The organism is Pantoea sp. C2G6, assembly GCF_051336815.1.
Classification (GTDB): Bacteria; Pseudomonadota; Gammaproteobacteria; order Enterobacterales; family Enterobacteriaceae; genus Pantoea.
The window spans coordinates 1-57,671 of sequence record NZ_JBGMNJ010000006.1 but is presented as its reverse complement, the minus strand read 5'-3'; the positions used below and the strand labels follow the sequence as shown (position 1 = coordinate 57,671).

The following is a 57,671-nucleotide window of genomic DNA, read 5'->3' as shown; positions in this document are numbered from 1 at the left end:
GATAGTCAGCGCGGTGCGACGGGAATGGCCGAGCAGCGTCACCAGCAGCCAGGCGGCGACCGACTTGCCCACCACGATAATCACCAGCGCACCCACGACCGCCAGCGGCTGAGTCACCAGAATCGACGGATCAAACAGCATCCCGACCGAGACGAAGAACAGCACGGCAAAAGCGTCACGCAGCGGCAGGGTATCGCGCGCGGCGCGCTGGCTCAGCTCCGACTCGTTCAGCACCATACCGGCGAAGAACGCGCCCAGCGCAAACGACACGTCAAAGAACTCCACCGCGCCAAAGGCGATGCCCAGCGCCAGCGCTAACACCGCCAGGGTGAACAGCTCACGTGAGCCGGTGGCGGCGCTGCGGGCGAGGATCCAGGGAACGGCGCGGCGTCCCACCACCATCATCAGCACCATAAAGGCGGCGACTTTACCGATGGTCCACAACAGATCCCACGCCAGCATTCCGGCGCTGGCCTGGCCCTGTTCCATCATACCGGCGATGGCGGGCAGCAGCACCAGCGTCAGCACCATCACCAGGTCTTCAACGATCAGCCAGCCGATCGCTATCTGACCCCGCTGGCTATCGATCAGCTGCCGCTCCTCCAGGGCGCGCAGTAACACCACGGTACTGGCGGTGGAGAGGCAGAGGCCAAACACCAGACCGGTCATCCACGACCATCCCAGCGTCCATGAGAGTCCCATTCCCAGCAGCGTCGCCACAGCGATCTGTGCGATAGCGCCGGGAATGGCGATCGACTTTACCGACATGAGATCTTTCAGCGAGAAGTGCAGGCCGACACCAAACATCAGCAGGATCACGCCGAGTTCCGCCAGCTCCGGGGCCAGGTTGGTATCGGCGACAAAGCCGGGCGTGTAGGGGCCGGCCAGCACCCCCGCCAGCAGATAACCCACCAGCGGAGAGATACGCAGACGGTTTGCCAGCATCCCAAGGAGAAAGGCCAGAACCAGTGCTCCGACAATGGTAGTGATCAACGGGGTGGTGTGATGCATGCCTGTCTCCTTGTGTGCAAATGTATCTGCCTGTAACAAGGCAGTTTAATGCATAATCGATTCTTTCGCTGAGTAATTTGTGGGAATAGCTTAAAAAAAGTGAAAAAAATCAGGAAAACGCAACCGGAAGGCCATTTTTGTTCATTATCCACAACGGTGGTCGATCTGGGGCTTTTCGCCGCGCCAGTTAAAGCAGGAATAACCGTGATAAAACAGCCGGTCACCGCGCCAAACCGCGCCAAATTCGCGTACCGGCAGAGCAAAGTGTCTCAGTGGCTGATTTAAGCAGGTGAGCGGCGGCATAACGCGCGTTTATCGGCGCGCCACGCCACTCTGCCAGGCACAGAATCCTTTTCTTCCCGCTTCTCTCTGGCGAGGCCTGCCATCAGAGCAACGCTCCCTGTTCAGAGTACAACGCTGGCCGGGAGGAGAAAGCGTCAGGCGGTGGCCGCGGTTTATGCGCCATCGCAGCGTATTGGCCTTGAGTTCGGCGAGGGAATGTGCGAAACAGTGGGGCAAACCGGCAGAGAAATCGGGCCAGAGGCCACTTAAGGAGAATCACGGTGTTGTTAACAAAATGGACAGGATCGGGCATCGCGCTACTGGTGGCGCTGTTACCCCTGTTTTCCCCGGCCGCAGAGCCTGATCACAGCTACCGCTTCAGCCTGCTGCATACCAATGATGAGCATGGTCACTTCTGGTTCAATGAGCAGGGAGAATATGGCCTGGCGGCGCAGAAAACCCTGATGGATACGCTGCGCTATGATGTGCAGGCCAGAGGTGGCGGCGCACTGATCCTCTCTGCCGGTGATGTAAACACCGGCGTGCCGGAGTCCGATGTGCTGGATGCCGAGCCCGATTTCCGTGCCATGAACCTGATTGGCTACGATGCGATGGCGCTGGGCAATCATGAATTCGACAAGCCGATCGCGGTGCTGCGTAAGCAGGAGAAGTGGGCGCGTTTTCCGCTGCTGGCCGCCAACGTCTATCAGAAGAGCAGCGGCAAACGTCTGTTTAAGCCCTGGGCCGTCTTTAACCGGCTGGGGCTGAAAATTGCGGTGGTGGGGCTGATCACGCCCGATACCGCGCGGCTGGCCAATCCGGCCGGGCTGACCGACACCGAATTCCGCGACCCGGTCGCGGAAGCGGTCAGGGCGGTGGCCGAACTGCGCGCCACCGAGAAGCCGGACGTGATCGTCGCGCTGACCCACCTCGGTCATTATGACGACGGTCAGCATGGCAGTAACGGCATTGATGACGTCACGCTGGCGCGCAGCCTGCCGAAGGGCACCGTCGATCTGATTGTCGGCGGCCACTCGCATGATGCGGTCTGCATGGAAAAAGAGAACGTCAGCGTCAAAAACTATCAGCCCGGCCAGCCGTGTCAGCCCGACAGGCAGAACGGCATCTGGATTATGCAGGCGGACAAGTGGGGCAAATATGTCGGGCGCGGGGATTTCACCTTCCGCAATGGTCAGGTGACGCTGGAGGCGTACCAGCTGGTGCCGGTTAACCTTAAACATCGGGTGAAAAATGCGGATGGCAGCGAAATGTGGCTGACCTGGCAGGAGGAGATCCCGAAAAACAGCGCCATGATGAAGCTGCTGATGCCGTTCCAGAAACGGGCTGAGGCGACGCTAAACGTCAATGTCGGCAGCGCCGACGGCGACTTCAGGGGTGAAAAGGAGCAGGTTCGCTTTGAGCAGACGAATCTTGCTCAGCTGATTTTACGCGCCCAGATGGCGCACACAAAAGCCGATTTTGCCGTGATGAGCGGCGGCGGAATTCGCACGTCGCTTAAGGCCGGAAAGCTGAGCTGGCGTGACCTGCTTCAGGTGCAGCCATTTGGCAATCAGGTGGTGTCGGTCAGCCTGACCGGGGCGGAGATTAAACAGTATCTGGCGGTGGTCGCCAACATCCAGCCGGACTCCGGCGGCTATGCGCAGTTTGCCGGTATCAGCCTGACAGCCGACGGTAAAAGCATCAGCGACATCAGCATCAACGGTAAACCGCTTGAGGATACCCAGCACTATCGCATGGCGACCAACAGCTTCAACGCGGCTGGCGGCGACGGCTATCCGCAGCTGGACAATCATGCGGGCTACGTTAACAGCGGCGCGGTGGATGCAGCGGTGTTGCGCGACTGGATCAAGGCGCATTCACCGCTGAAAGTCAGCGACTATCAGCCGAAAGGGCAGATCGTGCATCTGACCGCAGAGCAGATCAAAGCGCGTGATGAGGCGGCGGAGAAAGCGCGGAAGCGTAACTATCCCAGAATGATTCTGGCGTGGCTCTGGCCGTGGGGGAACGATACCGCCCAGGCGCATTGAACGCAGCGGGAGGCGTAGCGCCTCCCCGCTTTAATCAGGCCTGGCAGGTGTGGCGTCTGATCCAGCGTTCACGCAGTTTGTCCCATACCCAGTTGTAGGCCATGGTGTAGGGCAGGAAGAACAGGAAAAAGGCCACTTCCACCAGCAACGCCTGCCACAGCGAAATATCCAGCATCCAGGCGGCAATCGGCAAGCCGATTAAAATAAAGCCGCCTTCAAAGCCGAGCGCGTGCAGGACGCGCACTCCCGGTCCGCGTCGCTGACCCGGAGCATACAGGCGATCAAATCCACTGTTGTAGATCATGTTCCACAGCATCGCGACGGTCGAGAGCATAATCGCCAGCGATCCCATCTGAAACAGCGGCTTATTCATGGCCCATGCGGCCAGCGGCGAAACGGTCAGAATCGCCAGCGTTTCAAAACAGACCGCGTGAAGAATACGTTCTTTAAGTGAGCGGGTACGCATTGTTAATACTCCTTCAGTAATGCGGCGCATCTTCTCACGTCAGAATGGTAAGATAAAATGAATACCTATCGAAAAAAGCGATGGATCAGATGCGATATTCACCGGAATCTCTTGAGGCTTTTATTCAGACCGTCGCCAGCGGCTCCTTTTCCGCCGCCGCGCGTGCGCTGGGCAAAAGTCAGTCCACCATCAGTGCGGCGATCGCCAGTTTAGAGGACGATCTCGGCTTTATGCTGTTTGATCGTGGCGGCCGTCAGCCGATCCTCACCGAGCAGGGGCGACGGGTGCTGCCGCAGGTTCAGCAGATCCTCGCCGCCAGCGAACGGCTCGATGCGCTGGCGATACGGCTGTCACAGGGGGTAGAGCCGCGGCTCAGCTTTGCCGTTTCTGATTTCTGGCAGACCGACCATCACGAACACCTGCTTAAGCAGTTTGATGCGCGCTACCCGGAGATCGAACTGGAGTGCATGATCGCCGAAGATGGCGATGTGCTCGACCTGTTGCAGGCCGGACGGGTGCATCTCGGCGTGGTGCGGGCCCAGCCTCATCTGCCGGTCGATATTGCCGTGGCGCGCTTGCAGGTTGAAGCGCAGATGGCGGTCTATCTGCATCGCGATCATCCGCTCGCACAGCTGAGCAACCCCAGTGAAGGTCAGCTGGAGGCGGTGCGCCAGCTGCGTCTTAACACCTGGGTGGAGCCGCGCGAGCCAACTGCGATGGGGCGCGTCTGGTCCGCGCCGACCTATCTGCTGCTGCTGGAAATGGCCGAACAGGGCTTTGGCTGGACAATTCTGCCACGCTGGCTGGTAAGGCAGTTTGGTCACAATGTGCTGAAGGAGCTGCCGCTGCCGGGCTGGCCGCAGCATATCGCCGTCGAGGTGGTCTGGTCGCGCCGCACCCCGCCTGGTCCGGCGGGGCGCTGGATGATCGATCAGCTTTGCGCCCAGCCGCGGGTTTAATCGTGGCGGGCAATATCGGCAAACGGGGCGTCCAGCAGCTGTGAAAGATCCTGAGGAGCCAGTTCAATATCCAGTCCACGCTTGCCGCCGGAGATGAACATCGATGCAAAGGCGGTGGCTGAGCTGTCGATGACGGTGGGCAGCCGTTTTTTCTGCCCCAGCGGACTGATACCGCCCACCAGATAACCGGTGACCCGCTGCGCCAGCAGCGGATCGGCCATATCCGCTTTCTTCGCGCCCAGCGCTTTCGCCACCTTTTTCAGATCAAGCTGAGTCGGGACCGGCGTAATCGCCACCGCCAGCTGTTTCGCCTCGCCATTCAGTGCCACCAGCAGGGTTTTATAGACCTGACGCGCATCCAGATTAAGTTTTCGCACCGCTTCGTCGCCAAAATGGGTCTCGTTGCTGTCATGCTCATAAGGATGCAGGGTAAAGCTGACTTTCTGTTTTTCCAGCAGTTTTACGGCAGGCGTCATACAGGTTCCTTACTAAGAAAAATCTTATTATGCTGAATGAGTGAAAAAGGTGGCGAAATTTTGCGCTTTGCGCGAGAATTGGCCGCGCGCCAGCAATCTGATTGCTGAGCGATAACCAAAATCATAAACAAATTCCTCTTTGCAGAGCCGATAATCTTATCGGCTCTCTTTTTTTTCGGGCTTCTTCAGCATGTCGGGCAGGTTGTCTTCGCCGTAGAGATGCAGTGCGCCCACCGCCACCACATAGTTGCCTGCGGCTAACCGCTGCAATCTGTCATGCCACTGCGCATTACGCTGACCGATCAACGTATCATTCAGCGCCTGGCTGAAGGTGGCGGGCAGGGTGATCTCCGGCTGGCGCGGCGGCGTCTCCAGCCACCAGCTCACCATCAGCTGTAACAGCCGCGCATTGGTATGCCAGTGCAGCAGCGTATCCTGTAACAGCGCCATGCCATCGTCCGGCAGGCTGGTGAGCAGGGCGATCTGCGCCTCTGCGCCCTCCAGCTCAATGACCGGCTTGCCGAGGTTTTTCGCGGCCTGCAACAGCTGATAGTCAATGCCATAGTCCGGGCGTAACCCCAGCCTTTGCGCCTGCTGCGCCTGCAACATCAGCGCCACCTGCCAGGCGGGCAGCGTATCAAACAGGCTCAGGGCCAGGCTCATCTCCTGACACAGCGCGGTGAGCTTTTGCATCGCGCTGCTGTCGAGCCGGGTGGCGAGCGCCGGGCGGTCGCCATAGTGATCAAACGGCGAACCGCCCTGGGTAATATCCGCTTCGACAATCAGCGCATCCGCCTGCTGCAACTGGCGCAGCAGGCGGGCGGGCAGCGGCTGCATGTCGCGGGTGCCCATATGGATGCTGCCCACCAGATGCAGTTGCCGATCGCCGAGCCAGACATCAGTGGCGGGCCAGCGATAGCTGGCGGGAAAAAGCTGGCTGATCAAGCCGCGCAGTGAGCGCCAAACGTTGCCTCTCATTCCCGGTCCTTTGCAATTTAAAACCCCATGCTAGCGACTTCAGCGGCTGAAAAACAGCGCTGACCGGGCTATTGCTGGCGCGGTGGCCGATAACGCAGCAGACGATTCGCATTGCTGACCACGGTAATCGATGACAGCGCCATCGCCGCTCCCGCCACAATCGGGCTGAGCAGGGTGCCGGTCAGGGGATAGAGCGCGCCCGCCGCCACCGGAATGCCGATGCTGTTGTAAATAAACGCCCCAAACAGGTTCTGCCGGATATTGCGCAGCGTGGCGGAAGAGAGCGCTAACGCATCCGCCACGCTGTTTAGGTCGGCGCGCATCAGGGTAATGCCTGCGGTTTCCACCGCCACATCACTGCCGCCACCCATGGCAATGCCGACATCGGCCTGCGCCAGCGCCGGAGCGTCGTTAATGCCGTCGCCGACCATCGCCACGCGACGGCCCTGCTGCTGTAAACGCGCCACCGCATCCGCTTTGCCTTCCGGCAACACGCCAGCGATCACCTCATCAATCCCGACCTCGGCGGCAATAGCGCGCGCGGTATTCTCATGGTCGCCAGTCAGCATAATCAGACGATAGCCACGCTGATGCAGCCGCTTCAGGGCGGCGCCGCTCTCCGGTCGCAGTTGATCCCGCAGGGCGATCAGCCCGGTCAGCTGGCCCTGCTCAGCCAGCAGGACCGGCGTGGCACCCTGCTGCGTCAGGCGCGCCATATCCGCCGCCGCTGCCTGATAATCGACGCCGTTCTCTTCTAACAGCGCGGCATTTCCCAGCAGTAACGTCCTGCCATCCAGTATGCCGCTGACCCCTTTGCCGCGTATTGTACGAAATTGCGCCAGCGAGGGCGGCTGGGTTATTTCCGCTGCGGCGACAATCGCTTTAGCCAGCGGATGGCCGGAGGTAAACTCCAGCGCGGCGGCGGTATATAACACCGATTCACGGCTGGCATTGCCCCAGGCCAGAACGTCGCTGACCTGCGGCGTCCCCGCCGTCAGGGTGCCGGTTTTATCAAACACCAGGGTATCGATCTCACTGGCGCGCTGCAAAGCATCGGCGTCGCGCACCAGCACGCCCAGTTCGGCGGCGCGGCCAACGCCGGCAATAATCGACATCGGCGTCGCCAGGCCCAGCGCGCAGGGACAGGCGATAATCAGCACGGTAGTGGCGATTACCAGCATGTAGGCGATTTGCGGCTGGGGTCCGAACAGATACCAGAGTGCGCCGCTCAGTAGCGCAATGGCGACCACCACCGGGACAAAGACCGAGGAGATGCGATCGGCCAGCCGGCCGACATCCGGTTTACTGCTCTGTGCCTGACGCACTAGCCGGATAATGCGCGACAGGGTCGTGTGGCTGCCGGTTGCCCTGGCAATAAAGGTGACCGATCCATCCTGCACCAGGGTGCCGGCAAAGATGGCCGCACCCGCATTTTTGCTTTGCGGCACCGCTTCGCCGGTCAGCATCGCTTCATCGAACCAGGCTTCGCCCGACGCGATCTCGCCATCAACCGGAACCCGGTCGCCCGTCACCAGCCGCAGCGTCATGCCGGGCTGCACGGCGCTGAGTGGGATCAGCGTATCGCCCTGGTTATCCACCCGCCGCGCCTGCGCCGGGGTTAAATCGAGCAGACGCTCCAGCGCTTTCGAGGAGCGCTGACGCGCGCGCTGCTCCAGCGCATGCCCGAGATTAATTAACCCGAGGATCATCACGCTGGCTTCAAAATAGAGATGGCGCGCCTGTGGCGGGAAAAAGTCGGGCCACAGCACCACGCTGAAGGAGTAGATCCAGGCGGCACCGGTGCCAAGCGCCACCAGCGTATCCATGGTGGCGCTGCCGAGGCGCAGGCTGCGCCAGGCGCTGCGATAAAAATGGCTGCCGGTAACCACCATAATCAGCAGAGTCACCAGCCCCAGAGCCAGCCAGCGGCCCTGGTTGCTGTCACTGAGCATCATGTTGTCGCCCAGCATTCCCCAGATCATCAGCGGCACGCCGAAGAGTAACGCGACGGCGGCCTGCCAGCTGAAACGGCGCATCGCGCTGCGCGCGCTGTGCTGCTGCTTTTCGCGCCGCTCCTGCTCATCATCCACCACCTGCGCGCCATACCCGGCAGCATCCACGGCGGCCACCAGTGACTGCGGTTCAACGTCGCCCAGCACCAGTGCACTGCGTTCGCCAAGATTGACCCGCGCCTGGCTGACGCCCGCCACCTGCTCCAGCGCTTTCTCCACCCGGCTGACGCAGCTGGCACAGCTCATGCCCTCAATCAGCAGCATATGCGCAGGTAGGGTTTTTTCTGCCGGATAAGATGCAGACTCCGTTGTCAGCGCCTCCGGCGGCGGCTCCGATGCTGTCAACGGCTCAGGCTTTGGGAAAGTGTCAGCCGCTTTCTGGGTGGCGTGATAACCAGCCTGCTCGACGGTGGCGATCAGGGCCGCCGCATCCGCATCGCCTGAAACCCGCGCTTCCTGTTGAGTGACCTCAGCCTGTTCAACATCGCTGCGCTGCTCCAGCGCCTCTTTAACCCGTTTAACACAGTGGCCGCACGACAAGCCTTCCAGTGCCAGAGAGATGGTGTGTGACATAGTGAACTCCTTAATTTGACCCGCAGGTCAGTTTCGATTCATGCTTAAGCATAAACCTTCCATCAAGGGGAAGGTCAAGGCGCTATACCCGGTGCTGTTGATGAAGGTATTCGGGAAGAAGTGAGTGGGCGAGGTGATAATAGAACTCATTGCTGATTCAGAGCTGAATCGACTTAAAATCTCACAATAAGCAGTGGTTATTATATAGAATTAATTGCAGAAGGTCTCTGAAGACGTCGTGGGGGATATGGGGTCAGATAGGTAAGCCGCTGTAGAGGGTGTGGCTTTAAAAATGTATTTTTCTTCAAAGCTCACACCATTGATTTACTGTTTAACAAATATCAAAGGCAAAAAACATGCCGTTGTTAAACCATTTCACAGTCTGGCCATAAATATTCACCTGCCAGCCCGCGTCACCCATTTTTGAGCCCAACATACTGCCTGATGCTACGCTGGTATCAACAGTGGCAAGGCCAACCTGATTGATCTCTTTTTCGATTCTTGATTTATTGTTAGCGAAAAACCCAGGGCTGTTTACATCGCCAAGCGCTGCAAACATGGCCTGGACCGTTGCAGCATCAAGGCTGGCACCACTCACAAATTGCTGTTCTGCTGTAGTAAGATTACGCATTTCATATCCTTATTTTTTGCGGTATTTCAGTAGTATAGAGGCAAGTAACTTTGCCACCAGAGGCATCTTAATTACGCTTTGGCGATTAAGATATAGAAAGGTTTCGAAAATTAAAATTATTTCGGGCGCGCCGTTGAGGGGAGGAAAGGGTAAGAATTTTCTATGATTATTCAAAGTGCTTATTAATATAAAAGATATTTCTTAACGGACAGCAGTAATGCTTATGAGAGCAATGTCCTGATGGTTAGCCTGGCTTCGTTCTTAGCAATCCTGAAAGGGTGCTGATTAGATTGATGTGACTATATTGTCTGTTATGTCGCTTTGCAGCCAATTTAGTGACTGTTTGATTTTTATATTACTGGATAAGACTAAAAGATAAAATTTAGTTATCCAGACCGTCGGGGCACGACAGGAAGCCGGTGAGTTATCTGGAAAAGCGTGGATAAGACAATAAATCACTCCCGTTTCATAAAATATCAACAGCGGTCATTATGAATCCTGATGGGGCGCAACCCACCGGACTGTAATCACCGTTACTTTTTAAACAGCACAAGGTAAAATAGTTGTACATAAAACGTCCTTCCATCATGGGAAGGTCAAGGGGACGAAAATGAACATCAGCGATGTGGCGAAAAAGACCGGGCTGACCAGCAAAGCGATCCGTTTTTATGAAGAAAAGGGGGTAGTGACAGCGCCGGAGCGCGGTGAAAATGGCTACCGCAGCTACAACGCACACCATCTGGATGAGCTGAACCTGCTACGCCAGGCGCGGCAGGTTGGCTTCACGCTGGATGAGTGCCGCGAGCTGGTGGCGCTGTTTAATAATCCATCGCGCCACAGTGCCGATGTTAAAGCGCGCACCTTGCAGAAAGCGGAGGAGATCGCTGCTCACATCGAGGAGCTGCACGCCATGCGGGCACGCCTGCTGGCGCTGGCGGAATCCTGTCCGGGCGATGAGAGCGCCGAATGTCCGATTATCAACAATCTGGCTGGCTGCTGCGGTCAGCGCGGCTGAATACGCAGGGTGATGCCCTCTACCGCCACCACCACCACCGGCGTTCCCGCGGGCAGATCGCGATCCGCCTCCACCCGCCAGCTGCTGTCTCCGATTCGCACATGCCCAATCCGGTTATCCAGTGCGCTCTCCAGCGTCAGCTGCATTCCGATCATCTGGTTGCCGCGCTGATTAAGCGAAACGGGCGTCTGGCGCACTTCCCGGTAGCGCATCCAGCGATACCATAAAAAGACGCAGACCAGCGTCAGCACCGCAAACAGCGAGCCTTGTGCCGTCCAGCTGATGGGCACCAGCCATTCGATAATCCCGACCATCACCGCGGCCAGCCCGCTCCACAGCAGATACCCGCTGGTGCCAAGCATCTCAGCCGCCAGCAGCAGTCCGCCCAGCGTCAGCCAGAACCAGTGTGGATGCGCGATAATGTCGACCAGCATCAGCGTTTCGACTCAGATCGGGACTCTTTCAGCAACTCGCCGATGCCGGCAATCGAGCCGAGTAAACTGCTCGCTTCCAGCGGCATCATCACCACTTTGCTGTTATTGCCCTCACCAATTTTTTGCAGCGCATCGGTATATTTCTGCGCCACGAAGTAGTTGATGGCCTGAATATCGCCTGCGGCAATCGCCTCAGAGACCATTTTGGTGGCGTTGGCTTCCGCTTCAGCCTGACGCTCACGCGCTTCTGCCTGTAAGAAGGCGGAAGTCCGTTCCCCTTCCGCTTTCAGGATCTGCGACTGCTTATCCCCTTCGGCGCGCAGAATCGCCGCCTGGCGCACGCCTTCGGCGGTCAGAATATCGGCGCGTTTGGTTCGCTCCGCTTTCATCTGCGCATTCATCGCGCCAATCAGCTCCTGCGGCGGACGCACGTCGCGGATCTCAATGCGGGTGATCTTCACGCCCCACGGATTGGTGGCCTCATCCACGATATGCAGCAGGCGGGTATTGATGCTGTCACGCTGCGACAGCATTTCATCCAGCTCCATGCTGCCGAGCACGGTACGCATATTGGTCATGGTGAGATTGAGGATCGCCTGCTCAAGGTTGCTGACCTCATAGGCGGCACGCGCTGGATCCACCACCTGGATAAAGCAGACGGCATCGATGGTGACGTTGGCGTTGTCTTTGGAGATGATCTCCTGTGAGGGAATATCGAGCACCTGTTCCATCATGTTGATTTTGCGACCAACACGATCCATGAACGGTACCACCAGCCCTAAACCGGGCTGTAGCGTGCGGGTGTAACGGCCAAAGCGCTCCACCGTCCACTGAAAACCTTGCGGCACCGTCTTGACGGTAGCCCAGACGGCCACCAGCGCCAGTACGATCAAAACAGGAATAACCGTTAACATACAACCTCCACGTTGTCAGATGAACGGGCCGAGTCACTTCGGCCCGTGATAGGGTTTGTCAGTATAACAGCGAGTAAAGCTGACGACGATAGCGCGCGGCGAGTGCATCACCGGTGCCGAGTGCCGCCAGGATCTCCTGGAGCATCTTACGCGCCTGGCCATCAGCCGCGTTAAGATCGGACTTCAGGAAGCTGAACAGCAGTTCCAGCGCCTCTTCATTGCGACCGACCTGATGCAGTTGTAATGAGAGTTTAGCGGCCAGCTCCGCGTTAGTCGGGTCCGCCTCCAGCTCGGTTTGCAGCTGCTGGATCTCCGGTGTATCAGCCGCCTGTTTCAGCAGATCGATCTGCGCCATCAGGCTCTGGTAACGGGTATCCTGATCCTGCAACGGCACGACCTTCAGCACCGCTTCCGCCTCATCGCTGCGGTTCAGGTTAATCAGCACCTCCGCCAGCAGAAAACCAATTTCACTGGCCTGGTTGCTCAGCTGCCACGCCTCTTTTAACAGCGGCAGCGCCTCCAGCGGTTTGCCTTCCTGCATCAGCGCCATCGCCTGCTGCGCTTTCAGCTCTTCTTCGCGCGGCAGCACTTTTTCCAGCAGGGCGCGGATCGCCTCTTCCGGCTGCGGTCCCTGGAAGCCATCGACCGGCTGACCATCCTGGAACAGGTAGACGGTTGGAATGGAACGCAGACCAAACTGCGCCGCGACCCTCTGCTCTTTGTCACAATCGAGTCTGGCGAGGATAAACTGGCCCGCATACTCCTGCGCCAGCCGCTCCAGCAGCGGCGTCAGCTCCTGACAGTGCTGGCTGCGCTCAGACCAGAAGTAGAACAGCACCGGCAGCTGCGTCGACTGCTCAAGGGTCTGATGCAGGTTAGATTCGTTGATGTCGATTATCGAAGCGTGTGGTGACATGGAGAAGTCTCTTTGCAAAAAGTGTTCTAAGGATATGGGGCCAGGCGGCCCGGCTTCAAGCACTATTGCGCCTGGCTGATTAATGGCTGCGCAAAATGCGATCCAGTATCCAGCCAGGCAGCAGCCGTTTCAGCAGGCTCATCACGTGTGCGACCAGCGTCACCGGATAGCGTAAACGGGGATGCTGACTCTCGAGCGCATGGCGAAGTTTTGGCAGAATGGCTTCCGCTGGCAGGGTGAAGCGTGCGGCAATGCCGGGATTGCGTACCGGGTTATGCTGCTCGCCCTGGGTCACGTTATCGGTAAAGCGGGTCTGAATCGGGCCGGGTTCAATCAGGCTGACCCGGATGCCGCTGCCGCGCATCTCCATGCGCAGCGCATCGCTCCAGGCCTCCAGCGCATATTTACTGGCGGCATAGGCACCGCGGCCTGGCGTTGAAATCAGCCCCAGCACGGAGCTGGTATTGATGATACGGCCATCGCCGCTGGCCTGAAGCGCCGGTAACAGGCGCAGCGTCAGCTGATGGACGCCGAAAAAGTTGCTGGAAAATTGCTGCTCCAGCTGCTGGCGGGAGAGGGTGCGCAGCGGACCATAGAGGCCGAATCCGGCATTGTTAAACAGCGCCGCCAGCTGGTTATCGCACAGCGCGAGCACTTTATCAGCGGCGCTATCGACGCTGTGCGCATCGTCGAGATCAAGCTGGAGACCGATGAAACCCAGCGTTTCCATGCGCGCCACATCGTCCGCTTTGCGACAGGCCGCGATGACCCGATAGCCGCGCGCCAGCAAATCGTGCGCCGCCACCAGGCCAATCCCGCTGGAACAACCTGTAATCAGGATGGTTTTTTGCATTTCTTTACCCTTTTAACGCGCTCAACTGCGCTACGGCTGCTTAACTAAGGGAGCCAGTTCTTTGTCCATTAACCGGGCGATAAAAGCCTGGGCCGCAGGATTCGGATGAATGCCATCCTGCTGCATCCATTCAGGCTTCAGATAGACCTGCTCCATAAAAAAGGGCACCAGTGGGATCGCATGCTGCTGCGCTAAGCCGGGATAGATATTGCTGAACGCCTCGGTGTAGCGGCGGCCATAGTTGGCGGGCAGGCGGATCTGCATCAGCAGCGGCTTCGCGTTGGCCGCTTTGACATCGTCGATCACTTTACTCAGGTTTTGTGCGATAGCCTCGGGCGGGAAGCCGCGCAGTCCATCGTTACCGCCCAATTCGATTAACACCCACTGCGGCTGATGCTGTTTTAATAGCGCGGGCAGGCGCGCCAGACCCTGCGCGGCGGTATCGCCGCTGATGCTGGCGTTGATCACTTTAGGCTGCTGTTGCCACTGCTGATTCAGCAGGCTCGGCCAGGCCGCCGTCGCCGACATCCGATAGCCCGCACTCAGGCTGTCGCCCAGTACCAGCAGGGTATCCGCCGCCGCAAGACGCGACACCAGCAGAAGAATCATTAACAGGAAGGGATAATGCCAGCGGAAAACATTGTTGAAGTTCATCATCTTACTAAGTCCGTCGGTCAGGGAGAGCATCAGTTAACCATCCTTACCGGAGTTGAGTTGGTTGTCAAACCAGCCGAGACCATTGCGCTGATTGGGGAGTCCGGCTCCGGGAAGTCAACCCTGCTGGGGATTCTGGCCGGGCTGGATGACGGTAGCAGCGGCGAGGTGCATCTGCTGGGGCAGCCGCTGCATCAGATGAACGAAGAGCAACGCGCCGCTTTGCGCGCCCGGCAGGTCGGTTTTGTGTTTCAGTCCTTTATGCTGGTGCCGACCCTGAATGCGCAGGAGAACGTCCAGCTGCCCGCGTTGCTGCGCGGCGACAGTGACCGCCAGAGCCGGGAGCAGGCGCGTGAACTTTTGACGCTGCTCGGGCTGGGTGAGCGTCTGCATCATCTGCCCGCCCAGCTTTCCGGCGGTGAGCAGCAGCGGGTAGCGCTGGCGCGCGCCTTTAGTGGACGTCCGGGCCTGCTGTTTGCCGATGAACCGACCGGTAATCTTGACCGCCGAACTGGCGACCGCATCGCCGATCTGCTGTTTTCACTGAACCGCGACTTCGCCACCACCCTGATTCTGGTGACGCATGATGAGCAACTGGCGGCGCGCTGCGACCGTCGCCTGCGGCTGCGCGACGGTAAATTATGGGAGGAGCAATGATCTGGCGCTGGTTCTGGCGCGAGTGGCGCTCACCCTCGCTGCTGATTGTCTGGCTGGCGCTGACGCTGGCGGTGGCCTGCGTGCTGGCGCTGGGGTCGATCAGCGATCGGATGGAAAAAGGGCTGAACCAGCAGAGCCGTGATTTTATGGCTGGCGACCGCACCCTGCGCAGCAGCGATCCCGTCCCGGAAGCCTGGCTGACGCAGGCGCGGGAAACCGGCCTGACGGTAAGCCGTCAGCTGACCTTTATGACCATGACCTTTGCCGGTCAGTCACCGCAGCTCGCCGCCGTCAAAGCGGTAGATGACGCTTATCCGATGTTTGGCACACTACAGACCCAGCCCGCCGGGCTTAAACCGCAGGCGGGCACGGCGCTGGCGGCCCCGCGCCTGATGGCGCTGCTGAACCTGAAAGTGGGCGATCTGCTGGAAGCGGGGGATACTCAGCTGCGCATCAGCGGCGAGGTGATCCAGGAGCCGGATGGCGGCTTTAACCCGTTTGAGATGGCGCCGCGTCTGCTGATCAATCTGGCGGATGCGGCGAAAACCGGGGCGATTCAGCCGGGCAGCCGTATCAGCTGGCGCTATAAATTTTCCGGCAATCCTGACCAGCTGGCGCGCTATGACCGCTGGATCGAACCGCAGCTGAAGGCGGATCAGCGCTGGATCAGCGTGGAAAACTCGGAAGATGCACTGGGCCGGTCGATGCAGCGGGCGCAGCAGTTCCTGCTGCTCTCGGCGCTGCTGACGCTGATGCTGGCGATTGCCGCCGTCGCGGTCGCCATGAGTCACTATTGCCGCAGCCGCTACGACCTGGTGGCGGTGCTGAAAACGCTGGGCGCGACCCACGGCGCATTGCAGCGTCTGATCATCGGTCAGTGGCTGGCGGTGCTGCTGCTGGCGGCGATAGCCGGTGGTCTGGTGGGGCAGGGGGTGGAAGCGCTGCTGATGACGATGCTGAAGCCGGTGCTGCCCGCCAGCTTACCGGCCGCCAGCGTCTGGCCGTGGATCTGGGCAGTGGGGTCGCTGTTTGTGATTTCGCTGCTGGTGGGGCTGCGTCCCTATCGACTGCTGCTGGCGACGCAGCCACTGCGCGTGCTGCGGCGTGACGCGGTGGCCAACCTCTGGCCGCTGAAGTTCTATATTCCGGTGATGATCAGCGTGGTGGTGGCGCTGTTAGCGCTGCTGGTCGGCGGCAGCAAAATGCTCTGGGCGCTGCTGGCGGGTGTGGTGGTACTGGCCGGACTGCTGGCGCTACTCGGCTGGGGAACGTTGCTGCTGCTGCGTAAGCTGGTGGTGAAGAATCTGGCGTTGCGGCTGGCGGTTAACCGGCTGTTGCGTCAGCCAGGTATGACGCTGAGCCAGCTGGCGGCCTTTTCGCTGTCGTTTATGCTGCTGGCACTGCTGCTGGTGATGCGGGGCGATCTGCTGGATCGCTGGCAGCAACAGCTGCCGCCGGACAGCCCGAACTTCTTCCTGCTGAATATGACCGCAGATCAGGTGCCGCAGGTGCGTGACTTTCTGCAATCGCATCAGATTAAGCCAGAGACCTTCTATCCGATTGCGCGGGTACGGCTCAGCGAACTCAACGGCAAACCGGCCGATCCGAAACAGGATAACGCCCTGAACCGTGAACTTAACCTGACGGCGCTGGCGGAGCGCCCGGATCACAATCCGCTGGTGGCGGGATACTGGCCGCCCAAAGCGGGCGAAGTCTCCATGGAAGTGGAACTGGCGGATCGTCTGGGGCTGAAGCTGGGCGATACCCTGACTTTTGACGGCGACACCCAGACCTTCAGCGCCCGCATCACCAGTCTGCGCAAAGTGGACTGGGAGAGCCTGAAGCCCAACTTCTTCTTTATCTTCCCGCCGGGGGCGCTCGACAGTCAGCCCCAGACCTGGCTCACCAGCTTCCGCATGGAGGCGAATCCTGCCCTGCTGGCGGAGCTGAATCGCGCCTTTCCGGCGCTGAGTCTGCTGGATATTGGCAGCATCATGCGGCAGATCGGTCAGGTGCTGGCGCAGGTCAGCCAGGCGCTGGAGATTATGGTGGTGCTGGTGACCGCCTGCGGCGTACTGCTGCTGCTGGCGCAGATTCAGGTCGGGATGCGTCAGCGCCGCCAGGAGCTGGTGGTCTATCGCACGCTGGGAGCCGGTAAACGCCTGCTGCGCACCACGCTCTGGTGTGAGTTCGCCCTGCTCGGCGTGGTTTCCGGCGTGGCGGCGGCGATGGGGGCGGAAGCGGCGCTGTGGGGCTTACAGCGTAAGATTTTCGACTTCCCGTGGCAGCCTGACTGGACATTGTGGCTGGCGCTACCGTTAGTTGGCGCGCTGCTGTTATCGCTGTGCGGCGGCTGGCTGGGGGTGCGATTGCTGAAAGGGAAAGCGCTGTTCAGGAAGTTTGATGCGGCGTAAGGGATAGCTGGATTGAGGTGGCGTGACGGTTCAATCCAGCCAGCCTGTACCCGGTCATTTACAGCGCGCATTAAAAACCCGGTCAGATGCTCGCCGCGTGTGTCGCTAAGGCACCGGCTCAGGGAGCCTGCACCTTCCGCAAAGACGCAAAAGCCGCCATCCCTGGCGGGCTCAGCGCGGGCCATCCCTGGCCCGCTATGCTTTGCTACAGGCGCAGGCTCCCATCGCGTTGAGCTTCTGAGCCGCCTGAAAGTGGCATCATCAGCCGGGTCTGAAGGGGACTAAAGTTTTTCAACCGCCCAGGCGATGCCGCTGGCGTACTCTTCCGGTAACTCTGGCACCAGCGCCTTCAGCGCCGCCTTCAGCCGCGCTGCATCGCTATCGGTCAGATTGAGATGGCCGACTTTACGACCCGGACGCACCTCTTTGTCATACCAGTGCAGATGCACCAGCGGCTCTGCCAGCCAGCGGAGATTAACGGCAGTACCAATCAGATTGACCATCGCCGAGGGCGCGAACACCACCGGCTGCGGCAGGGGCAGATCCAGAATCGCCCGCAGATGCAGCTCAAACTGGCTGATCGACGCGCCGTTCTGCGTCCAGTGACCGCTGTTATGCACCCGCGGTGCCAGCTCATTGATCAGCAAGCCTTCAGGGGTGACAAAACACTCCATCGCCATCACGCCGACGTAATTCAGCGCCTGCATAATCGCGCTCAGCATCGCTTCCGCCTGCTGCTGCTGCGCCTGATCCGCCTGCGGCAGGGCGACGCTGGTGCGCAGAATGCCCTCCTGATGCAGGTTATGGGTCAGCGGATAAAACACGGTCTGACCATCGTGCCCGCGCGCGCCCACCAGTGACACTTCACCTGAAAAGTTGATTCCCTGCTCAACGATGCATTCGCCGTAGCAATCATCCGGCAGCGCGTCAGTTTCACCCGCGCGCAGACGCCACTGGCCGCGTCCGTCATAACCCCCGGTGCGGCGCTTCACAATCGCCAGCTCGCCAAGCGAACGGAACACCGCTGGCCATTCGCTCTTGTCCGCCAGCAGCTGCCACGGCGCGGTGGCGAGTCCCAGCTGATCGAGCAGCTGCTTCTGCGTCAGACGGTCAGCCAGGCGCGGGAAAATATCGCGGTTCACAAAGGCGGGATGACCGGCCAGTTGGCGCGTCAGCGCGGTTTCCGGCCAGCGTTCGATTTCGGCAGTGATCACACTGTCGGCGATCGGCAGCGCATCAGGATCGGCATCCAGGCCCACCGGATAGACCGCGATACCCAGCGGTTCACCCGCCTGACGCAGCATACGGCCTAACTGACCGTTGCCCAGCACGCAAACTGGCTTCATGCCTCCTCCCGCGGATCGGGATGGTTCAGCACCTCGTCGGTCTGGCTCTGACGCCAGCTATTCAGGCGTGACGCCAGTTCATGGTCATGCAGCGCCAGAATCTGTGCCGCCAGCAGCGCGGCATTGGCTGAGCCCGCTTTGCCAATCGCCAGCGTGCCGACCGGAATACCGCGTGGCATCTGCACAATCGAGTAGAGGCTATCCACACCGCTCAGCGCGGCGCTCTGCACCGGCACACCCAGCACCGGCACCAGGGTTTTGGCGGCCAGCATTCCCGGCAGATGAGCCGCGCCACCCGCGCCAGCAATAATCACCTGAAAACCCTTATCCGCTGCCGTTTCGGCGAAGCTGAACAGTTTATCCGGGGTGCGGTGGGCAGAGACCACTTCAACATGGAAGGGGACGTCCAGGCTGGTGAGGATCTCAGCCGCGAATTGCATGGTGGCCCAGTCACTTCTGGAACCCATAACAATGGCGATGCGGGCCGGGGCGTTGGATGACATGCGGTCAACTCCTGTGAATGAACAGACAGACCTGGCCGGGCGGACAGGTTTTGAAGGGCACAGAGAATAGCATGAGAAGACCGCAAGGAAAACGGTTGCGTCGCGCTGATGGGATGGATTTAACCGCCGATCAAAAGTCGAAATCGATAAGCTGAATGCCCTGGGCGTCGAGCTGGATCATCGAGCCGCGACTGTGCCAGGCCCCCAGCACCGCGCGCTGCGCCGTTTCACCCGCGAGCCTGATCTCATGGATTGCCGGACGGTGAGTATGGCCGTGGATCAGCAGAGGCACCTGCTGACGCCGCAGCGTCGCGACCACCGCCTCCTGATTCACATCCATAATGGTCTGTGACTTATGCTGATTGGCCTGCTTGCTGTCGGCGCGCATCCGGGCGGCGATGCGTTTGCGTATCCGTAGCGGCAGCGCCAGGAAGAGTCGCTGGATCCAGGGATTATGCACTTTGGCGCGAAAGCGCAGATACCCGGCGTCGTCGGTGCAGAGCGTATCGCCATGCATAATCAGCAGACGATGGCCGTAGAGAGTGAGCACCTGCTCCTCCGGCAGCAGCGTCATGCCGCTGGCGCGGGCGAAGCGCTGGCCGATCAGGAAATCGCGGTTGCCGTGAATAAAATAGACCGGCACCGGCAGGGCGCGCAGGGCGCTGGCCACCTGCTGATGCAGCGGATTGGGATCGTCGTCGCCAATCCAGGCTTCAAACAGATCGCCGAGAATATAGAGCGCGTCGCAGTGCGGCGCTTCGCGCTGTAAAAAATGCAGAAAACCGGCGGTAATCGCCGGTTCTTCCTGACACAGATGGAGATCTGCGATAAACAGCGTGCGCGACATTACTCGCTGACGGTCACTTTCTGGATAACCACGTCATCTTTCGGCACATCCTGATGCATACCGCTACGGCCGGTAGAGACCGCTTTGATCTTCTCGACCACATCCATGCCTTCAACCACTTCGGCAAACACACAGTAACCCCAGCCCTGGACGCTTTCGTCACGGAAGTTCAGGAAGTCATTGTCTGCCACGTTGATGAAAAACTGTGCGGTCGCAGAGTGCGGCGCAGAGGTACGTGCCATTGCCAGCGTACCTTTGGTGTTTTTCAGGCCGTTGTTGGCTTCGTTCTTGATCTCTTCTTTGGTCGCTTTCTGTTTCATGCCCGGCTCGAAGCCGCCGCCCTGAATCATAAAGCCGTTGATCACACGGTGAAAAATGGTGTTGTCGTAAAAACCTTCACGGCAGTAATCCAGGAAGTTCTGTACAGTTGCTGGCGCTTTATCATCAAAGGTTTTGATTACGATATCGCCATGGTTCGTCTGGAAAGTTACCATTTTTGTCATCCTGTAAAGGTTGTTAGCAGTTGCTGAGGTCGCCTTGTTCGCGGGCATCCCTCTTTTTGTCGACCGTTCTTATATCATAATTTCCAATGACACGTCAGCAGCGCGGCGCAGTTGGCTTGCTTTGCGTCGCGCGAGCGATAAAAATACGGCACAATGTCTGGATACTTAAAAGTGTCAACCACACGTCAAAACGGAACCGTTCAATGCTTAAGATTTATAACACCCTGAGTCGACAGAAAGAGGATTTCAAACCCATTCATGCCGGTAAAATCGGCATGTATGTTTGCGGCATCACGGTGTATGACCTCTGTCACATTGGTCATGGGCGGACGTTTGTGGCGTTTGACGTGGTGGCGCGCTACCTGCGCTATCTCGGTTATCAGCTTAACTATGTGCGCAACATCACCGATATTGATGACAAAATCATTAAACGTGCCAGTGAAAACGGCGAAAGCATCGAAACCCTGACCAACCGGATGATTGGTGAGATGCATAGCGACTTCGCTGCGCTCGGCATTCTGCCGCCGGATCAGGAGCCACGCGCTACCCGCCATATCGCGGAGATCATTGCGCTGGTGGAGACGCTGATCGCCCGCGGTCACGCCTATGTGGCGGAGAATGGCGACGTGATGTTTGATGTGCTGAGCGATACCGATTACGGCGTGCTGTCACGTCAGGATCTGGAACAGTTGCAGGCGGGCGCGCGGGTTGAAGTGGCTGACGTGAAGCGCAACCCGATGGACTTTGTGCTGTGGAAGATGTCGAAAGCGGATGAACCGGCCTGGCCATCCCCCTGGGGCAACGGACGTCCCGGCTGGCACATCGAATGTTCAGCGATGAACTGCAAGCAGCTCGGCAGCCACTTTGATATTCACGGCGGCGGTTCCGATCTGATGTTTCCGCACCATGAAAACGAAATCGCGCAGTCGAGCTGCGCCCATGACGGCCCTTACGTCAACTACTGGATGCACTCCGGCATGGTGATGATCGACCGCGAGAAGATGTCGAAATCGCTGGGTAACTTCTTCACCGTGCGTGACGTGCTGCAACACTACGACGCGGAGACAGTGCGTTACTTCCTGATGTCCGGTCACTATCGCAGCCAGCTCAACTATGGCGAAGATAACCTGAACCAGGCGCGGGCAGCGCTGGAGCGTCTCTATACCGCGCTGCGCCACACCGACAGCAGCGCACAAGCTCAGGGCGGCGAAGAGTTTGAAGCGCGCTTCCGCAGCGCCATGGATGATGATTTCAACACCCCGGAAGCCTATTCGGTGCTGTTTGATATGGCGCGTGAAGTGAACCGCCTGAAAAGTGAAAATAGCGCTGCGGCGAATGGGCTGGCGGCGAAGCTGCGCGAGCTTGCCAGCGTGCTGGGCATTCTGCAACAGGAGCCGGAACAGTTCCTGCAAAGTGGCGCGCAGGTGAATGATGACGAGGTGGCCGAGATTGAGCATTGGGTGAAAGCCCGTGCCGATGCGCGGGCAGCCAAAGCCTGGGCGGAAGCGGACATCGCGCGCGACAAACTTAACGCGCTGGGCGTGATCGTTGAGGATGGACCACAAGGGTCGAGCTGGCGTCGGAAATAAGCAAACAGGGCGAGTCATCGCCCTTTCTTTTGCATGTGACTTCGACTCTTTGTTTCCGTCTGCCGCAGCAACCGTGAAGGTGACAGGCGCCCGCAGTCAGTGGGAAGAGACACGTGAGGGGAGGTCATAGCGTCCCCGCAGGGACGCCTTAGCATCAGGCTACAACGGTGATGCGAAAACCGGCGAACTCTACCGTCTGACCGGCAACGATTTTGCAGCGTTTACGGGTTTCCACCACGCCATTGACCTTCACTTCTCCGTCGGCAATCGCCACTTTAGCCTGTGCGCCGCTCTGGACACAGCCTTCCAGTTTCAGCAGATCACAGAGATCGACATGCGGGAATTTTCCCAGCGAAAAGTTTGCCATTTATACCACCTCTCTGTCATGAAGCTCTTCACACGCCTGGAGCGTGTTCTGAATCAGGGTTGCCACCGTCATCGGGCCGACACCGCCCGGCACCGGGGTGATGTAAGAGGCGCGCTGTGACGCGCTATCGAAGTCGACATCGCCCACGACTTTACCGCTCTCCAGACGGTTAATACCCACGTCGATCACAATAGCGCCCGGCTTGATCCAGTCGCCGGGAATAAAGCCGGGCTTACCGACCGCCACTACCAGCAGATCGGCGTGTTCAACGTGATGACGCAGATCTTTGGTAAAGCGGTGCGTGACCGTTGTGGTGCAACCCGCCAGCAGCAGTTCCATGCTCATCGGGCGACCAACGATATTGGACGCGCCCACCACCACCGCGTTCAGGCCAAAAGTATCGATGTTATAGCGCTCCAGCAGCGTCACGATACCGCGTGGGGTGCAGGGGCGCAGGGTCGGCGCGCGCTGACAGAGGCGTCCGACGTTATAGGGATGGAAACCATCGACATCTTTATCAGGCGTGATGCGTTCAAGCACTTTGACATTATCGATGCCGGCTGGCAGCGGCAGCTGCACCAGGATGCCATCAATGTCGCCGTCCTGATTGAGGTTATCAATCAGCTCCAGCAGCTCCGCTTCGCGGGTTGTGGCAGGCAGATCGTAAGAGCGGGAGATAAAGCCGACCTCTTCACAGGCGCGGCGTTTGCTGGCTACGTAAATCTGCGAGGCAGGGTTTTCCCCCACCAGAACGACTGCCAGACCGGGCGCACGTTTTCCGGCGGCCAGACGCTGCTTTACTTTTTCCGCAACCTCAAGACGCACCTGCTGCGCAATCGTTTTACCGTCAATAATTTTTGCTGCCATCAGAGAGGAAATCCACTGTGTTGTGTTAAATCGGGGGAAGGGGGCTATTTTGTCAGAAGCGCGGCGCGCTGTCAGTCTCAGTTTCAGCTGCGTAGGTGCTTTCCTGCTTTTTTCATAGCGACGAGTACCAGCCTGCTTGCGTATGATACCTGCCAGACAAACTGGGAATGATGTCATGATCTGGATAATACTTGCCACTCTGGCGATGGTGTTTGTCGCTGGATTTCAGTTGCTCACGGCTGGCTCACGTCACGCCGTCCAGCGGCTCAGCAAACGCTTGCAGCTGCCGCCGGTACAGGTGGAGTCCATGACCGCCATGATGGGAAAAGAGGCGGCGAAAGAGTTTACCGACTATCTTAGCCACGATAATGAAACGCATCTGCATAATGGCGCAGCGGTACTGCTGATCTGGCAGGTGCTGATTGTCGACGGCAGCGAGGAGAACCGCCAGCGCTGGCATGGCATTCTCAGTCGCGCTGGTTTCCCGGCCCTTATCAGCCGTCAGCAGCTGCTGCTCGCGCTGGGCTTTCTGCGCCAGCTGGAGCCGGACAGCCAGGAGCTGCACGCGCTTCGTGAGCAATACAATGCGCATGTCTCATCGCAAAAGGTTGAGCTGGAAGGGGAATTTACCGAAACCAGCAAACTTGTGTCGCTCAGCGAATGGCGCAGACGTCATTGACGCAAATTGGTTATTCCCGCAGCACTTCGCTGCGCAGAAACGGCAAAAACGTTGACGTACCCGCTTCCCAACGTATAATCCGTGCCATCTCCATGCGCCCTTAGCTCAGTTGGATAGAGCACCGGCCTTCTAAGCCGTAGGTCACAGGTTCGAATCCTGTAGGGCGTGCCATCTTTTCTTCTATTAACATCCTTTCTAGTCTACTTTTTCCTTTCAAATCAGAATATAACACTTCACTATGGTCCATCTTGGTCCAAGGTCACCTATTGCGTTCTTGTTCCGATTGGGGGCAGGATAGGGGGCATTGCTAGGTTCAATGAAATGGATGCCCCCATATGAAGTTGACAGCTCGACAAATTGACTCAGCTAAGCCTAAGGTAAAATCATACAAGCTTGCCGATGGTGGTGGGATGTATCTTGAGATTTTTCCAAATGGAACAAAGAGTTGGAGGCTAAAATATAGGATCGCAGGTAAAGAAAAACGAGTTACCTTCGGCACATATCCATTGCTCACACTCGCTGAAGCAAGGATCAAACGTTCTGAAGCTAAGAAACTCCTGTCTGAAGGTGGCGATCCAAGCCAGCAAAAACAAGATATCAAAGCAGCTAAGATTATGGCTGTAAGCAACAGTTTTGAACTGATTGCCATTGAATGGCATGAACATAAGAAACCCTCTTGGTCTGAGGGCTATGCTGATGACATTCTTGAATACCTGAGGAAGGATGTCTTTCCCTACATAGGTAGAAGACCTGTTGCTGAGATCAATGCTAAGGAAATGCTCGATGTTCTTCGTAAAATGGAAAGTCGTGGTGTTCTTGATAAGCTGAAGAAAACTCGCCAAGCATGTCGTCAAATCTTCACCTATGCAGTCATTTCGGGCAGAGCAGAACATAATCCTGTATCAGATCTGGTAGGTGTGCTGAAAGCCCCAAAACAAAAACATTTTCCTCATCTGTCAGTAGATGAGCTGGGTGAGTTTCAAAGGCATCTGGCAAATTACTCTGGTAGTAAAATCACTCAAATCGCCACACAGCTTCTCATGCTAACTGGACTCAGGACGATTGAGCTTCGTTCAGCAGAATGGTCTGAAATAGATTTCGAGAAACGACTCTGGCAGATTCCAGTTGCTCGAATGAAAATGAAACGACCTCATATTGTCCCTCTATCACAGCAATCAATCGATCTTTTAGAAGAGTTAAGAAGTTTTACTGGTGGGTTCAGATTTATCTTCCCAGGAAGAAATGATTCACGAAAAAGTATGAGTGAAGCCAGTATAAACCAGGTGATAAAAAAGATTGGTTATGACGGAAAGGCAACAGGACATGGCTTTCGACATACTCTAAGCACAATTCTGCATGAACAGGGTTTTGAAAGTTCATGGATTGAGACTCAGCTTGCACATGCTGACAGAAATACAATTAGAGGCACTTACAACCATGCTCAGTATTTGGAAGGTCGTCGAGAAATGATGCAATGGTATGCTAACTATCTTGATGAGTTGAAGAATAAAATTTAATTTCTAATAGGTGAAATAATGAAGTTGAACGAAATTAATAAAGAACTTCAAACATGGTTTAAGATCGAAAATTATGAGGATGTTGAAAAGTTATCTTTAAGAGAGTTTCATAAAGAATTTCAAGTTAGAAAGAATATATTCGAAGGGATGGACTTCTTTGATGGAGATGACCAAATTTTTAAAAGGATTTTAGCTGGTGAGCCATTAGTCAGTTCTATCTTCGATATGAAGGATCTGAGTAATCATAGTAATAGTCACATACAGCAAGTAACTTTCAAGCAGATTGATAGTTTAAAAAGAGCATTAGAGATCTTTTCTCCAGACTCTTTCATAAAAGGAACTGATGAGCTTAAAAAAGAAGTAAAATCTCAGCCATTAACTGTGAGTATGAGAGATGTAATTAAAAGAAATTCAGAGAGTAGAATGTTCATATCATTTGATATTGAAAACTCCTCTGATGAAGAAGTTTTAAACTCCCTGAAAGTAATGCTGCCTGTATGGAGGAAAGAATATCAGATTAAAGAAAGCAAAATCGAAAAGTTTGGATTGGCTAAAATTATCAAGCTTATAGATTATAGAATACTGCCTATGATGGATCTGCTTCTCTGGGCAAAATTGAAAAAAATAACCTTAACGAATACTGTCTTATCCAGGATTCTTTACCCACGATTAACTGATGAGATCAGGGGTGAAGAACAACTTAAGGAAACTGACCGCCCTTTAGCTGAGAAAGCATTGTCTGGTGAGACATGTAAAAGCATTGAAAATTTTATCAATAAAAACAGCCATATGGAAAGTGTAACTCTCAGTGAACTCAGAAGTTTGTTGTAAGGAAGTTTCATGTTTCGAGTGATAATGCAAGGGGGAGGATAAAATAATTATCTTCCTCTTCATTTTTTTCAAGAAGTTAACCCATAGAATTCCATATACGAAACTACCCTTCAACAGCCTACCTATCGAGTATTAGTATCAACTCATCGACCAGACGAGGAGATACAAATATGAATACGGCATCTAAAAGACTCATCCGCCTTCCAGAAGTTCTAAATAAAACAGGTTATAAAAAAGCATGGATTTATCGATTGATCTCCGAAGATAAATTCCCCAAACCTATCAAATTAGGGGAGAGGGCTGTAGCTTTTGTTGAAGTAGAAGTTGATGAATGGATCTCAGAAAAAATTAGTCAGTCTCGTAATTAAACTGTGAATTTTATAGGAGATCGATAAATGAAAGGTGAAGTATTTTTCAGTGATGAAAACCATATGATTAATGTGGCAACCTTATATGGAAAGCTTTTTGACCATGATGAAGTCGAAGGGTTAGAAGATAATACATTCAACAGAGAAACAGTATTTTTATTGAGTCAGTATTTAGTCGGAAATGCCAAAGATGCATTCATTTCAATCCGAGAAAAAAGTTTTAGTGAACAGCAAGAGGTTTTAAAAACATGGTGTTTGTTAATTAAATGTCCTGATGAACTTTCAACATTATGTATTGCTATCTTTAACTGCTATTTTTAATTTTTGTAAAGTTTATTATTGGAAATATGTTGATATTTTACGAAATTCTTGACGATTTTTTTCGCACCGCTTTTGCTATAAGGCTTAAAGATGGTTTTCTAAATATCGGGTATGGATACCTGAAACTAGCCGTACCTGTTTCTTTCACGTGAAAGAAAAATTTTTAAGTATATATATTCATTATAAATAAACCCATAAATAACAAAAAAATTTGCAAAATTTAAATTAGTCAAATAAAGATAAGCCGTAGTGATAACTAAATGTAAAGTTTTCGGAGAGTTAATATAATGTCTTATAAAATTAAAAAGTTTATGATGAGCAGTGGTGAACGAGGATGCTTGATTCTCGATAAAGAGACACAGTTGCCAGTTTACTATCAAAACCTTTATCTCACAAATAATGTCAGAAACAGAAGTGCGACCGTATCAACAATGGAGATAGTCGCAACAAACCTACTCATACTGAGTAATTACTTGAAAAGCAGGAACATAGATATCATTAATAGGATTGAAAGTAAGGGATTTCTAAATATAGCGGAAATAGATGACTTGATTAGGTATGCAAGGCAGAGATTCGATAAGCAAAAGATTACAAATGTAAGATTGATAAAAAAGGAGCAGGTTGCTAAGAGAACTTTCAGTTATAGAGTCCATGTTTTCTCAAGCTATCTTAAATGGCTTTGCGAAATGATTCATTCTATTAAGGGAATCCATGCTAAATATGAAGTCGATACTTTCATAGAAAATTTGAGAGCACATCTCCCACGAAATAAAACACAAAGCATGAATGACAGAAAAGACAAATCATTGAGCGAGGAAGAAATTAGAAAACTGTTTCAGCTATTAGAAATTGAAGGAAGCCAAAATCCTTTCCAAAAGGATGTTCAGGTGAGGAATAGACTCATTTTTACATTGTTATTGAATTGTGGTTTGAGAGCAGGAGAACTTCTAAATCTTAAAGTAAACGATTTGAATCGTAGAGATTACACTTTAAGTATTTTCAGAAGACATGACTGCATTGAAGATCGAAGACTTAATCAGCCATTAGTTAAAACAGGCGAAAGGGAAATTCCCTTATCAGACGAATTAGCAATGGAGATTTTTGACTACATAGATAACTACAGAGATAAATATACTAAAAAGAAAAAACATGACTTCCTATTTGTTACACACAGTTCCTGTAAATCAGTAGGAGAACCTTTGTCTGTTTCAGCATATGAAAAGATTATTTCGACCATTAAAAAGACAAACCCGGAATTGAAGAATTTATCAGGGCATAAGTTAAGGCATTCTTGGAACTATTTTTATTCAAATGAAATTGATGGTTCAAATTTAGAAGTTAGTCGAAAGTCAGGATTAAGGTGCTATCTAATGGGGTGGTCAAAAGATTCAAAAATGTCTGATAATTATAATTTCAAACACATATCAATGAAAGAAAAGGAAATTATTGGAAGGGTTTATGATTCTTTGAGAAAAATAACTAAAGGGGAATAAAATGAAAACAAACACTTTGAAAAAAGAGAATGTAATTTTTTCATTGATGGAAGGGTATAGCTTTAAGATTTCTGATATCAAATGGCAATTAGATAAAGAGAATTGTATTTTTCCACATAAGATTGCCGATAAAATGCCAGAACCGATGCGTATTGGTTACCTTACTACCTTAGCTTACTTTTCTTCTGAATACAGTGCAGGTTATACAAAAAATATAAATTACATTTTCAGCAAATGGTTAGGGACTACAGACTTTAAGACGATAGATGCTAATGCGGTTTTTCAATTTAATATTAGTTTAGGCCCTGAGAAAAACCACAAGCTAAATTCAGTAAAGAAGTTTCTTACTAAATGGAAAAAGCTCGGTCATGTTGGGGTAGAGAACTCAGCTCTAAAAGCATTGGAAAAGATAAGCATCAAATCTAATTTAACCGGAGAAGCCGTCAAACGAAGAGATCCAAATAGTGGACCACTAACTGATGAAGAGTTGAAACTCATCTTTGAAATTATCAGCAAATTGCTGAAAGAAGATAAAATCCATCTGTTTATCTATTGCTACATTATTCTGTTAGCAACAACGGGAAGGAGGCCATTACAGTTAACTTCATTAAAAGCAAAAGATTTCACCAGAACAGATAAAGAATGTTTCCTGTATATCCCAAAAGTTAAGCAAAGGAAGGAATTTAGGAGCGAGTTCAGCATAGTAAGAATCGATGATACCCTGTATGAGAAACTTAGAACCCTGATTGATCTTAACCAGAAATTTATCGAAGAAAGGGTTAATGGGAACATTGGCCATTTAAGGAATGAATTACCTATATTCATGGATGCTAAGAAATCTGAATTAATTAACATTGACCAAAATTTAGATACAATCATGGCAACTGACTTTTTGCATATTAAGAATGCTTTTATCTCAAAAAAACTAAAAAATTTGACTACTAAATTCAACATTCGCTCATCAAGTAACAACGGCCATATACGACTTAATGCAAGACGATTCAGGTATACCCTTGGAACTCGTTTAGCAAAAGAAGGAGCCTCAGTTGAAGTAATAGCTAAAGCATTAGACCATAAATCTATAAATTCATCGGGTATATATATTAAAAATAGCTCTGATAATGTTCATGATATTGATATGAGCCTTAATTCTTTTTTTGAACCTCTTTCTAAAATATTTCTCGGGAAAGATAGCACAACAAACAAGAAGATATTCAAAGAATATGTTTTAGGTTCTTTTGGATTAACTGAAAGTAAAAACGAAAACATAGAGTGTTTTACTTGTAAAAACTTTAAAGCTTGGAGTTCCTAATGACTAATGTAATCTTATTCGAGCCAGCCAATGCTAACAATCCCAATTCAAATATTGAAAGCTTTATAATATTTATTAAGAGTAATGCTTTTAACTCTAAGTTGGCGATTTCTTGGGAAAGCAATGTTTGGAGAAGATATTACAGGTTCAATAAATTTGATATGGATTACAATGGAAACAGCAAAAAGAATTTAGATGATGATTTCATTGACTTTGCTAAAGCTTATATGTTTCATATTCACTCCTTTAACAAATCAAAGTTAAACCATAAAACTTTGGCAATGTTAAAGATTGTTGAATTTGTTTTATTAAAATTATACGGCGAAGCTAGTGTAACCAAGTGCGATAATAACATATTTGATGAATGTGCAAGGTTAGCATCTGCCAAATATTCAAAAGTGCAAGCAGTTGGGATTGGTAAAGAACTTGAGAAACTATGTTCATTCTTAAATGAAAATAGAATGACGACATCATCATACTTTTTCTGGGTAAATCCTTTGAGGCATAAAATAACTCAGAGCTGGAAAGGTTATGAACCTTCACTGGAAGGACACTCGAAACTACCTGACATAAAATCCGTAATAGCCATTGCTGATATTTTCTCAAAAGATGAAAGCCAATTGTCTACAAGGGATATTTTCACCACTTCTGTTCTTACACTACTTATGTGTGCTCCAGGAAGAATTTCAGAAATTTTGAGTCTTCCAGCGGATTGTGAGATTAATGAAAAAGATGACGAAGGCATTGAACGATATGGTTTAAGGTTTTTTTCAGGGAAGGGGTATGCTGGAGATATTAAATGGATTCCTACAGTAATGATCCCTGTAGCTAAAAGGGCTATAGACCGATTAAAAAAGTTGTCCAACCATGCAAGGTCTGTAGCAAAAACAATGGAAGGTAAGGGCACTGAGTCATCCAAATATGCACTCGTTATGACTAAGCCTCAGGACTTCCCTTGGTATGATGAAGAAAAGAGGATCAAATACTCAAATGCTTTATGCCTTTTATTTGAGAGGCAATTGTTTCAGAAGACAAGCAAAGATTTTACATCTTTTTTCAGACCTACTGCTCAGTTTTTTAGACTGGATATTAATGCTTTTGCAAGTATCAAAGGCTCTACAAACCTTTTTAAAAGACACGGTTATATCAATGAGGATGGTATTCCCTATTCATTAAGGACCCATCAATTGAGACATCTCTTAAATACTTTCGCTCAAATTAATGGCATGGATGAATTAAGCATTGCTCGTTGGTCTGGAAGAAAGTTAGTGTCACAAAATGTCTCCTACGACCATAGATCACATCTACAAATGACTAAAGTTTTGAGAGAAAAAACTACAGTCGAAGCCAGAAGCATTCACAGAGAAAATGAAATACCCATTATAGACTTAACAGATTTCGATTCTCTTAAAAACGGGGCTGTTCTGGTATCCAAGCATGGTTACTGTAAGCACTCATATGCTTTTGAGCCTTGTAGTTATTATCCTATACGAGACTCTGGAACGGATGATGAGCGACTATTAGGAATACATAATAAAATCATTGAAAAAACAAGTCATGATAAAAATGACGGGAATATTAATGCTGAGAAATGGTATGAATTTCAAACAAAAATAATTAAAGGAGAATAAATGGCTAAACATATTACTTGTTATGATGAAAAAATTATAATAAATGTTATTAATAATTGGAGTGGTGATAAGAAACTGACTTGGGATGCTTTATGTGACAAGTTGATAAAGAGCATTGGTAAAAGACCTACGAGACAGTCTTTGAGTAGCCATGTCAAAGTTGCAGATTGTTTTAATTCAAAAAAGAAAATCCTGAAATCTGGTTTATTAGAAAAAAGTGCAGCTAAACCTGCCAACTTAAAAATAGCCAGTCAAAGGATAAAAAGACTCGAAACTGAGAACGAAGCTTTGATAGCATTGAACAATAAGTATTTAGAGCAATTCAAAATATGGTTATATAATGCACATTTAAAACAAATAACAATAGATGAGCTAAATCATCCTTTACCAAAAAAAGATATTTAGATAAAAATTGATAGGTTTTAACTATTGACATGATTGAATATTATGATATTTCTTTACTTGTCAGGATGACATTTCACAAATAGCAAGGATGCTTATTATGAATAAATTAAACAGATATTTACCCGACCAAAGATTTTTGATACTACTTAATCGCTTTATTCTTAGATATGACGAGTCAGATTGCAACAAAGAAAAAATCGTAAAAGATGCTTACCTGTTCTGTGTTGGTTACTTTTTAAAGTATCAGCATGATTATGAGAATGTTCATTTGCCTGGCTCAAGCAACATTCTTGCTGTCCTAACCTCTGCACTTTTGAGTCCTAACTTTTATACAATACCTGGCACTGTAAGTCTGGAACGTGTTCTGTATTTCTATAAATTCATTGTGGAATACATCGTTTGGAATGAGTATGAAGTTGAGAAAACATTTAATAGTCAAAAACAGAGTTTTAAACATGTGCCTCCAACCAAACCAAAATTTGAAGTGAGAAGACGAGTTTGACAAAGATGATTGGGAAGCTTTATCTATGTTAGAATAATAAATGCCACAGGATCTGTTCACTTCAATCAAATGGGAAGTGTTCTGCTAACAGATTCTGTGGCATTTTATATACTTTATGAATTTAATTAAGGTTTCTTTACCACCTTAATGATGTCGTTATGGATTAGAAATTACACCTGTGAGATCCACCACGGTTGGACTTCCCTCGCTTGAACTGTATTCACTCCAGTTGCTGAGGTCACCGAAGCCATTGAACTTAGCAGACAAATCAACAGAGCTTCCTTTCTTGAGTCTCATGATGTCATTTTCTAAACCAGAATAATATTTAATATGTAATCTTCCCATGCATTTGTTTGTATCAGTGGTTTTGAAAAGAATACCATAATCTCCATGAACATTTGCACCCATAGTCTTGGCACTATTAAACTCGGAGGCACGGATGATTTTTGCATTTTTTATAGAGATGGTTTTTCCTGTCCATTTCTTTTCAGCATACATTTGATTATTAGTGTAATCTTTGCAGATTTCTTTTAATCCATTAATGCTTTGAGCAGTTGTGAAATCTTCACTTTTGTTAATTTTATTGTCATCGGTGCTATGTGATAACTTTTGGTTTAAAGATTGAATGGATGAATCAATGCCATTAATACCGCTTTGTAACTGTTGACAGCCAGAAACAAGAAACAAAACAGCAATAATAGTCATTTTATTAGTTGAAGGCATTTTTATTCTCAATTTAATAACTATGGTAGAATGATTTTTTCTTAATTTTTATTGATTACATTATCAAAAACTTGCATCCATCTTTTTAATTGAATTTCTGTATTACGAGAACCTTCTTGCGAGTTGAAATCACCACTTGTTGGGAAAAACATAACTCGCCATTCAGGATATTGAATATCATCGACGGTGATAAAAAATCCTGATTCATGGAAATTATGTGTTCTATCAAGTTCTTTTTGGGGGCCAGTCCGTTGTATGTTGGTAGTTAAATTATACCTCCATTCTTTAACGGCTGAAAAAGGATAACTCTTTTGCTTGTTTTCTTCTTTAAGATGAATTAATCCCTTATGTTCATCGATTTTCATCCATGTTGGACCAAATTCATGACTCCAAATTCCATCATTATTATTATTGAAATAATCCTTAGTGCTTGTATTCCATTTTTTAATTCGAAATTTTTTGTAGGCAAACATCAAGAGCATGATGCTTGCAAAAACCCAGACAATTGCAAGCTGAACCAAACCCTGAACACCAGAGAAATAGAAAATGACAATCGGAAGTGCAATGGCAATCCACACTCTTTTCATCATAAGGAAGTTGGGCTGTTTTACTTCAGTTATTGCTGTCATAGGTTCTTCCAAGTTTAGTTTCACTGAATCGAAGGCGCACGTATGCATCAGCTTATTCTGCCGATAAATCAGTGTGCTACGAGGTTTCGTTTGAAGTTACATTACGACTTGGAAACAGGGTCTAGCAAATCATTTGTACCGATCGATCGCTTTCTTTTGATAGCCTAGACCTATCATCAACAATATATTGATCAGTAATAACGATCGATCGTTTTTGCCTATCGATTTGAAAAGGAATGAAAATATTTAAGTGGTTTGACTTAGTGACTGATTTTAACCCACTGAAAACTAGTTAGTTAAACAGGATTGAAGGGCGATTTTCTTACTAAATATTGAGAATCCACTTTTGAAAATTGCACAGGTTTTGGGCTTTCATCCATGATTTTCTTGATGAGGACTGTTTTCTTAACAGGCTTGAGAATCGTTAAACCAATAGCTTTTAAACTTGCAACAAGTTCTTCAAGGTAAGGTATCCACTGTAACCAGCGGTATCGGCTATGTTCACTGGAACTTACCGTAAGTGGGGTTAAAGTAGCTGTAGAATGAACCTCAGTGAGAATCGGAAAGTTAACATTCACCGGAGTGAATATAGGAGTGATAGCCTCTGTTGGTTGAGCCACAATGATTCGTTTGCTCATGTTTGACCAACTGTATGCTTTTCCCAGTTGTGAAGCTTTGAAAGCAATGCCGTGATACTCGAACGAGAATCCACTCATTTTACCTGTTGAGGCTATGTTTGGATTTGCAGTTATATTTTGCTTTCGCAGTTCACCTACGAAGTCTTCGATAGTGATGGTATCGAAGAATGTGAGAACCGCATCTATCGCTTCCTGGATCGTTTCCTTAGGGACTTTAGCTTTTGTCCTATCCTTCATCATCTTTTCATTACGGGTGAGTTTCCTGTGCTTCTGAGTAGTTCTGGCAGGGGAAGGGCCAACAGTTTGGGTAAGATGGTGTGCTTTCTCAAGATCTTGGATTATACGGGTGCTTATCAGATTCTCGTTCCTACCGAGATAGAGTTGGCCATTTGCCAAAATATTTATACGAGAAGCAATGATGTGTATGTGTTGACCAGCTTCGTCATCGTGTAAGACATAACAACGGAGGTGAGTATCTGAGAAACCCATTCGCTTCATGTAATCGTCGGCTATAAGCCTCCATTGCTCAATAGTCAACGAATCACCTTTAGGGAGACGAAGGGAGTTATGCCATACAGGTTTCTCAATATATTCTCTCAGCTTCTGAGTTGCTGTGAACTCAGTTGCCAATTCATCGACAGTTGAGCCTAACAGGTTACCTCCTATCACTATGGGATCAACTTTATGATGGTTAGCAGGGGATAGAGCATAAGATATGACACCCCGGAAGTTCTTACCCCTTTTTATCCTATCCATACCTTTCATAGGATCATTACTTGTTGAAGTTCAGCAGAGCATCTCTTACATGCGACAGCTTTACTTTCAGTGCATTCACTTCATGTGAGAGTGGCTGGGCATCTGAACCACGACGATTGAGGAAAGATGTAAGGTCATTGAGCTTCTGCAATGAAGCCGTTAGTTGGTGCCAGGCTTCTTGGTTGAGTTCAGGGACTGATGGAGGGAGTTCCTGAAGAGCTGAGCTTCTCAGCCAACAGCTTCTGCTTAGCTGTCCTCTGAACTGGTTTACTTTGCTCAGCTCGACTTCGTTTAATCTGACTGTTACTGAGTATTTGCGAAGACGGTTAGGGGGGAATTTGTTAATAGAAGGATCATTGGTAAATGAAGACGGGAACTCATCATCGAAAATAATATTGTTTTTTTTCATATCAACTCCTTTTGATATATTCATTAATAGCATATCCATATGCTATCTATAATAAATAACATAAAGTTCAATTGCGTCAATGGGTTGGGTTAGTGTTTTTTGTATTGATCTTTCTTTTTCAACCGAAGGGCAGAAAAAGCAAGGCAACTGAGCATCGCTCAGTTAGCCCTTGCTTAATCATTTATTAAGGATATTGATTAAATCGGAAAATGAGCTAATATTATAGTTAATAATTACGAAAGGAGGTTTTATGACTACTTTAAAACTAAAAAAAATATTAAGACACTCAATGAATGATGATGCTACCAGTGATATCCAACTACAAAAATTAAAAGCTTATACAATGCAGCCGCTTACAGAGGAAGAAATCAATAATCTTATGGAGAAAGCAGTTGAAAAATATAACAGGGAAAATTCTAGAGATATTTTCAAAGATGACTACTAATAATGTGAATCATAAGATTTATTCTAAACTTGTAAAAACGAAAAATGATTATGTTGGTATGATTGCTTACTCTATATATAAAAGAGATAAATTGGCAAAGGTTAAAAAAGGTGAAGATGTTTCGACCTTTGTAGTATTAAAGGAAAGTTCAGTTGAATTAAAAAGATATCGAGAGGAAGCTCAGGAAGTATTTAATAATGCTTTAAAAGTTATAGTGGAAGAAAAAATAACAGAAAGAGAAGAAGAAATAAAAAATAACATTCTTCTTTTGGGAGGTGTTAAGCGAAGTAGATTTTGGATTTGGCACAATTCTGGAGCTGCTGGTGTTATTGGGAATATTTATACATTTCTGATTTCAGCACTAATTGTTTATATATTTAGTTCCAATGCAGGATGGAAGGCCGCAACCGATAGTGCACTCTCATTTTTCAAAAGCATTCTAAATGTCAATTAATATTAAATGGAATGATATAACATCATTCCATTTATTCAACTTCGAAACATTAACTATTTATGCAAAAATGGAGCGGATATCAAATTTAGATATTCATTTAATGTCACTGAATTCAATGTCCCACTTAACATTGCTCATATTGTTTTGATGGACTACTCTGTAAAAAAGCTGTTTCAACCCAACATAAAAATATTCCAACTCTCTTTTATTCTCTGCTCTAGATATCCAGTTTCTTGTAACCATAGTGAAATAATTTCTATGGGAATTAAAAAGTTTTTTATATTTTTTCCTTTTGAAACCATGAGTGGTTTCATCGTTTTCCTTTAATTCATTAAACTCATTAACTATTGCTTTTATCAGTGGCTGAACCTCAGTTAAATAATAATCCTTTGTAAATCCTTGATTATAAATATCAGGATTGTTCCAGAATTTATCGTCACCTTCATTCAATATTTTTTCACAATGATCGAGTATAAACTCTTCGGGTGACTTCTTACCGGGAAGAGATATTGTGCTCTTCCGTATATCACCCTGATGATCTCCATCATAGATACATATTGATTTAAGTGAAGTCTCAATTAAAAACGGATCGTCGAATATTGTCTTAAGATTATTGGCTCCTATCGAACAATCTACGAGGTGGAAACAATTTCTTATGGCTGCTAACTCTGGTTTTTTGGTTATCCAAAAATTGAATATTTCATTGAATAAATAGCGAGCTTCTGGATCTTCAGTAAAAACAGGGATTTTATTATTGATATATGTATCATCTCTGCTTTTATTTTGAAGAAACATTTTTATCTTTACATAATTAGGTTCTTCAAGGTTTATTATGTCGCTGTGATTATTAATTAGGTAAGTTATTTTTACTTTATTGTTTGATGCATATTTAAGTAATGATAGACTATGTGTTGTGAGGAAAATTTGAATTTTATATTCTTTAGCATAAGAGTTCATCTTTTCTAACAACTTAGTTTGAAGATAAGGATGTAGAGTTGCATCGAATTCATCTATAAGAAGAATGCTTTCTTTATCGTTTTTAGACTCTTCCAATGAATGATAATAATATTTTAAACTAACTAATGCCTTTAATATAATGAAGAGATTATCCTCGCCCGAAGATATTGTATTAGAATCAATATCTGGATTGTCGGTTTGGAAGTCTGGACCCGATTTGAAATCACTAAGGCTATTAGAGGCTATATTGTTTATCTTAAAACCTAAAAATTCCTGGTAAATTTCAGAAATCATATCGTTATATTCGTTGGGAAGATTAGACTTTTGTAAGGATATATCGGAGTCTTTGACTTCACCAATAGGAAACAATCTGGACAAGCCTAAATATATCACTGGTCTATGAGGAAGAGATTGCTTCGGTTTTCCTCTTGGATACATAGGCTTAAGTGCATACCTATGAGCAAGTTTCTCATCTTTGGAATTATGCTTTCTAAAATCTAAAACATCTGCATTTGAATAGATAACACTGTATAGTCTACCTTTGATCCCATCTGCTGGATCATTGTATGCTTTGGAATCTCTTACGATAGCCTCCATTTTTGGATTGGCTATTTTATTAATCTCTTTAATAATCCGTAAACACCTATTATCAGTATAAATATTAGATCTTGCAGTTGGCATCTGAAAAGCATTGCTGATTAATTGAAGTAATGTGGTCTTACAAGAACCATTGGTTCCTGAAATCACATTCAAGTTATCATCGAAAGAGAGTTTTATATCTTTTAGCTTTTTAAAACTAACGAAGTCAATTTCATCAATCATTTTGAATCTCGCAATTCATTTTAATTCAAGCTGCTTTTTTAGCATCCTGTTTTTTGCCCAGTTCGAGATCTGGGACCTCAAGATTTTTAGAAAAAATAATCACTTCAGAACCAACTCTTTTTGACTGAGCGGAATATTGAAGATCAAAATCAATTAAAGTTTGATTTTTATAAATTTCTTTAATCTCTTTTGTATTGTCATAGGTTGCAACCCAATGCAATACAGGCATCTTGATTAATTGGTTTTGAATATCAACATGGTCTTGATGTTCGTAGAAGTTTCTATATAACTCCTGTCCTTTCACATAGTAAGGTGGATCCAAATACATAAATGTATTTTCATGAGATTTAAGGCTTAAATTTATCAATAAATCCAGAGTATCTTCATTTTTAATAAAAATTCTGTCCTTATAGCCAGCTATCTTTTTTATTCTTTTTATTAAGTCTGGTTTATTAAATCTTACATCGAGTTTCCATTTCCCAGCTTGTTCTTTACCTCCAATCACTCCAGCATTTAAAATTCCAGAACGATTGGTTCTATTCATGAAAAATGCAGCAAAACCTAAATTCAGCCGGTTGTTATAGTTATTTGACCTTAAGATTTCTCTTTGCTGATACCAAGTTTCCATCGTGATTTCTGTGTTTTCAATCATGTCGCAGAATTCATCACAATTATTCAAAATTGAATGCCAGAAGGAATAGATTGCTGGATCATAGTCATTGATCGTGATCTTTCGCACATACTCTTGCATTAAAAGTTCAAGAGCTACACCAGCACCTCCAGCGAAAGGCTCAATGTAATGGCAATCTAAAAGCGAGTTATGTTTGATTACTTCCTTTAAATAATAAGAAAGTTTTCCTTTACCGCCTGGATATCTTAAAGGAGTGTAAAATGCCATAGTCTACCATGATCGTTTGAATTTTAAATTGTGGGAATTATAGCATATCTCTTAAAAGATAGCACTCTCGCTATATAAGCGAGAGTGTATTTCATTTCCATATTGCTGAGAATAAACAATGGAGATTATCAAAATGTGTATTTAATGAGCTTTTATCAGGTAGGGTTTCCTTATTATGCATATATTGTTGTAAGGAACCCTGACTTGAGGTGATGCTTGAAGAAACTGATTGAACAGAAGAAAGCTGACTGTTTGTTAGAAACCCTTTTTCTTTTAAATGATTGCTTACTGCGACAACTTTATCATGAAGACCTTGCTGTTGTTTTTTTAATACTATTTTGTTTTTATCAAGATAGCATATTAACGACAGCTCAAGGAAAACCCTAAATAATACAGAAATAGACATTGGACATTCATCGTGTCTAAGCTTGCCTTTTAATTCGTCATATATTTTTTTGCATTTCTTATTATCGATTACATATTTAATGTTGCTCTGAATTAAGTTATTACGGTTTGGATTATGCTTAGTAATTACATCCTCGGTGTCTTGAGAGGTATCTTTTCCATCATTGCCAGTTTTAATATCATCATCATTTTTATTTTCTTCAGGTCTTTCAGTTTGTGGATTGCCAGATGGACCCTCTTTATCTTCGGTAAGATCTTTTTCTTTATCAGAAGGATTGTTTTGAGTTGGTGAGGTTGTCACTTCAGGTTTGTAAGAGTTAGGATTAGATAATTCCCATAGTTTTTTTTGCTTACTTTCAGGCTTTGAAATACGAAGTTCTTCAATTACATCACGACGGTCTGATTTATGTCTAATTTTGTTTACTGTAAAGATTGGTCTGCCTTTGTCATCTAATTCTTGCATGGCACGAATTAACTTGGCTATTTCTGACACAAAACGTTCTTTAGGTTGATTGCAAAACAACTTTGCATCAATTACTTCCAAACCTAATTCGTTCCTGACATCAGGATCTCCTAACAAACGAGTGATATTAGTTAACCTTAAAAGACTAAATTTAGAAGATATTGTTATGTCAAAAGATTTTTCATTTTCTAAGAATTTTAAAAATTGGCTTCCAAATGATGTATTCCCATTTTTTGATTGATATCTTTCCTGTTCTTTGGTATCCCATCTGACACGGCCGACTCCATTATTCTGACCACTATGTTTTAATGTAACCCAATGCTCAAATTCTTCAGGGCTTTCAAAAACAACACAGTCAGCTTCTTTAGGTAGCAGTATGTTCGTTTGAATGATTTTCTTTATTTTAGATTTTATTTTTTCATTTTCAGTAAGGTCTGGCTCATGTAAAAGTTTCAGAGCAGTTAAACGGCGATTTCCTTCTGCGACCGTATAAGACTTATTATCTTCGGATATATCACTTTTATATACTATAAGTCTTTCAGATGGATCTAATCCGAACTCAGAAATATCTCTAGCTAAAGCCTCAATTTTGTCTGATTGTATTTCAACCATCAAGTTAATGGCTTCTCTTTGGCTCTCAACAATCCTTGGGAACCTCGGATTATCAAGATCCAGTAATAAGTTACTAATTAGTATAGTCTTGGGAGTCATAATCATCCTTGTTCTTTCTGTTTGATTTTTATGGTTTAATTTTTTTCATGACTAGAAATTATCGTGTGCCAAACTCATGTTTTTCTTATGCATATCATATAATTTACGATTTCCAAACACTGGTTTCAAATTTTTTTGAAATCATTTTGGCAAGCTTAGTTTCAAGTTGTTTAACTTCTTGATATTCATATCTTTATTGATCATGGCTTATTTTTGGTAGGTAGGCGGATTTTCCAAAGCCTATTCATTTAGCATCTGGGGGGGCATTTTTGGGGGCCTATATGAAAATAAAATACAAAAAATTACATATGGAACAATCATCTACCTACAAGGTTCGAATCCTGTAGGGGTGCCATTCTTTCTTCTTATACCCTCTCCTGAAGTCTACAAAACCCCAGCCAGTAAGAACCTCCCCACAAATCTTGTTATCTCAACGTCTACTACATCTATTGAAATCAACAATCACGTGGGGATAAATTTGGGGGTATAATTCTGTTCAATGAAATGACATACCCCCAAATGAAGCTCAATGCCCGCACAGTGGATACTTCAAAGGCCAAAGATAAAGCCTACAAGCTCTCTGACGGCGGCGGAGAACTGAGAGCGTTGTTGGTGGGTCATTGCGATGAGCATTAAAATCCGCCTAGCTGCGCTGGAGAAGATAGCAAAAGAGAAAGGTAACAAATCCTTGATGGTCCACAGCCACCCGTAAGAGCGGCCTATCAGCGTGAAGTTGGCACCCTTGACCATGATGACTACATAGGGGCCGCTAACCTGTGGAGCATTGAATTATTTGGCAAGCCGCTAGATCTAGTGGCTGAAGAGATTGCAGACGCTGAAGGTTTTTAACTGATATGGCACCCTTAAAAGAGATTGGCAAGCACTTGGTAGTTGGCGGTGATGACGTATTTTTGCTTAATAAATAGAAGTGTTAAATGAATCCTCATATAACAGGATGATATCCATGCGAACAGACTTAGAATACATAAAGGGAATGCTAACTGTTTTTCTCGATTCAGAGAGCGCATTCATTTCAACGGAAGATCTAAGTGCTCAAGGCTTTGACATTGGTTCTGAGAAGGGGATGTTTCATTACTTGCAGTTGATCGAGCAAGGATTTGTAAGCAATCGCAGCATGGAAACACATAATCCAGAAAACCTTGGTTACGTATATGTCCTTGGAGGAATGATGCCGATTGACGTTGACATTAGGCTGACAACGCAAGGGCATGACTTCGCAACGGCACTTGAAAGCAAAGATGTGTTCGACAGGCTCAAAGAAATAAGTAACGAACCAATCACAGTAATCAAAGAAGTTGGCGTTGAACTACTAAAATCTTATGCCAAAAAGAAATTTGGATTAGCTGAGTAACCGCCTTTGGGCGATTTTTTTATTGGAGCCACCATGACCGACACTCACCGCATCAAAGTTAAAATAAAGTCAGCTAAAACCCTGTTGGCCAGATGAACCGCTCATAACTCGAGAGCGTGAACGACTTCATCGGCATTGCTCAGGAAGATGGCGCTTGGGTATGCCTCGCGCCAGATTACGCGCTCCAGTTGGAGCATGTATCAGTTGAAAACATTGCTTATCAAACAGTTAGTTGCGAGATCATCTAACAGGATTCCATCGACAAATTAGATGGAAATGATGTGTTGCGCGTGAGCTGTTTTGGCAAGCAACCCAAATATTTCATAACCCACATCAACTTGGTGTGGGTCCAGTTTTTCTCCATCTAATGCAGAAACGTAAATAACCCCATTGTTTCCCATCAATAACTTAAGCAATGTGGCGTTCTTATCTTCAAGTTTGTAATTAAAATTCATGCGAACAAACAATTTTTTTCCAGAGAATATAAGGTTTCGCTCGGTCGTAAGCGATAGCTTAAAATCTTTAAAAGAAATTTTCACTTCATCTTCCAATAGTTCGATCTCAAAGAGCTTCCGTAGTATACCTCTTTTATTATATGCCTCCTTTATTTCAACAATCGTTGTGCTGTAAGCATGGAGTAAATTTTCTTTATCTATGTCAATAGCATTTGAAATGGTATGTAAATCAAATTCCGGCATTGAATCCTCCTTGCAATAATTTTGGCACTCTCCGACAAACAAAAAGATGATCTGTCGCGAGTATCTCATCGATTTGAGCGTTAGGTAAGCGGACATTCGGGCAAGGTAAAGTTAAAAGACTGCAATCCGTACCAAGTTTGAATACCTGTCAAAACCTGACATCTAGGACAGAATCGCCGAAGTGAAAGCTGATCGCAATGGTCAGTTGTAGATTGACGCTACCAGCCACATTTAGCATAAAGAACGCATGAACGTTCACAGTAAACAGGCGGGTGCGAAATGATTCACTGACAGACGATTGCAATGACGCTGATACAGATTGCTCGCCAGAAAGGTGAGCCACTGGACATGCATACGCTTATACTATCCGCAGCGAAGTACCATAGCGTTTCAGAAAAAAGAGCGCCATCGACAGAGGATGATCTCTCCTGATTATAGATGGAAGTAGCCAGCAGGTAAGAGATAACGTCACACATTCATGAAATATACATGTGTATATTTAGCCTTTATGTGACGATTCGGTATCATCCCCCTATATTCATGTACCATTTGTGTACGTGTACCGGCGAGAGAGACTTGAACCGCCACGGGTTTAACAGACACCTCCGAGTCATTTAATATGACTTAAAAGAGAGGTACCTATGAGCGGTAAAAGTTATCCCGAAGAGTTCAAAATGAAGCGGTCAAACAGGTTATTGATCGCGGCCATTCTATCGCAAGCGTCGCCACCCGTCTTGATATCACCACGCACAGCCTCTATGCCCGGGTAAAAAAGTTTGGCCCTGATTCATCAGCCACTAAAACGCAGCCCGATGCCCAGTCTGGGATCCGGCTACTTCAGAAAGAACTGAAGCAGGTTACTGACGAGAGAGACATCTAAAAAAAGCCGCGGCATACTTCGCAAAACTGTCCGACTGAGGTACGCCTTTATCCGTGACAACGGCCATTGCTGGCCTGTGCGTCTGCTCTGCCGGGTTCTGGATGTTCATCCGGGTGGATTTTATGTCTGGCTTCAGGAGCCACATTCACAACGTCACCAGACAGACCAGATGCTGGCCGGGCAGATCAAAAAGTTCTGGCTTGAGTCAGGCTGTGTCTATGGTTATCGCAAGATCCATCTCGATCTGCGTTATACCGGGCTACAGTGCGGATTGAACAGGGTCTGGCGGCTGATGAGGCGTGCCGGAATAAAGGCTCAGATCGGGTACCGGAGCGCACGGGCACGGTGAGACCAGCATCGTGGCACCCAACAGGCTCCAGCGGCAGTTCAATCCGAACGCACCGGATGAGCGTTGGGTGACAGACATAATCTACATCCGGACCCATGAACGCTGGCTGTATCTTGCCGTGGTGGTTGATCTGTTTTCCCGAAAAGTTATCGGCTGGTCAATGCAACCCTGGATAACAAAAGATATTGTCCTGAACGCATTACTGATGGAGGTATGGCGGCGTAATCCTCATAAACAGGTACTGGTTCACTCTGATCAGGGCAGTCAATACATGAGTGGCAGTCGTTCCTGAAATCACACAGTCTGGAAGGCAGCACGATTCGTCGTGGTAACTGCCACGACAATGCGGTTGCGGAAAGCTTTTTCCAGCTACTGAAACGCGAACAGATAAAGAAAAAGATCTACGGAACGAGGGAAGAAGCCCGCAGCGATGTTTTTGATTATATCGAAATGTTTTATAACTGTAGGCGTCAGCATAGTTCAAGTAACCATATGCTACTGGCTGAATATGAAAACCTGTATTATCAATGGCTCAGAAGTGTCTGGATTATCCGTGGAGATTCATAAACAGACAATGGTGAAATCTAACCTGATCGGGAAGAGGCTTGCTCTGTCACCGTTTCTCAGTACGCAACTGACACCTGATAAGTGAGCAATAAGACAGTATTCGCAATGATCTATGATTGCCAGGGTTTGGTACGAGACTCACACAATCAGAATCTGAACAGTACGGTCTGACGCTGGTCGCTCAGCTCTCCCTCTATGATGTACCCACCAAGGGATATTAAACCTGTTTGCTTTTTTTGTGATACCAGACAGGTGGCGTATCATCGGCTGAAAATAACCGCATAAAGAAGAGGGATTTGATATGCCGGTACACAACAATTACCCAGGCATAACGCCTGACCCAGATGGTTTTCATTCCATTAACAAGGGAAAACGCTGATGGCACGCGAAGGCTACTATCTGTTTCAGGGTGACGGAACCACATGCGGCGGAAAAATAACGGAAGGGGCAGAGGACACCCTGTTTAACGGCAGAGCACTGGCGCTGGAAGGGCACGCGGTAACATGCGGTAAACATCCGGGAAAGTTCCGTATTTGTGGCGGCATGGGAGATACGCATGAAACAGAAGGCGTAATCCGCCAGTGGGCTGGCTCCCTGGACAGTTACAGTTCTTGTCCCTGTAAATCGCGGTTTATCCCTCTGGATCATGAGAACACCTACGAATACAACTGTAATGCGGGTCTGGCGGCAGAGAGGGCCAGAACCGCAGAACCAGGAACGGCGCAGGAAGAACAGCCTGCACAACACGCCCGGACAGTAAAGACACCGCAGCCAGAGAAGAAACCGGGCATCGATGCCGGATTTGTCATTCTGCCTTACGGTGGAACGACCGATGCCTGGCAACGTCTGCTTTTTACTGAAAATCCGCCAGCAGGCGCGAGAGAACTGTTCGCCGGGCTGAACGGGGCGGATGAAAGATACAGAGCCGGCTCTATCATGCTGGTGGTTGATCCAGATAAACAGGATGAAGAGCAGATCGCCCACCTGAAAGCGGCTAAGGCGCGGGTTGATGCGGCACTGGCTCCTCTGTCCATCAGGCAGGCCAATTTTCTCTATCAACACCGCGATACAGTCGCCATGTTTGCCGCCATCAGCAGCACCGCCAGTGATGCCGCCGGGTACGCCGGACAGGTTACAGAAGCGGCAAAAGGCTATTTCGGACGTATCGAAAAGATACTGTCGCAGATCCAGCAAGCCTACCAGAGCCAGTACATCACGCGCGGCACACTGATCGGCGAACAGTTTTTTGTTGAGCGCCAGCGTCTGCTCGGCCAGCTCGACAGCGTGCTCAAAATGTTCATGAAACAGCGCTTCATGTTTACGGAGTACACTGACCTGAAAAGCACCCTTGGCCTCTCATCCAAATCCATAACGCATCGCTGGAACGAAACAGGTGTCGGTGACATTGAAGGATATGCCACGCACATTGAGAAAATGGCGAAATACGTAAAGCTGATGGAAAGTGCCGGAAAGGTCGGCATCTGGCTTTCCGCCTTTGATACGGCAGCGCAAATCACCGAGGCCTGCACGACCGGACGGGAGTGTGAAAAAACCGCTTTCACCTCCGTCGGTGAGTTTTCAGGCAGTCTGATCGGGGGAGCGATAGCGGGAAAAATTGCAGGTACAGCCGCAGCAAATACCGTCTGTGCGATTGTGCTGGGGGCAGCGACGATAGAAGCCGGAGGTGCAGGTGCACTGCTTTGCACGCTCGGCGTAAACGGTGCTATCGCATACGGAAGCGACAAAGCAACATCTGCGTTCGGTGGCTTCCTTGGTGAATCGCTATACGAGGTTACAGGCAATGACCATTAACGACCTGCTTAGCGCTAAGGCAACAGTAATTATTGGAGTACTTGCTTTCGGCTTTGGTATAGCCAGCATCATAGCCTCAGCTCTTAATAGAAAAAGATTTAAAGAAATCTGCATCCTGTACAAAGAAAGATACGGTAGCCTGCCTGATGCGGTAGTGCTGCTTGAGAATGTCAACACGCTTTATGTCAAAGTGGCATACAGTACAAAGGTAAGTTTTATATATATGCCGCTGTTGTGGAATAAAAGCTCAATCCTGACCAAAAATGATGACAAGGACTTTATTCGCGGGCTACCGAAACGGCTTATTGGCCCTTTCTACGTGGAGATATACCTGGCGGTTGTCAGTTTGCTATTTTTTATTATTGGCGGGCTACAAATGTTGGTGGTAAAGCATCACTTAATATAGACAGGTTTATCATAACACCCGTTGCCAGAACGCCAGCTAACTACTGGCGGCGTTACTGGTATAAGGCGTGTAAAATACCGAGCTTAACACGCCACAACGTACTGAAATCTGGTGCGTTGTCGTTCTCATGGGGGAGCAGAGAATTTCTTATAAGCTATCAGCTCCTGACAACAGAGCAGATTGAAAGTGGAGGGTTATAAACCAGATGTTTATCATCATATCCTGAATCTCATTTATTGAGTAAATCTTTACGCTCCATCTAATTGAGCCTTTTTCTGACTGGCCTCACACATCAGGCAGACTGGACCATTTTCTGAATGCGAAGAAGTATAGAGAGAAGTAATGGATTACAGGAATTGAAAGAATGATAGCCATAGACCAGCCAAATCCGGCTTTGCTTTTCATTCGATAGCATGGGAAGAATGTAATAACCCTCATTATCAGAAATATCGCTTTATGAGTCTCGCCCCTTTCATCTTTGTTTATCGTTTTGCAAAGCACACTCAGGTAGTTTTTTTATAGCTAGTTATGCTTGCTGGAATATTATTACCTTTGAAACTCATGGTATGCGTTGCCAGTTATGACAATCACTAACCGCCACATGACTAAAGCAGCATTCCACCTTTACCATCCCGAATGATGAGCGACTGACCAGAAGCGAGAGTCGCGTCCCGCTGTAGCCACATCCTGGCTGCTGGCTCACAGATTTATTCCCATCGGCCTGGATTTAACAAAAACTGGCACTGAATTTACCCGCGATCACCCCCGCAAGGCACACTCTCTACTCTCCACCCCTGGCGGAAAACAGTTTAACAATCCTGAACAGTAAGCTCGAAAAACAGACAGATGAAGGTTGTCGCTAATCCGAATTTATGGATAATACGCACATCGTTTACCTAAATTAACAACATTTACAATTAGTTTACGCGACAGGGACTGTCTTATGGGTTTTCAGTACAAACATTTACCACTCTATATTCCTCTGCTGGCCTGTACTTTTTTCACCGTCAGGGTCAATGCCGCCGATGCGCTTCCCGATGGAAATGAACAGATCCGCCAGCAGCAACAGCGCCAGCAGGCGCTGGAGCGGCAAATTGAACCTCAGGCACCCGATGTGCGGCTCTCGCCGCCGGCTTCCAGCTTCGGCCGCATCAATTTTCCCGCTGAAAAACCCTGCTTTCCTGTCTCGCGCGTTGAGTTGCAGGGACAGCAGGCGCTGCCGCACTGGCTGCCACTAAGCCGTCTCGCCAGCCAGGCGCAGGGAAAGTGTCTGGGGGCGCAGGGCATTAACCTGCTGATGAGCACCCTGCAAAACCGGCTGGTGGATCACGGCTATGTCACCACCCGCGTACTGGCCCCTTCGCAGAATCTCAACAGCGGTACGCTGCGACTGCTGATCCTGCCCGGCTACGTGCGGGAGGCGAAGCTGACACCGGAGAGCGATCACCATCTCTGGCTCTATAGCGCCTTTCCCGCGCATGCGGGCAATCTGCTTGATTTACGCGATATTGAACAGGGACTGGAAAACCTGCAACGACTGCCGACCGTGCAGGCGGATATGTCGGTGGTGCCCGGCGACCAGCCCGGCGAGAGTGATATTCAGGTGCGCTGGCAGCAGAAGAAAATGTGGCGCGTCGGCCTCTCGCTGGACGATTCAGGTACCCGCAGCACCGGCCGTTATCTGGGCGGCGTCACGCTCTCGCTCGACAACCCGTTTGCGCTGAGCGATCTCTTTTATCTGTCGGCCACCCACGATCTGCAAGATCAGGGCGGCAAGGGCAGCAAAAACTACACCGCCCACTATTCGGTGCCGTTCGGCTACTGGATGTTCTCGGCGACAGGCAGCGACTACGACTATCACCAGGCGGTCGCTGGCGCCAATCAGGACTACCGCTACAGCGGGAAAAGCAAAAGTCTCGATCTGCAACTCAGCCGCGTGCTGCATCGCAACGGCTCGCAGAAAACCTCACTGACCTATGATGTGCTGACGCGCGAGACCCGTAACTATATCAACGATACCGAAGTACAGGTGCAGCACCGTCAGACCGCCGCCTGGCGTATCGGCCTGCAACACCGTCACTATATTCGCCAGGCCACGCTGGATGCGGGCATCAGCTACCAGCGCGGCACGCGCTGGTTCGGGGCACAGCCTGCGCCGGAGGAGTATTTTGGCGAGGCGACGGCGCTGAGCAAAATCGTACAGCTCAACGCACAGTTCAATCTGCCGTTCAGCCTCGCCGATCAGCATTTTCGTTACAACATACAATATATGCGCCAAATGAGCAGCACACCGCTCACGCCGCAGGAGCAGTTTTCTATCGGTAACCGCTGGACGGTGCGCGGCTTCGACGGCGAGCGCACGCTCAACGCCAGCCGCGGCTGGTTTGTGCGCAACGACATTGCCTGGAGCACGCCGCTGCCAGCGCAGGAGTTCTATCTTGGCGCGGACTATGGCGAGGTGGGCGGCGCAGGCAGCGAGCTGCTGACCGGCCAGCATCTGGCGGGCGGCGTGGCGGGGCTGCGCGGCCAGGCTTTTAATACCGGCTATGACCTGTTTATCGGCACGCCGTTGTCGAAACCGGATGGCCTGCGCACCAGCTCCGTCACGCTCGGCTTCAACCTCAACTGGAGCTGCTGAGGATGCGCGCGGGCAAATATGAGATTAAAGCGCCGCTGATCCTCGGCGGCGAAGAGAGCGAAGCGGAGGTATTGGGTGCTACCGTCTGGCTCTGGATGCACTCGCCGCTGCATCGCGACGCCCCGCTGCACGCGCTGCCGACGCTGCTGCTGCCGATCATCAAACAGCAGCAGTACATACTGGTCGCCGAAGCGGGCGAGCCGGTTTTTTTCTTTAGCTGGGCCTGGCTGAATGAGGAGGCTGAAGCGCGCTATCTCACGCTCCCCGCCATCCAGTTTCCGCCCGAAGCGTGGAACAGCGGCGAGCGCATGTGGTGCTGCGACTGGATCGCGCCCTTTGGTCATACTGCGGCGATGAGCCGGCTGGTGCGCCGCGATCTCTTTCCGCACGCCTGCTGGCGGGCGTTAGACCACCGCGGCGAGCAGCGCGGCAAGCGCGTGTTAAATTTTCATGGCAGTTGCGTCAGCCACGAGGCGGCAAAAAACTGGCGGCAACAGCATCCGCTGGCCGTGGCGTTACCGCAAATCTGATAGGGACATTAGATGAACAGAAATCTCTACCGCATTATTTTCAACAAAGCACGCGGCATGCTGATGGTGGTGGCCGATATTGCCCGTTCAGGTCGCGGCGGTAGCGCGCGCTCATCAGGTGTGGGTCGCACGCTCAGCAGATTTATCGGCAGAGTAGGGGCGCTGAGTTTCAGCCTCTGGCTGGCGATGGGCGTTGTCCAGCCCGCCAGCGCCGCGATTGTCGCAGACGCGCAGGCCCCCGGCGGTCAGCAGCCCACCATTATCAACAGCGCCAACGGCACGCCACAGGTCAATATCCAGACGCCGTCCGCGGGCGGCGTCTCGCGCAACAGCTACAGCCAGTTCGATGTCGGACAGCAGGGCGCCATTCTCAATAACTCGCATAAAAACACCCAGACTGAACTGGGCGGCATGGTGAGCGGCAATCCCTGGCTCGCCAGGGGCGAAGCCAAAGTCATTCTTAACGAGGTCAACTCGCGCGACCCCAGCCGACTGAACGGTTTCGTTGAAGTGGCGGGGCAAAAAGCGCAGGTGGTGATCGCCAACCCATCCGGCATCACCTGTAACGGCTGCGGATTTATCAACGCCAACCGCGCCACGCTCACCACCGGTCAGGCGCAGATGAATAACGGCAATCTCACCGGCTTTAACGTTGAGCGCGGCGAGGTGGCGGTCGAAGGCGCGGGGCTGGACAGCTCGCGCCAGGATTACACCGACATTATCGCCCGTTCAGTCAGGGTCAACGCCAGAGTCTGGGCCAACGATCTGAAGGTCACTACCGGACGTAACCAGGTGGATGCCGCGCATCAGCAGGTCACGAAGCAGGACGACGATCCCGCTTCACGTCCGCAGGTATCGCTGGATGTCTCCAGCCTCGGCGGCATGTACGCTGGCAAAATCCGGCTGATCGGCACCGAAGCGGGCGTCGGTGTGCGTAACGCGGGCACTATCGGCGCAGAGGCCGGTACCGTCGCTGTCAGCGCCGACGGTACTTTAACCGTCGCTGCCGAAGGGCGCATCGAAAACAGCGGACGCATAGAGAGCAGCCACGATATGCAGGTCGCCGCCAGAGAGGGCCTCAGCAACAGCGGCGTGCTTTCCTCCGGCGGCAGCGCCTCGGTGAGCAGCGCGGCGGAGGTGCAAAACAGCGGCTCTGTGGTGGCGCGCAACAACGTTACGCTTCAGGCGGACACGCTCAACAGCACAACATCGGGCATCCTCGCCGCGGGCGTACAGGCTGACGGCAGGCCCGGCGAGTCAGGCGATCTGACGCTGACGACCACGGGAAAACTGACCGCGCAGGGGCAAAACCTGGCGGGTGGCAGCCTGAGCGCTCGCGGGCAGCGTCTTGATCTCAGCAACAGCCGCACTCAGGCTAAAAACCTGACCCTTGAGGCCAGCGACGGCGACATCGTAACGCGCAGTGGCACCCTTGACGCGCGGCAGCAGCTTACCGCCCACACCGGCAAAATGCTGGATAACGACGGCGGCGCGCTGACCGCCAGCAAACTTGATCTCCAGGCGCACGATCTCTCCAGCCAGCAGGGCGTGATAATGCAGAGTGGCGGCGACGATCTCTCGCTGACGCTGCCGGGCAGCCTGAACAACCGCGGCGGCCATATCGTCAGCAACAGCGGCAACCTGAACCTGAACGCCGATACGCTCGATAACCAGTCCGGTGAGATTAGCCATGCCGGCAGCGGCACGCTGGCCATTGACGCGCGCAGCCTGGCGGGCAGCAGCGGCAGGCTGCTTTCCAGCGGTCAGCTCCGCCTGCGTGGCGGCGAGTTCAGCCTCGATCAGGGCACCACCTCCGCACAGCAGATTGACGCCGACGTCGACACGCTCTCGAATCAGCAGGGCCAGCTGGTGCAGAACGGCAGCGACGGGATGCGGCTGCACACCCGCGGCGCTCTGAATAATCAGGGCGGACAGCTGGCAGCCAACGGCAATATTGATCTCAGGGCCGCGGCGCTGGATAACCGCTCTGGTGCCGTCATCGCCGCACAGCAGGGCAGCCTGACAGCGCAGGTCAGCGGCGCGGTCGATAACCGCCAGGGGGAACTGGCGGCCAGCCGTGACCTCCAGCTGAGTGCCGATCGGCTGGATAACCAGCAGGGTCGCGCCTCGGCCGCCACAGGTAACGCCAGCCTCGCCACACGACAGGCGCTGGCGAACCAGGCGGGCCGTATTGAGGCGAAAGGGGATCTGACCCTCAGCGCTGCCGGGCTGGAAAATCAGGGTGGCACGCTGCTGGGCGATAATCTCCGGCTGGGGCTGGGCGAGAATGCGCTGGATAATCAGAACGGCGTTATCGCCGCGTCAGGCGGGCTGCGCAGCGACAGCGGTGCACTCAGCAACGACGGCGGACTGCTGCAATCGGGCGGCGACCTGCTGCTCGACACGCACGGCGCGCGCCTGAGCAATCAGCTGAGCGGCGACACGGGCGGCATACTCAGTTCCGGTGCGCTGACGCTGCGCAGTGGTGAGCTGGATAATCGGCAGGGCGTGCTGGTGAGCGGTGGCGACGCGCAGCTCACCACCCAGGCGCTGAACAACAGCGGCGGTACGCTGGTGGGCAAACAGCGGTTGCAGATTGAGAGCGACGGCGCGCTGACTAACGACGCGGGTCTGTTGCAGTCAGGCGGTGACGCCCTTATCGACACGCATGGCTATGGACTCAGCAACCGTGACAGCGGCAGCCAGGGCGGCATCAGCACGCTGGGCGCGCTTACGCTTAACGCGGGGGCGGTCGACAACCAGCAGGGCTTTATCGCCAGCCAGGGCGATCTTCTGCTTCAGGGCGCCGGGCTGGATAATCAGCGTGGAACGCTGGCGTCGCAGGCGGGGCTTTCCGCCAGCGCGGACGCTATCAACAACCAGAGCGGGACAATCAGAGCGGGCCAGGGGCTGAGCCTGAGTGTCGCGCAGCAGCTGGATAATCAGGCTGGCGTCATCGGTGCAGGCCAGGCGCTGCGCGTCACGGCCGCCGCGATGCTGAACGGCCTGGGCAGGCTGGCGAGCGGTGAAACCGGTCGTCTGGATGTCGATGCACTGGACAACCGCAACGGCCAGCTGGCGGCCCAGCAGGCGCTGACGCTGCGCGGCGACACACTGAACAACAGCGACGGCGGTCTGATCCAGAGCGGCGAACAGCTTGATATTGGCGTCAACACACTGCTTAACCAGAACAGCGGCGAAAAAGGCGGGCTGACCAGCCAGGGCGACATGCTGATCCGCGCCGGACAGATGGACAATACGCAGGGCCTGACCCTGAGCGGAAAAGGCTTGCAGCTGACGGCGGGCAGCCTGAATAATAGTGCGGGCACGCTGGTGGCACAAAACCAGCTCAGTCTCGACCTTGCCCCGGCGCAGAACGCGCTGCGGCTGAACGCCATCCTGCCGCAGAACCTGCTGCGCCTCGCCACACAATCCGCGCTGGACAACCGGGCAGGTCTGCTGCAGGGCGGTAGCGTGCTGCTCGACAACCACGGCCAGCGGGTCGACAACCAAAACGGCACCCTCTATAGCCTGGGCGATTTCAGCCTGCACAGTGGCGAGATTAACAATCAGGGCGGTACCCTGGGCGCGAAGGGCAACCTAACTCTGCAAAGCGGCGAACTGGATAACCGCAGCGGCGGCCGGGTGGTGAGCGAGCAGGCGGCCAGCCTCACCACCTCCCAGCTGGACAACCAGGGCGGACAGGTCCAGAGCATCGGCGATCTGCTGCTGTCGAGCGCACAGGGTGTTATCGACAACGCCAGCGGACTGATCCGCAGCGGCGCGAACGTCGTGATCAACGCGCTCCAGCTCAACAATCAGGATACGCAGGGCGCGCAGCAGGGTATCGAAGCCGCGACCCTCAACATCAACAGCGACAGCATCTCGAACCAGCGCGGCACCCTGCTGGCCGACCGGCAGCTGACCCTCAACAGCCAGGGTGGCGTTGACAACAGTCAGGGCGAGATGGCTGCTGGTGAAGACCTGACGCTACAGGGCGACGGCCTGGCGCTTACCAACAGCGCGGGCGTACTCAAAGCAGGTCGATCGCTGGCGATCCGCGCCGATCGCGTGGGCGGCGACGGCCAGATCCTCTCGCGCGGCGATATTACGCTGGTGAGCCAGCAGAGCCTCAACAACAGCGGCGAGATAATCGCCAACGGCAACTTCAACTTCACCACGCCGGGCGACGTCGTCAACAGCGGCAAACTGCTGGCGGGCGGTAAGCTGGACCTGCGCGCCAGCAATCTGATGAACGCAGCCAGCGGTGAAATCAATGCCGGACAGGACTGGCTGACGCTGAACGGAGAGCTGACCAACTCTGGCCTGATTGACGGCAAACAGACGCTGCTCAGAGCCGATACCTTAACCAATATCGGCAGCGGCCGGATCTACGGCGACACGATTGGCGTACAGGCCGGCACCTTTAATAATCTGGCGGAAAACGTCACCGCCGCCACGCTGGCGGGGCGCGAGCGGGTCGATATCGGCGTCCAGACGCTGAACAACCGCGATCACGGCCTGATCTACAGCGCGGGCGATATGGTGCTGGGAGGCGAGCTGGATGCTGACGGGCTGGCAACCGGCAAAGCGGGTGTCATCAATAACCACAGCGCCACCATCGAGTCCGCTGGCGATATGCAGATCACCGTCGGGCAGCTCAATAACGTCAACGACCATTTCAGCACCGGACTGGTCACCGTCTCGACCGAGGCGATCACCGAGTATCAGCATAAGGGCGACACCGTCCGCTGGAAAGCGGGCGAACCGGGCGTCTTTGTCGACAAAAACTCCGCCGACTCGCTGCGCAATCTCAACACGCCGGGCAACACCGGCAGTAATAACGACGACTTCAACCAGTATGACTACACCCGTACGGTGCAGGAGACGCAGATTGCTGAAAGCGATCCGGCGAAGATCATCGCGGGCGGCAATATGACGGTGAACGCCGACAAGGTGTTCAACGATAAAAGCCAGATGGTGGCGGGCAATACGCTGACCATGAACGCGGGCGAGGTCGATAACGTCGAGGTGGCGGGGCAGCGCATCACCAACGACGTCGGGAGCACCACCCATTACTACCGCATCCGCCATAAAGGCGGCGACAGCCAGGGCAAAAAAGGCTCAGCCTACACGCCACCAGATGTGATTGAGACCATTGCGCTGAAGCCGAGCCAGCTGGTCGATCACGGTGAGCTGAGCGGCAACCCTATCGCTCTTGCACCGCAGAGCAGCGAGGGAACCGATGCCACCATTGGCCGCGCGGGCGGCGTTAACGCCACCGTGTCGGGCAGCGCGCTTGCGCCTGGCTGGCAGCATGTCGACACCGGTACAGTGCCGGGCATTACCGCCGCCGTGCTGAAGCCGGGGCAGCGCTTCGAAGTGCCGAGCAGCGTCACGCCGCAACAGGGTGAAGCGGCGCGCGTGGTGCGCATCGTCGGGCCGGATACCCGCCTGCCGGACAACAGTCTGTTCAAAACCAACCCGTCGCCCGGCGGCAAATATCTGATAGAGACCGATCCGCGCTTTACTCAGGAGAAGCAGTGGCTGAGCAGCGACTATATGCAGGACGCTCTGACCCAGAACAGCGATAACGTCCTGAAGCGCCTCGGCGACGGCTATTACGAGCAGCGCCTGATCCGCGAACAGGTGATCAACCTGACGGGGCAGCGTTATCTGACGGGATTCAGCAACGACGAAGATCAGTATAAGGCGCTGATGAATAACGCCATCGCCTTCAGCCAGCAGTACAACCTTACGCTCGGCGTCGCGCTGACGCCGGAACAGATGGCGCTGCTGACCAAAGATATTGTCTGGCTGGTCAACGCCCAGGTGACGCTACCGGATGGTTCCAGCCAGACGGTGCTGGTTCCGCAGGTCTATGCGCGCGTGCAGCCGGGCGACGTGGACGGCAGCGGCGCGCTGATTGCCGGTCGCAACCTCAACCTGAACCTCGGCGGCGGGCTGTTCAACAGCGGCACGCTGGCCGGACGCGAAGTGGTGAAACTGAGCGCCGACAATATCACTAACCTGGCGGGCAGCATCAAAGGCGCCAGTGTCGATCTCAACGCCCGCACCGATATTAATAACATCGGCGGCGTGATCCAGGGGACAGACACCTTGCTGGCCTCTGCCGGCCGGGATATTAATGCCATCAGCACCACGCGCAGCGTGAGCAGCCAGAACGGTGACAACCGGTTCGCCCGGACAACCGTGGATAGCGTCGCGGGTATGTACGTGCAGGGCGATGATGGCCGGCTGATATTGCAGGCCGGACGCGATATTAACCTGACGGCGGCGCAGGTGGTTAACAGTGGCGAAAACAGCCAGACGGTGCTGCATGCGGGCCGCGACCTCAGCCTCAACACCGTCACCACCGCCAGCCGCGACGATATTGTCTGGGACGGCGACAATAGCCTGAAGCAGGGTAATACCCAGGAGGTCGGCAGCGAAGTGGTGGGCAAAGGCGACGTCTCACTGCTGGCAGGCAACGATCTCAACGCGCGTGCTGCCACGCTGTCGGCTGATGTCGCGCTGGCGCTCACCGCCGGACATGATGTGACGCTGACCAATGGCGAGAACACCCAGGATCTCGACGAGCGGCATAAGGTGACGGGCAGCAGCGGCTGGCTCTCGAAGAGCACGACCACCACACGCGATCAGATTGCGCGTCAGACGGCGCAGGGTAGCTCGCTGAGCGGCGATAGTGTCACGGTGGCAGCAGGCAACGACCTGCGCGTGCAGGGCAGCCAGATCGCGGGCACGCAGGATGTCGCGCTTCAGGCGGGTAACGACCTCAGCGTCACCGGGGCGACAGAGCGCAACAGCGAACAGCATCTGTCGCAGGAGAAAAAGAGCGGGCTTTCCGGCACCGGTGGTATCGGCTTCAGTTACGGCACGCAGAGCCTGAAAACCACCGACACCGCGCAGGATCTGACCAACCAGGGCAGCACCGTCGGCAGCGTTAACGGCAGCGTGTCGCTGACGGCGGGCAACCGCCTCGATGTAAACGGCTCCGAGCTGATCGCCGGTAAAAACCTGACGCTGGATGGCCGCGAGGTGAGCATCACCGCCGCGGAGAACCAGAGCAGCCAGACGCACAAGGTTGAGCAGAAAACCTCCGGCCTGACGCTGGCGCTCTCCGGCACGGTGGGCAGCGCGCTGAATACGGCGGCGCAGACGGTGCAGGAGGCGAAGTCGGCCGACAGCGGACGGCTGGCGGCGCTCCAGGGCACCAAAGCGGCTCTCAGCGGCGTGCAGGCGACCCAGGCCGCGCGCCTCTCTGCGGCGCAGGGCAACAGCCCGGATAATAACAACACCGTCGGCGTCAGCCTCTCTTACGGCAGCCAGTCCTCCACCTCCACTCAGCGCAGCGAGCAGCGTACCGCCCGGGGCAGCAGCCTCACGGCGGGCGACAACCTGAGCGTGGTGGCGCGCGGCAGCGGCGTCAAAGGAGAGGGCGGCGACCTCACCGTGCAGGGCAGCCAGCTCCAGGCCGGTAAGGATCTGCTGCTGTCGGCGAACCGGGATCTGAACCTGCTGTCGGCGGCGAACACCTCGTCGCTGGAGGGGAAAAACGAGAGCCACGGCGGCACGGTGGGTGTGGGCATCGGCGCGGGCCAGGGCGGCGTGGGGATCAGCGTTTCCGCCAGCGTCAATAAGGCGAAGGGCAGCGAGCAGGGCAGCGGCCTGACGCACACCGAAACGCAGGTGAGCGCGGGCAACCAGGTGACGA

49 protein-coding genes, 1 tRNA gene and 1 pseudogene (1 of these 51 running past the window's edge) are annotated in these 57,671 nt (G+C 51.1%); 26 read left to right on the top strand and 25 right to left on the bottom strand.

Annotated features, from left to right (window positions below; genetic code table 11):
• Positions 1-1,011, bottom strand: the 5' portion of a protein-coding gene (gene ybaL / locus ACCW71_RS10145; protein ID WP_436371065.1) for a YbaL family putative K(+) efflux transporter. It extends 684 nt beyond the left edge of the window; only the first 1,011 of its 1,695 coding nucleotides appear in the window; it begins with the start codon at positions 1,009-1,011; its stop codon lies beyond the left edge, outside the window.
• Positions 1,012-1,574: 563 nt separating this feature from the next.
• Here ybaL and ushA point away from each other — a divergent pair.
• A complete protein-coding gene (ushA, locus tag ACCW71_RS10140) occupies positions 1,575-3,341 on the top strand; it encodes a bifunctional UDP-sugar hydrolase/5'-nucleotidase UshA (protein WP_436371064.1) in 1,767 nt (588 codons plus the stop codon).
• A gap of 34 nt (positions 3,342-3,375) precedes the next feature.
• Here ushA and ACCW71_RS10135 read toward each other — a convergent pair whose 3' ends face one another.
• Positions 3,376-3,807: a multidrug/biocide efflux PACE transporter gene (locus ACCW71_RS10135; protein WP_436371063.1), complete on the bottom strand. Its 432-nt coding sequence runs from the start codon at positions 3,805-3,807 to the stop codon at positions 3,376-3,378.
• An 89-nt stretch (positions 3,808-3,896) separates the two neighbouring features.
• Between ACCW71_RS10135 and ACCW71_RS10130 the strand changes: the two genes are divergently transcribed.
• Positions 3,897-4,766, top strand: a complete 870-nt coding sequence (locus tag ACCW71_RS10130) for a LysR family transcriptional regulator (RefSeq protein WP_436371062.1) — start codon at positions 3,897-3,899, stop codon at positions 4,764-4,766.
• Here ACCW71_RS10130 and ybaK read toward each other — a convergent pair.
• The 4 genes from ybaK to ACCW71_RS10110 all read right to left on the bottom strand — a co-directional run bounded on the left by ybaK (position 4,763) and on the right by ACCW71_RS10110 (position 9,436).
• Complete coding sequence (ybaK, locus tag ACCW71_RS10125; protein WP_436371061.1) at positions 4,763-5,242, bottom strand: Cys-tRNA(Pro)/Cys-tRNA(Cys) deacylase YbaK; 480 nt, start codon at positions 5,240-5,242, stop codon at positions 4,763-4,765. The two genes, ACCW71_RS10130 and ybaK, sit on opposite strands and share 4 nt — an antisense overlap.
• A gap of 156 nt (positions 5,243-5,398) precedes the next feature.
• Entirely contained in the window at positions 5,399-6,220 is an 822-nt protein-coding gene (locus ACCW71_RS10120) for a TraB/GumN family protein (protein ID WP_436371060.1), read from the bottom strand.
• A gap of 68 nt (positions 6,221-6,288) precedes the next feature.
• Positions 6,289-8,805 carry a copper-exporting P-type ATPase CopA gene (copA, locus tag ACCW71_RS10115; RefSeq protein ID WP_436371059.1) on the bottom strand — a complete coding sequence of 839 codons (2,517 nt, stop codon included), beginning with the start codon at positions 8,803-8,805 and terminating at the stop codon, positions 6,289-6,291.
• 331 nt (positions 8,806-9,136) lie between these two features.
• Positions 9,137-9,436: a hypothetical protein gene (locus ACCW71_RS10110; RefSeq protein ID WP_436371058.1), complete on the bottom strand. Its 300-nt coding sequence runs from the start codon at positions 9,434-9,436 to the stop codon at positions 9,137-9,139.
• A 610-nt stretch (positions 9,437-10,046) separates the two neighbouring features.
• Between ACCW71_RS10110 and cueR the strand changes: the two genes are divergently transcribed.
• Positions 10,047-10,451 (top strand): Cu(I)-responsive transcriptional regulator, encoded by a 405-nt coding sequence (gene cueR / locus ACCW71_RS10105; protein ID WP_436371057.1) that lies wholly within the window; start codon positions 10,047-10,049, stop codon positions 10,449-10,451.
• Here cueR and ACCW71_RS10100 read toward each other — a convergent pair.
• The 5 genes from ACCW71_RS10100 to tesA all read right to left on the bottom strand — a co-directional run bounded on the left by ACCW71_RS10100 (position 10,439) and on the right by tesA (position 14,225).
• A complete protein-coding gene (locus ACCW71_RS10100; protein ID WP_436371056.1) occupies positions 10,439-10,885 on the bottom strand; it encodes an NfeD family protein in 447 nt (148 codons plus the stop codon). The two genes, cueR and ACCW71_RS10100, sit on opposite strands and share 13 nt — an antisense overlap.
• Positions 10,885-11,799, bottom strand: coding sequence for an SPFH domain-containing protein (locus ACCW71_RS10095; RefSeq protein WP_436371055.1), 915 nt, complete (start codon positions 11,797-11,799; stop codon positions 10,885-10,887). Before ACCW71_RS10095 ends, ACCW71_RS10100 begins: the two co-directional genes overlap by 1 nt.
• 58 nt (positions 11,800-11,857) lie before the next feature.
• Complete coding sequence (locus tag ACCW71_RS10090; RefSeq protein ID WP_436371054.1) at positions 11,858-12,715, bottom strand: co-chaperone YbbN; 858 nt, start codon at positions 12,713-12,715, stop codon at positions 11,858-11,860.
• A 79-nt stretch (positions 12,716-12,794) separates the two neighbouring features.
• Positions 12,795-13,568, bottom strand: coding sequence for an SDR family oxidoreductase (locus ACCW71_RS10085; RefSeq protein ID WP_436371053.1), 774 nt, complete (start codon positions 13,566-13,568; stop codon positions 12,795-12,797).
• A 30-nt stretch (positions 13,569-13,598) separates the two neighbouring features.
• Complete coding sequence (gene tesA / locus ACCW71_RS10080) at positions 13,599-14,225, bottom strand: multifunctional acyl-CoA thioesterase I/protease I/lysophospholipase L1 (RefSeq protein ID WP_436371052.1); 627 nt, start codon at positions 14,223-14,225, stop codon at positions 13,599-13,601.
• Between tesA and ybbA the strand changes: the two genes are divergently transcribed.
• On the top strand, positions 14,193-14,879 hold the full coding sequence (gene ybbA, locus ACCW71_RS10075) for a putative ABC transporter ATP-binding protein YbbA (RefSeq protein ID WP_436371051.1): 687 nt from the start codon (positions 14,193-14,195) through the stop codon (positions 14,877-14,879). The genes tesA and ybbA overlap by 33 nt on opposite strands.
• Positions 14,876-17,293 (top strand): putative ABC transporter permease subunit YbbP, encoded by a 2,418-nt coding sequence (gene ybbP / locus ACCW71_RS10070; RefSeq protein WP_436371050.1) that lies wholly within the window; start codon positions 14,876-14,878, stop codon positions 17,291-17,293. Before ybbA ends, ybbP begins: the two co-directional genes overlap by 4 nt.
• A 281-nt stretch (positions 17,294-17,574) precedes the next feature.
• Here ybbP and purK read toward each other — a convergent pair whose 3' ends face one another.
• The 4 genes from purK to ppiB all read right to left on the bottom strand — a co-directional run bounded on the left by purK (position 17,575) and on the right by ppiB (position 20,483).
• Positions 17,575-18,639, bottom strand: coding sequence for a 5-(carboxyamino)imidazole ribonucleotide synthase (gene purK, locus ACCW71_RS10065; RefSeq protein ID WP_436371049.1), 1,065 nt, complete (start codon positions 18,637-18,639; stop codon positions 17,575-17,577).
• Positions 18,636-19,142, bottom strand: coding sequence for a 5-(carboxyamino)imidazole ribonucleotide mutase (purE, locus tag ACCW71_RS10060; protein WP_436371048.1), 507 nt, complete (start codon positions 19,140-19,142; stop codon positions 18,636-18,638). The genes purK and purE overlap by 4 nt, the downstream gene beginning before the upstream one ends.
• A 130-nt stretch (positions 19,143-19,272) precedes the next feature.
• A complete protein-coding gene (gene lpxH, locus ACCW71_RS10055) occupies positions 19,273-19,989 on the bottom strand; it encodes a UDP-2,3-diacylglucosamine diphosphatase (RefSeq protein ID WP_436371047.1) in 717 nt (238 codons plus the stop codon).
• Positions 19,989-20,483, bottom strand: a complete 495-nt coding sequence (ppiB, locus tag ACCW71_RS10050) for a peptidylprolyl isomerase B (protein WP_436371046.1) — start codon at positions 20,481-20,483, stop codon at positions 19,989-19,991. The genes lpxH and ppiB overlap by 1 nt, the downstream gene beginning before the upstream one ends.
• A gap of 212 nt (positions 20,484-20,695) precedes the next feature.
• Between ppiB and cysS the strand changes: the two genes are divergently transcribed.
• On the top strand, positions 20,696-22,081 hold the full coding sequence (gene cysS, locus ACCW71_RS10045) for a cysteine--tRNA ligase (RefSeq protein WP_436371045.1): 1,386 nt from the start codon (positions 20,696-20,698) through the stop codon (positions 22,079-22,081).
• Positions 22,082-22,235: 154 nt separating this feature from the next.
• On the opposite strand, the gene ybcJ is transcribed toward cysS, so the two are convergent.
• Both ybcJ and folD read right to left on the bottom strand, forming a co-directional pair.
• Positions 22,236-22,448: a ribosome-associated protein YbcJ gene (gene ybcJ, locus ACCW71_RS10040; protein WP_436371044.1), complete on the bottom strand. Its 213-nt coding sequence runs from the start codon at positions 22,446-22,448 to the stop codon at positions 22,236-22,238.
• Complete coding sequence (folD, locus tag ACCW71_RS10035) at positions 22,449-23,315, bottom strand: bifunctional methylenetetrahydrofolate dehydrogenase/methenyltetrahydrofolate cyclohydrolase FolD (protein ID WP_436371043.1); 867 nt, start codon at positions 23,313-23,315, stop codon at positions 22,449-22,451.
• Between the two features lie 175 nt (positions 23,316-23,490).
• Between folD and ACCW71_RS10030 the strand changes: the two genes are divergently transcribed.
• The 11 genes from ACCW71_RS10030 (at position 23,491) to ACCW71_RS09980 (ending at position 32,374) form a co-directional block, all read left to right on the top strand.
• Positions 23,491-23,994 carry a DUF1198 family protein gene (locus tag ACCW71_RS10030; protein ID WP_436371042.1) on the top strand — a complete coding sequence of 168 codons (504 nt, stop codon included), beginning with the start codon at positions 23,491-23,493 and terminating at the stop codon, positions 23,992-23,994.
• A gap of 94 nt (positions 23,995-24,088) precedes the next feature.
• A tRNA-Arg gene (locus ACCW71_RS10025) sits at positions 24,089-24,165 on the top strand.
• 164 nt (positions 24,166-24,329) lie between these two features.
• Positions 24,330-25,511 carry a tyrosine-type recombinase/integrase gene (locus ACCW71_RS10020; RefSeq protein WP_436371041.1) on the top strand — a complete coding sequence of 394 codons (1,182 nt, stop codon included), beginning with the start codon at positions 24,330-24,332 and terminating at the stop codon, positions 25,509-25,511.
• 18 nt (positions 25,512-25,529) lie between these two features.
• Positions 25,530-26,342, top strand: coding sequence for a DUF6387 family protein (locus tag ACCW71_RS10015; RefSeq protein ID WP_436371040.1), 813 nt, complete (start codon positions 25,530-25,532; stop codon positions 26,340-26,342).
• Between the two features lie 170 nt (positions 26,343-26,512).
• On the top strand, positions 26,513-26,710 hold the full coding sequence (locus ACCW71_RS10010; RefSeq protein WP_413676271.1) for a helix-turn-helix transcriptional regulator: 198 nt from the start codon (positions 26,513-26,515) through the stop codon (positions 26,708-26,710).
• A gap of 27 nt (positions 26,711-26,737) precedes the next feature.
• Positions 26,738-27,031: a hypothetical protein gene (locus ACCW71_RS10005; RefSeq protein ID WP_436371039.1), complete on the top strand. Its 294-nt coding sequence runs from the start codon at positions 26,738-26,740 to the stop codon at positions 27,029-27,031.
• Positions 27,032-27,318: 287 nt separating this feature from the next.
• Complete coding sequence (locus tag ACCW71_RS10000; RefSeq protein ID WP_436371038.1) at positions 27,319-28,524, top strand: tyrosine-type recombinase/integrase; 1,206 nt, start codon at positions 27,319-27,321, stop codon at positions 28,522-28,524.
• Between the two features lies 1 nt (position 28,525).
• Positions 28,526-29,836, top strand: coding sequence for a tyrosine-type recombinase/integrase (locus ACCW71_RS09995; RefSeq protein WP_436371037.1), 1,311 nt, complete (start codon positions 28,526-28,528; stop codon positions 29,834-29,836).
• The gene (locus tag ACCW71_RS09990) at positions 29,836-31,467 is read left to right on the top strand and encodes a DNA-binding protein (protein ID WP_436371036.1); all 1,632 of its coding nucleotides are present in this window, start codon (positions 29,836-29,838) and stop codon (positions 31,465-31,467) included. The genes ACCW71_RS09995 and ACCW71_RS09990 overlap by 1 nt, the downstream gene beginning before the upstream one ends.
• Positions 31,468-31,872, top strand: coding sequence for a hypothetical protein (locus tag ACCW71_RS09985; protein ID WP_436371035.1), 405 nt, complete (start codon positions 31,468-31,470; stop codon positions 31,870-31,872).
• Positions 31,873-31,969: 97 nt separating this feature from the next.
• Positions 31,970-32,374 (top strand): hypothetical protein, encoded by a 405-nt coding sequence (locus ACCW71_RS09980; RefSeq protein WP_436371034.1) that lies wholly within the window; start codon positions 31,970-31,972, stop codon positions 32,372-32,374.
• Between the two features lie 156 nt (positions 32,375-32,530).
• Here ACCW71_RS09980 and ACCW71_RS09975 read toward each other — a convergent pair whose 3' ends face one another.
• From ACCW71_RS09975 to ACCW71_RS09960, 4 genes are all read right to left on the bottom strand, one after another.
• Positions 32,531-33,097 carry a hypothetical protein gene (locus tag ACCW71_RS09975; protein WP_436371033.1) on the bottom strand — a complete coding sequence of 189 codons (567 nt, stop codon included), beginning with the start codon at positions 33,095-33,097 and terminating at the stop codon, positions 32,531-32,533.
• Between the two features lie 41 nt (positions 33,098-33,138).
• Positions 33,139-33,726: a DUF4755 domain-containing protein gene (locus ACCW71_RS09970; RefSeq protein ID WP_436371032.1), complete on the bottom strand. Its 588-nt coding sequence runs from the start codon at positions 33,724-33,726 to the stop codon at positions 33,139-33,141.
• A 296-nt stretch (positions 33,727-34,022) separates the two neighbouring features.
• Complete coding sequence (locus ACCW71_RS09965) at positions 34,023-35,129, bottom strand: relaxase/mobilization nuclease domain-containing protein (protein WP_436371031.1); 1,107 nt, start codon at positions 35,127-35,129, stop codon at positions 34,023-34,025.
• 7 nt (positions 35,130-35,136) lie between these two features.
• Positions 35,137-35,529, bottom strand: a complete 393-nt coding sequence (locus ACCW71_RS09960) for a hypothetical protein (RefSeq protein ID WP_436371030.1) — start codon at positions 35,527-35,529, stop codon at positions 35,137-35,139.
• A 250-nt stretch (positions 35,530-35,779) separates the two neighbouring features.
• Between ACCW71_RS09960 and ACCW71_RS09955 the strand changes: the two genes are divergently transcribed.
• Positions 35,780-35,974, top strand: coding sequence for a hypothetical protein (locus tag ACCW71_RS09955; protein ID WP_436371029.1), 195 nt, complete (start codon positions 35,780-35,782; stop codon positions 35,972-35,974).
• Positions 35,964-36,428 carry a hypothetical protein gene (locus ACCW71_RS09950; protein ID WP_436371028.1) on the top strand — a complete coding sequence of 155 codons (465 nt, stop codon included), beginning with the start codon at positions 35,964-35,966 and terminating at the stop codon, positions 36,426-36,428. Before ACCW71_RS09955 ends, ACCW71_RS09950 begins: the two co-directional genes overlap by 11 nt.
• 93 nt (positions 36,429-36,521) lie before the next feature.
• Here ACCW71_RS09950 and ACCW71_RS09945 read toward each other — a convergent pair whose 3' ends face one another.
• The 3 genes from ACCW71_RS09945 to ACCW71_RS09935 all read right to left on the bottom strand — a co-directional run bounded on the left by ACCW71_RS09945 (position 36,522) and on the right by ACCW71_RS09935 (position 40,684).
• On the bottom strand, positions 36,522-38,207 hold the full coding sequence (locus ACCW71_RS09945) for an ATP-dependent nuclease (RefSeq protein WP_436371027.1): 1,686 nt from the start codon (positions 38,205-38,207) through the stop codon (positions 36,522-36,524).
• Between the two features lie 25 nt (positions 38,208-38,232).
• Entirely contained in the window at positions 38,233-39,105 is an 873-nt protein-coding gene (locus tag ACCW71_RS09940) for a DNA adenine methylase (protein WP_436371026.1), read from the bottom strand.
• A gap of 91 nt (positions 39,106-39,196) precedes the next feature.
• Positions 39,197-40,684: a hypothetical protein gene (locus ACCW71_RS09935; RefSeq protein ID WP_436371025.1), complete on the bottom strand. Its 1,488-nt coding sequence runs from the start codon at positions 40,682-40,684 to the stop codon at positions 39,197-39,199.
• 964 nt (positions 40,685-41,648) lie between these two features.
• On the opposite strand from ACCW71_RS09935, the gene ACCW71_RS09930 reads away from it, so the two are divergent.
• Entirely contained in the window at positions 41,649-42,056 is a 408-nt protein-coding gene (locus ACCW71_RS09930; protein ID WP_436371024.1) for a hypothetical protein, read from the top strand.
• 266 nt (positions 42,057-42,322) lie between these two features.
• Here the strand turns inward: ACCW71_RS09930 and ACCW71_RS09925 are convergent, their stop codons facing one another.
• Positions 42,323-42,754, bottom strand: coding sequence for a hypothetical protein (locus ACCW71_RS09925; RefSeq protein ID WP_436371023.1), 432 nt, complete (start codon positions 42,752-42,754; stop codon positions 42,323-42,325).
• A gap of 641 nt (positions 42,755-43,395) precedes the next feature.
• Between ACCW71_RS09925 and ACCW71_RS09920 the strand changes: the two are divergent.
• The 6 genes and pseudogenes from ACCW71_RS09920 to ACCW71_RS09895 form a co-directional block, all read left to right on the top strand.
• A pseudogene (locus tag ACCW71_RS09920) lies at positions 43,396-44,550 on the top strand (IS3 family transposase).
• 378 nt (positions 44,551-44,928) lie between these two features.
• Positions 44,929-46,362, top strand: a complete 1,434-nt coding sequence (locus tag ACCW71_RS09915; protein WP_436371022.1) for a PAAR domain-containing protein — start codon at positions 44,929-44,931, stop codon at positions 46,360-46,362.
• Entirely contained in the window at positions 46,352-46,768 is a 417-nt protein-coding gene (locus ACCW71_RS09910; protein ID WP_436371021.1) for a hypothetical protein, read from the top strand. The genes ACCW71_RS09915 and ACCW71_RS09910 overlap by 11 nt, the downstream gene beginning before the upstream one ends.
• Positions 46,769-47,711: 943 nt before the next feature.
• On the top strand, positions 47,712-49,406 hold the full coding sequence (locus ACCW71_RS09905; RefSeq protein WP_436371020.1) for a ShlB/FhaC/HecB family hemolysin secretion/activation protein: 1,695 nt from the start codon (positions 47,712-47,714) through the stop codon (positions 49,404-49,406).
• Between the two features lie 2 nt (positions 49,407-49,408).
• Positions 49,409-49,936 (top strand): toxin-activating lysine-acyltransferase, encoded by a 528-nt coding sequence (locus ACCW71_RS09900; protein ID WP_436371019.1) that lies wholly within the window; start codon positions 49,409-49,411, stop codon positions 49,934-49,936.
• A gap of 12 nt (positions 49,937-49,948) precedes the next feature.
• Positions 49,949-57,671, top strand: a 7,723-nt coding sequence (locus ACCW71_RS09895) for a hemagglutinin repeat-containing protein (protein ID WP_436371018.1), incomplete at its 3' end; no start/stop codon positions are given.

Excerpts from the sequence above, each read along its gene's own strand:
- ACCW71_RS10020 (WP_436371041.1), top strand. The coding sequence starts at position 24,330 with ATGAAGTTGACAGCTCGACAAATTGACTCAGCTAAGCCTAAGGTAAAA.
- ybbP (WP_436371050.1), top strand. The coding sequence starts at position 14,876 with ATGATCTGGCGCTGGTTCTGGCGCGAGTGGCGCTCACCCTCGCTGCTG.
- purE (WP_436371048.1), bottom strand. The coding sequence starts at position 19,142 with ATGTCATCCAACGCCCCGGCCCGCATCGCCATTGTTATGGGTTCCAGA.
- ACCW71_RS09995 (WP_436371037.1), top strand. The coding sequence starts at position 28,526 with ATGAAAACAAACACTTTGAAAAAAGAGAATGTAATTTTTTCATTGATG.
- ACCW71_RS10010 (WP_413676271.1), top strand. The coding sequence starts at position 26,513 with ATGAATACGGCATCTAAAAGACTCATCCGCCTTCCAGAAGTTCTAAAT.
- ACCW71_RS09915 (WP_436371022.1), top strand. The coding sequence starts at position 44,929 with ATGGCACGCGAAGGCTACTATCTGTTTCAGGGTGACGGAACCACATGC.
- ACCW71_RS10130 (WP_436371062.1), top strand. The coding sequence starts at position 3,897 with ATGCGATATTCACCGGAATCTCTTGAGGCTTTTATTCAGACCGTCGCC.
- ACCW71_RS09955 (WP_436371029.1), top strand. The coding sequence starts at position 35,780 with ATGACTACTTTAAAACTAAAAAAAATATTAAGACACTCAATGAATGAT.
- copA (WP_436371059.1), bottom strand. The coding sequence starts at position 8,805 with ATGTCACACACCATCTCTCTGGCACTGGAAGGCTTGTCGTGCGGCCAC.
- ACCW71_RS09970 (WP_436371032.1), bottom strand. The coding sequence starts at position 33,726 with ATGACAGCAATAACTGAAGTAAAACAGCCCAACTTCCTTATGATGAAA.
- ppiB (WP_436371046.1), bottom strand. The coding sequence starts at position 20,483 with ATGGTAACTTTCCAGACGAACCATGGCGATATCGTAATCAAAACCTTT.
- ACCW71_RS10110 (WP_436371058.1), bottom strand. The coding sequence starts at position 9,436 with ATGCGTAATCTTACTACAGCAGAACAGCAATTTGTGAGTGGTGCCAGC.
- ACCW71_RS10030 (WP_436371042.1), top strand. The coding sequence starts at position 23,491 with ATGATCTGGATAATACTTGCCACTCTGGCGATGGTGTTTGTCGCTGGA.
- ACCW71_RS10000 (WP_436371038.1), top strand. The coding sequence starts at position 27,319 with ATGTCTTATAAAATTAAAAAGTTTATGATGAGCAGTGGTGAACGAGGA.
- ACCW71_RS10085 (WP_436371053.1), bottom strand. The coding sequence starts at position 13,568 with ATGCAAAAAACCATCCTGATTACAGGTTGTTCCAGCGGGATTGGCCTG.
- ACCW71_RS10095 (WP_436371055.1), bottom strand. The coding sequence starts at position 11,799 with ATGTTAACGGTTATTCCTGTTTTGATCGTACTGGCGCTGGTGGCCGTC.
- ACCW71_RS09930 (WP_436371024.1), top strand. The coding sequence starts at position 41,649 with ATGCGAACAGACTTAGAATACATAAAGGGAATGCTAACTGTTTTTCTC.
- ACCW71_RS10015 (WP_436371040.1), top strand. The coding sequence starts at position 25,530 with ATGAAGTTGAACGAAATTAATAAAGAACTTCAAACATGGTTTAAGATC.
- cysS (WP_436371045.1), top strand. The coding sequence starts at position 20,696 with ATGCTTAAGATTTATAACACCCTGAGTCGACAGAAAGAGGATTTCAAA.
- ACCW71_RS09945 (WP_436371027.1), bottom strand. The coding sequence starts at position 38,207 with ATGATTGATGAAATTGACTTCGTTAGTTTTAAAAAGCTAAAAGATATA.
- ACCW71_RS09900 (WP_436371019.1), top strand. The coding sequence starts at position 49,409 with ATGCGCGCGGGCAAATATGAGATTAAAGCGCCGCTGATCCTCGGCGGC.
- ACCW71_RS09905 (WP_436371020.1), top strand. The coding sequence starts at position 47,712 with ATGGGTTTTCAGTACAAACATTTACCACTCTATATTCCTCTGCTGGCC.
- ACCW71_RS09985 (WP_436371035.1), top strand. The coding sequence starts at position 31,468 with ATGGCTAAACATATTACTTGTTATGATGAAAAAATTATAATAAATGTT.
- tesA (WP_436371052.1), bottom strand. The coding sequence starts at position 14,225 with ATGATGAACTTCAACAATGTTTTCCGCTGGCATTATCCCTTCCTGTTA.
- ACCW71_RS09950 (WP_436371028.1), top strand. The coding sequence starts at position 35,964 with ATGACTACTAATAATGTGAATCATAAGATTTATTCTAAACTTGTAAAA.
- purK (WP_436371049.1), bottom strand. The coding sequence starts at position 18,639 with ATGAAGCCAGTTTGCGTGCTGGGCAACGGTCAGTTAGGCCGTATGCTG.
- ACCW71_RS10135 (WP_436371063.1), bottom strand. The coding sequence starts at position 3,807 with ATGCGTACCCGCTCACTTAAAGAACGTATTCTTCACGCGGTCTGTTTT.
- ybaK (WP_436371061.1), bottom strand. The coding sequence starts at position 5,242 with ATGACGCCTGCCGTAAAACTGCTGGAAAAACAGAAAGTCAGCTTTACC.
- cueR (WP_436371057.1), top strand. The coding sequence starts at position 10,047 with ATGAACATCAGCGATGTGGCGAAAAAGACCGGGCTGACCAGCAAAGCG.
- ACCW71_RS10100 (WP_436371056.1), bottom strand. The coding sequence starts at position 10,885 with ATGCTGGTCGACATTATCGCGCATCCACACTGGTTCTGGCTGACGCTG.
- ACCW71_RS09910 (WP_436371021.1), top strand. The coding sequence starts at position 46,352 with ATGACCATTAACGACCTGCTTAGCGCTAAGGCAACAGTAATTATTGGA.
- ACCW71_RS09980 (WP_436371034.1), top strand. The coding sequence starts at position 31,970 with ATGAATAAATTAAACAGATATTTACCCGACCAAAGATTTTTGATACTA.
- ybcJ (WP_436371044.1), bottom strand. The coding sequence starts at position 22,448 with ATGGCAAACTTTTCGCTGGGAAAATTCCCGCATGTCGATCTCTGTGAT.
- ACCW71_RS09935 (WP_436371025.1), bottom strand. The coding sequence starts at position 40,684 with ATGACTCCCAAGACTATACTAATTAGTAACTTATTACTGGATCTTGAT.
- ACCW71_RS10120 (WP_436371060.1), bottom strand. The coding sequence starts at position 6,220 with ATGAGAGGCAACGTTTGGCGCTCACTGCGCGGCTTGATCAGCCAGCTT.
- ACCW71_RS10005 (WP_436371039.1), top strand. The coding sequence starts at position 26,738 with ATGAAAGGTGAAGTATTTTTCAGTGATGAAAACCATATGATTAATGTG.
- folD (WP_436371043.1), bottom strand. The coding sequence starts at position 23,315 with ATGGCAGCAAAAATTATTGACGGTAAAACGATTGCGCAGCAGGTGCGT.
- ACCW71_RS09960 (WP_436371030.1), bottom strand. The coding sequence starts at position 35,529 with ATGAAAAAAAACAATATTATTTTCGATGATGAGTTCCCGTCTTCATTT.
- ACCW71_RS09965 (WP_436371031.1), bottom strand. The coding sequence starts at position 35,129 with ATGAAAGGTATGGATAGGATAAAAAGGGGTAAGAACTTCCGGGGTGTC.
- ACCW71_RS09925 (WP_436371023.1), bottom strand. The coding sequence starts at position 42,754 with ATGCCGGAATTTGATTTACATACCATTTCAAATGCTATTGACATAGAT.
- ybbA (WP_436371051.1), top strand. The coding sequence starts at position 14,193 with ATGCCAGCGGAAAACATTGTTGAAGTTCATCATCTTACTAAGTCCGTC.
- ACCW71_RS10090 (WP_436371054.1), bottom strand. The coding sequence starts at position 12,715 with ATGTCACCACACGCTTCGATAATCGACATCAACGAATCTAACCTGCAT.
- ACCW71_RS09990 (WP_436371036.1), top strand. The coding sequence starts at position 29,836 with ATGACTAATGTAATCTTATTCGAGCCAGCCAATGCTAACAATCCCAAT.
- ACCW71_RS09940 (WP_436371026.1), bottom strand. The coding sequence starts at position 39,105 with ATGGCATTTTACACTCCTTTAAGATATCCAGGCGGTAAAGGAAAACTT.
- ACCW71_RS09975 (WP_436371033.1), bottom strand. The coding sequence starts at position 33,097 with ATGCCTTCAACTAATAAAATGACTATTATTGCTGTTTTGTTTCTTGTT.
- lpxH (WP_436371047.1), bottom strand. The coding sequence starts at position 19,989 with ATGTCGCGCACGCTGTTTATCGCAGATCTCCATCTGTGTCAGGAAGAA.